Raw genomic sequence first — 56421 nt, 5'->3', positions numbered from 1 at the left:
TGCGCGGTGCTCGTCGGGAGCGGTGAGCACGAAGTCGAGCGCGTCGACGATCGACGGCGATTCATCGGGAGCGATCGAGCCGCGGATGCCCTGCCTGACCTCGTCGGCGAGCCGGCGGGTCGCGAGGTCGCGCTCGGCGAGCCAGCGAGCGAGCCCGCCCAGCGCCGCGAGATCGGCGGGACCGATGCTCCATCGGGCGCCGCCGAGGAGCCGGAGCAGTTCGGAGCCCGCGGTCGGGTCGTGCACCACGCGGAGGGCGCAGACGAGATCGGCGATGACCGGCTGGTCGAGCAGCCCGGCCACGCCGAGCACGTGCACCGGGATGCCGCGTTCGCGCAGTGCGGCTGCGAACAGGTCGACGTGGGCGAACGTGCGGCACAGCAGTGCGCCGGTCGGCCCGCCGGGCCGCATCCTGTCGGCGAACCACCCCGCCACCGCGGTCGCCTCGTCGTCGATCGTCTCGTGCCAGTGCACGTCGAGTCGACCCGGCCCCGCGAAGGGCGACGGACGCAGCGGGGCCTTCGGGATCCCGGCGTCGAGTGGGGCGATCAGGGTGTTGGCGGCGTCGAGCACCACGACGGGATTGCGCCAGCTCGTCGACAGGTCGTACGCCACCGCGGACGAGCCGGGTGCGAAGTCGGCCGAGAATCGTGCCAGGTTCGCGGCGCTCGCGCCGCGCCACCCGTAGATGGACTGATCGGGATCACCGACGGCCATGACGGGATGCCCGGCGAAGAGGGCAGCCAGCAGCCGGGTCTGCACGACGCTCGTGTCCTGGTACTCGTCGAGCAGCACCGTCGCGAACCGCTCGCGGTGCTCGTCGAGGACCTCGGGATGCGCCGTGCAGATCTGCAGCGCGAGCGCGACCTGGTCGGAGAACTCGACGAGCCCGCGCTGCTGCTTCGCGGCGGCGTACGCATCCGCGAGGTCGAGCAGCGGCGGAAGGGCGTCGACGATGCCGAGCGCCGACACGAAGCTGTCGAACGGCGTGCGCTTGCGGGGCGCCTCGATCGGCAGGTCGGCCATCGCGAGGAACTGCCGGGCGAACGCGCGCACGTCGCGGCTGTCGGTCACGTTCTCGGCCAGCGCGCGACTGAGGCCGAGCACCGCGCCGGTGACCCGATCGAGCGAGGCGTCGAGTTCGACGAGCCGCTCGTCGGCGGAGGCCGCGACGATGCTGCGCGCGAGCTGCCAGGCTGCCGCCTCGCCGAGGATCGCGGCGTCGGGCTCGCGTCCGATCCGGAGCGCGTGCTCGCGATAGATCGCGCCGGCGAAGGCGTTGTACGTCGAGACGGTCGCCGACTCCAGCGGATCGAGCACCACTTCGGCGACGCCTTCGGCGACCAGCTGCCCGACGCGCTCGCGGACGCGCTCGGCGAGCTCGCCGGCCGCCTTGCGGGTGAACGTGAGGCCGAGCACCTCGGGAACGTCGACGTACCCGTTGGCGAGCAGCCACACCACGCGGTTGGCCATCGTCTCGGTCTTGCCGCTGCCGGCACCCGCGACGACCAGGCTCTGCCCGCCCGGGTCGGCCTCGATGACCGCGCGCTGCTCGGGCGTGGGCGCGTGCAGCCCGAGCCGGTGCGCGATCTCGTCGGCGCCGATGCGGACGGCGGCGAGCGCGCGAGTGCTCACGGTCATGCCGACACCGCCGGCACGAGATGCACGCGGTAGGCCCAGTCCCCGAATCGCGAGCCGTGAGGCAGCTCGACCGGAGCATCGAACGTCGCCGCCGCCATGGTGCGGCCGACCCGCTCGAGGCGCTCGCGGAAGAGCTCATCGGCCTCGTCGTCGAACGGCTGCTGGGCGCGCTCGGTGTAGAGGCGACCGCCGACGGGCCGGGCGACGTAGACGAGCTTCGCGCCACCGAGCCGGCCCGCGTTGGGGAGTTCGCCGGCCCGCGCCGCGAGTTGATAGGCCGCGAGCTGGGGGTGCGAGGCGGTCTGCGCCGCGGTCGGCGGCGTGCGGCCGGTCTTGAGGTCGACGATGACGGTCGTGCCGTCGGGCGACGCCTCGACGCGGTCGATGGTCCCCGTGATCCGCGTGCGGCCGCTCACGAGCGTGAACCGGCCCTCGGCGCCGAGCACGACCACGCGGTCGTCGGCGGCGTTGCGCAGGTAGTCGGCCGCCCCCTCGGTCATCCGGCGCGCCCCGCGTCGCTCGCGCTCGGCGACCCATCCGGCCTCGAAACGCAGGTCGCGCCAGCGACGCTCGACCGAGGCCCAGAGCGTCTCGACGTCGAACTCGCCGTCGCTCGCAGCCGCCTCCTCGACGACGGCGTGCACGATGGTGCCGATCGACGCCGCAAGACCCGACGGCGGCTGCGCGACGTGATCGACGAACCATCCGAGCGGCGATTCCTCGACCCGGTCGATCTGCGACGGCGAGACGGCGACGAGCGCCTCGGGATCGCCCTCGAGGTCGACGAGTGGTGCCGTCGTCGTCGACGCGGCGAGCCCGTACCACTCGTCGGGATGGGCGCCGGCCACGCCGTGCTCGGCGAGCAGGGCGAGGGCGGCCGCGGCTTCGCGGTCGCCGATCGCGGCGTCGCGGCGGAGGGCGCCGACCATGCCGCGCAGGTGGAGCGGTCGGCGCCGCCGCGGCACGGGCCGCGCGGGCGCGAAGCCCATCAGGACCGACGGCTGCTCGTCGTCGGTGGAGGTGCAGGCGAGCACGACCTGCCGACGGGCGCGCGAGACCGCGAGCGCGAAGAGGCGCAGCTCGTCGGCCCGTGTCGACGCCCGAATCGACGACGCGCTCTCGGGCTCGGGCAGCGGTGCGCCGGTGCGGATCGCCGCGACCGCGCGACCGAGGGCGCCCGCGTGCAGGAGCGTGCCGCGCGGGCGGAGGTTGGGCCACACCCCGTCTTGGAGGCCGGCGACGACCACGACGTCGAACTCGCGGCCGATCAGCGCCGGCGGCGTGGCGAGCACGACCACGTCGGCCCCGCGCTCGGGGCGAGGGAATCCTCGGGCAGGGCGTTCTGCCGCATCTCGTCGACGAAGCGGCGCGCCGGCGCATCCGGTTCGCGTTCGACGAAGCGACGCGCGGCGGCGAACAGGGCCACCACCTCGTCGAGCGAGCGGTTGGCCTCATCGGCGAGGACGCCGCTGCCGCCGGCCTGCGCCGCCCACTCGGCCTCGAGCCCGCTGTCGTGCCAGAGCAGCCACAGCAGCTCCTCGACGGTCGCGCCGCGCGAGGCCGCCCGTCGAGCCGCGTCGAGCAGAGCGGCGAGACGGCCCGCACGACGACCGGACGACGAGTCGAGCGTGGCGAACCCGCCGGGGGCGCCGAGCGCGTCGACGAGCAGTTCGTCGGCGGTGCGTGTGCCGCCCGCGGCGAGCTCCTCGTGGCGCAGCCCGAGACGGAGTCGACGCAGGCCCACGCGGTCGAGATGGCCGAGAGGGCCCGTGAGCAGGCCGGTCGCCGATTCGGCGGAGAGCGACTCGATCCCCACGACGTGCGCGGCAGCCTCGAGCAGGGCCGCCGAACCCGGCGCGTCACGCAGCGCCGTGCGCGAGGCGCCGCCCGTGACGGGCACATCAGCCGCGGCGAGCGCTCGTGCGAACGCCGGGATCTCGGCGCCGGACCGCAGCACCACCGCCATCGCGGACCACGGGACGCCGTCGAGGAGGTGCCGCTCGCGCAGGACGGCGGCGACCTGGGCGCCCTCGGCGGCCGCTGACGTGGCGTCGATGCCGATCACGGGCTCGAGCTCGTCGTCGTGCGCCTCGACCGCGACGGTGGCGGCGCGGTGAGCACCGCCGAGCGCCGTGCCCACGTGGGCGACGACCTGCGAGACGAGACGTCGGTGCGCAGCGCGGCCACGGTGGACCACGGGAAGCTCGACACGTCGCACCGGGCCGCCGAGCACCGACTCGAGCGAGCCGAGCAGGTCGGCGCGCCCACCGCGGAAGCCGTTGCTCGCGACATCGGGGTCGCCGAACGCGACCACCTCGACGCCGCGCGCCGCGAAGGCGGCGAGCAGCGACGCGCTCGCCTCGGTCGCCTCCTGGGCGTCGTCGACGACGATGAGGCGCAACCCGGAGAGGGAGCCCAGCGCCGACTCGTCGGCCGGATCGTCGAGGCTGCCCCGCACCACGGCCGCCGCGTATGCGCCGAGCTCGGCGGAGTCGAACTGGGTCGGTCGCAGCTGCTCCTTGACCTCGGCGTACTCGGCGAGGAACCGCGCGGCGGCGATCCACTCGGGCCGGTCGGCGCGGCGACCGGTCGCCGCGAGCTCGTCGGGACCGACGCCCAGTTCGACCGCGCGCATCATCAGCTCGCGCAGCTCGGCGCGGAACCCGCGCAGGGCTCGCACCTCGGCCGAGAGCCCGTCGGGCCAGTCGGGACCGTCGCCGTCGAGCGCCTGCGCATCGAGCAGTTCGCCGATGACCTGGTCGTGCTCGGCGCCGGTGAGCAGCGTGACCGCGCGGCCCGTGCGCGCGCGAACGAGGTCGTAGGCGACCGCGCTCGCGGTGCGCGCGAGTGCGCCGCGGGTCGTGATGCCGAGCCGGACGGCCAGCGCATCGCGAAGGCTCGCGGCCGTGCGCCGCGTGGCCGCGAGCACGAGGACCTCGGACGGGTCGAGACCGCCGGCGACGCGCGCGGCCACGAGCTCGATCGCGAGCCGAGTCTTGCCCGAGCCGGGTGCCCCGAACACCGCCGCGTGCCCGGCGCCCACGAGGTCGAGGACGGGCGGGAGGGGGGATGCCTCGAGCTGCATGCCGCCCACGGTATCCGTGTCCGCCGACAGTGAACGCGACAGGGCCCGACCCGCGCGTGTCGTAGGGTGCTGTCAACGACAGAAAGGCGCACAGTGGACCTTCGCATCGGCATCCAGAACTCCCCCCGCGAGCTCTCGTTCGAGACCTCGCAGACGGCGGCGGAGGTCGAGCAGGCCGTCGCCGCGGCACTTTCGGGCCAGAGCCCGGTGCTGCGACTGTCCGACAGCAAGGGCACGGTCTACGTGGTCCCCGCCGCAGCGCTCGCGTACGTCGAGATCGGCACCGAGGAGGCCCGTCGGATCGGGTTCGTCGGCTGATGGAGCTCCTCTTCGTCACGCTCGGCGGCGCCATCCTCGGGCTGGCCGCCCGCTACGCGCTCCCCCGTCGCCGCACGCACGGCGTCGTGCTCGTGCCCGCCGTCGGCGCGGCTGCGGCCGCGGTCGTGTGGGTCGCCCTGACCTGGCTCGGATTCGCGTGGGACGGCGGATGGATCTGGGTGATCTCCCTCGCGGCCGCCGCCGCCGCATCGGCCGGGACCGCGCTGTTCGTCGGCCCGCGCCGCGAGCGGCAGGACGCCGAGACGTTCGCCCGGCTCTCGAAGTTCGGCTTGGCGCACCGCTGACCCGGCGCGGCGCCACGGCCGGCGCCGCTAGGCGGTGAGCCCGAGCGCGTCCATGCGTCGCGTGTGCGCGGCGATCAACTCGGTGAACACGGGCTCGACGTCGGCGCCGAGCGCTCCGCTCGACTCCGAGGCGCGGAGCGCGGAGTGCGCGATGAGCAGCGTGTCGCCCACGAGGCTCCGGCCCCACAGCGCGAGCCGGTCCGCGAGCGTCGGGTCGGCGGCGATCGCGCGCTGCAGCTCCTGCACGACCACCTCGGCGGCCGCCTGCGGCGCGAGGATGCCGCGCACCCGCGTTCCGAGGTCGGGCGGCAGGCCCTCGGAGAGCCGCGCGAAGTAGTCGTCGAGCATGCCCGAGGTGATGTGGATGCCGAGCAGCAGCTCGGTCCAGTCGGCACCCGACGTCGCGTGCCGGAAGCGGTCGGTCGCGGGCGCGAACGGCGCCATGACCTCGGCCGGCTCGGCCTCGAGTCGCCGCAGCTCGGCGATGAGGTCGTGGTGCTGGCGCAGCGCGACGCCGGCTGCGGCGCTCAGTCCCTCCTTGGACGCGAGGTCGGGCGCGGTCGCGACGGCCTTGGCGAGGCTCTCGAAGAACTCGAGCTGGATGTAGGCCGCCTGGCCGAGGAACGCGACGGGGTCGGGCACGACCTCGGTGAAGTCGATGCGGGTGAGCTCGGTCGGCGCGATGCGGGGGCGCAGCCGCGGCGCCTCGGGCCGCGGCAGGCGCGGCTTCGACCAGTTCACCACGGACCACAGCATAGAGGCCCCGCCGAGACATGGCGCGATCCCCCTTCCGGGGCCTCCCAGCCCGCTCGGATAGGCTGGTGGGGCACGCGGGCGATGGAACCGCGGCCGTGCGCCTGGGATCGGAACAGGGCGCACCTCTCATTCCGCATCACCGACAGGCAGATCACGTGACCACGTTCACCGAACTCGGCATCGCGCCCGACATCGTCGAGGCCCTCGCCGGCAAGGGCATCGTCGATGCCTTCCCCATCCAGGAGCAGACCATCCCGCTGGCCCTCACGGGCCAGGACATCATCGGCCAGGCCAAGACCGGCACGGGCAAGACCTTCGGGTTCGGCCTGCCGCTCATCCAGCGCCTGGGCGACGACCCCGAGCCCGGCGTACAGGCGCTCGTCGTGGTGCCCACGCGCGAGCTGTGCGTGCAGGTCACCGAAGACCTGGAGCTCGCGACATCCAACCGCCCCGCCAAGATCGTGTCGATCTACGGCGGCAAGGCCTACGAGGGCCAGATCGAGCAGCTGAAGGCCGGCGCGCAGATCGTGGTCGGCACGCCCGGCCGCCTCATCGACCTGGCGAACCAGCGCGTGCTGTCGCTCGCGGGCGTGCGCGAGGTCGTGCTCGACGAGGCCGACAAGATGCTCGACCTCGGCTTCCTGCCCGACATCGAGAAGATCTTCTCGAAGATCCCCGCGGTCCGGCACACCATGCTGTTCTCGGCGACCATGCCCGGCCCGATCGTGGCGCTGGCTCGACGCTTCATGTCGAAGCCCATCCACATCCGCGCGACCGACCCAGACGAGGGCCTCACGCAGGCGAACATCAAGCACCTCGTCTACCGCGCCCACTCGCTCGACAAGGACGAGGTGATCTCGCGCATCCTCCAGGCCGAGGGCCGCGGCAAGACCGTCATCTTCACGCGCACCAAGCGCGCGGCCGCGAAGCTCGTCGAGGAGCTCAACGATCGCGGGTTCAACGCCGCCGCCGTGCACGGCGACCTCAACCAGGACCAGCGCGAGCGCGCCATGGCCGCCTTCAAGGCCGGCAAGAAGGACATCCTCATCGCGACGGATGTCGCAGCACGCGGCATCGACGTCGACGACGTCACGCACGTGATCAACCACACGATCCCCGACGACGACAAGGCCTACCTGCACCGCGCCGGCCGCACGGGCCGTGCGGGCAAGACCGGCATCGCCGTGACGTTCGTCGACTGGGACGACCTGCACAAGTGGGCGCTCATCAACCGCGCCCTCGAGTTCGGCCAGCCCGAGCCGACCGAGACCTACTCGTCGAGCCCGCACCTCTACAGCGATCTCGACATCCCCGAGGGCACCAAGGGCCGCCTGAAGCCCGCGGCGAGCGCTCCGCCGACGCGGTCGGCGACGGCGGGTCGTCGCGAGGGCGAAGCAGCGGCCGATGACGCGTCGCGCCCGGCACGGTCGCGTTCGCGTCGTCGCACGCGCGGCGGCCGTTCCGAGGGCGAGGCCGCGGTCGAGGCGTCGGGCGCGACCGAGGGGTCGGCCGCGCCGGCCGAGGCGAAGGAGCCGGGCGCCGGCACGCACGACGGCAAGGGCCGCGAGCACCACGACGGCAACGCCGCACCGCGCCGCCGTCGGCGTCGCCGCGGGGGCCGCTCGGGCGGTGCCGGCAACGCCGCGCCGACCGCGCAGGCCTAGCCGACCCGAACCGCGGTCAGGCCGCCGGCGCGGGCACGATCGGTCGCGCGCCGGTCGCCTCGGCGACGATGCGCGCCACGACGTCGGCGGGCGTGGTGTGCTCGCCGATGCGGTTCGCCTTGCCGAGCCCGTGGTAGTCGCTCGAGCCCGTGACCGCGAGCCCGTACCTCGCCGCGAGCGCGCGCAGGCGGGGCTTCGACGCCTCGGTGTTCTCGGGGTGGTCGACCTCGAGGCCGAAGAGGCCGGCGTCGGCGAAGCGGCGCAGCCGGTCGTCGGTCAGGACGCCCTCGGCTCCGCGCGTGCCGGGGTGCGCCAGCACGGGCACCCCGCCCGCGGCGCGGATGAGCCGGATGCCGGTGAGCGGGTCGGGCGCGTAGTGCGGCTGCGCGTACCCCGAGCGCCAGTGCAGGATGCCGGCGAACGCCTCGGAACGCGTGGCCGCGTGGCCGCGCGCGACGAGGGCGTCGGCGATGTGCGGGCGGCCGATCGTTGCTCCGTCGGTGGTCTGCGCGAGGACGTCGTCCCAGGTGAGGTCGTAGTCGGCCGAGATGCGGCGCACGATCTTCTCCGCGCGCGTCAGGCGCGACTCGCGGATCCGCTCGGTCTCGGCGAGGAGTCCCTCGTCGTCGGGGTCGACGAGGTAGGCGAGCACATGCACGCTCGCGAACTGCACGCGAGTGGAGAGCTCCATCCCCGGGATCAGGACGACTCCGTGGCGATGGGCGGCGGCGGACGCCTCGGCCCACCCTGCCGTCGAGTCGTGGTCGGTGATCGCGAGCCCCTCGAGCCCGGCCCGGACGGCCGCCTCGACCAGCTCGGCCGGAGCGTCCGTGCCGTCGGACACGGTCGAGTGGGCGTGCAGGTCGGCCGCGACGTGGACCGGGGCTTCGACCATCCCCCCATCGTAGGCGCGGGCTCGTCGCGGACTCGCAGCGGACATGCGGCGCACGCGCGGCGGCCGCACGCGCGGTTCCCCTACGCTGGGACGAATGCTCCCCCGCATCCTCGGCTGGGCGATCGTGCTCGGCACCGCCGTCGTCGCGGCCGTGCTGCTGTGGCCGCAGGGCTTCGGCCTGCAGAACCAGTGGATCGCCGCGCACGTGGTCGCGCTGCGCGGCGCAGCGGCCGTCGTGGCGGGCGCCACGGCCGTCGTCTTCGCGCTGCTGGCCCTCGTCGAACCCGCACGTCGGTTCGCGCTCGCGATGACGGCGGTCCTCCTGGCCTTCTCGATCGGCAACGCCGGCATCCTCGCGGTGCGCGGGTTCGGGGGTTCCGGCGACGGGGCGGCGGCCGCGACGGCGGATTCGCTCACGGTGCTCTCGTGGAACACGCTCGGCGAGGTCCCCGACGCCGCGACCATCGCGGGCCTCGCGCTCGACGAGGAGGCCGACGTCATCGTCCTCCCCGAGACGACCGAGCCGCTCGGCGAGGAGATCGCGATCGCGATGCGCGACGGCGGCCGCCCCATGTGGGTGCACACGCAGTTCTTCGACCAGGTCGCCAAGGCGCGTTCGACGACCATCCTGATCTCGCCCGAACTCGGCGACTACCAGGTGGTGAACGAGCCCTGGCCGGGCCCGCCCGAGAACACCAACACGCTGCCGAGCGTCGTGGCCGAGCCGGTGGACGGCGACGGCCCGAGGATCGTCGCGGTCCACGCGGTCGCGCCGATCCGCTGGGAGCTGCGCAACTGGCGCAGCGACCTCGACTGGCTCGCCGAGCAGTGCGCAGGTGAGAACGTCGTCATGGCCGGCGACTTCAATGCCACGCTCGACCACTTCGCCGGACGGGGCGTCGACGGCGGCGACCTGGGGCGGTGCTCGGATGCCGCGGCGCAGGCCCGCTCGGCCGCGGTCGGCACCTGGCCGACCCGCGTGCCGGCGCTGCTGGGCAGCCCCATCGACCACGTGCTCGCGACTCCCGGATGGCGCGTCCAGGCGTTCCGCGTGATCGAGGGCCTCGACGACGCGGGCAGTGACCATCGCCCGATCGTGGCGACGCTCGCACGGGACTGAAGGCGCCGCCCCCGCCATCCGCTCGGTGCGAGAATGGGTCGCATGACCAATTCCGGCGACGCCACCGCGACGGCCCACGAGGCCCGCCCCATCGACGAGACCACCGCCGAGGAGACCGGCCGCAACGCGAACCGCTCCACGACGCCCGCATCCGAGGGCTTCAAGGCGTTCATCTTCGGCGGTTGGGCCGATCGCGACGAGCCGCTCCCCGAGCCGCGCGCGCAGGCGGCGTACGCCGCCGCACGTCGGGCCCGCGTCTCGGCCGAGTTCCCCGGCCAGCGCCTGGTCATCCCCGCCGGCGACATGAAGCAGCGCGCCAACGACACCGACTACCCCTTCCGCGCGCACTCCGCGTTCGCCCACCTCACCGGGTGGGGCTCCGACTCCGAGCCCGGCGCGATCCTCGTCATGGAGCCGACCGGACAGGCGGCGCACGCCGCGACGGTGTACTTCCGCGAGCGCGCCGGTCGCGACTCCGAGGAGTTCTACGCCAACGCCGCGATCGGCGAGTTCTGGATCGGCCCGCGTCCGTCGCTCGCACACGTCGCCGCCGACCTCCAGGTCGAGGCGCGGGGCATCGCCGACTTCGATCGCGTGATCGATGCCGTCGACACCGCCACGCTCGTCCTGCGCGAAGCCGACGTTGCGATCACCGAGCGCGTCGACCACGCGCGCCTGCGCTTCGCGGCCGAGGCCGCGCTCTCGACGAACGCCGCCGACACGCCGTTCAGCCTCGAGGTCAACGCCGAGCACGAACCTGATGCCGACTTCGCCCGCGTGCTCTCCGAGCTGCGCCTCGTGAAGGACGAGTACGAGATCGCCGAGATGCGCGCTGCCGTCGACGCCACCGAGCGCGGTTTCGCCGAGGTGCTCGCCGAGCTGCCCCGCATCACGAGCGAGGTCCGCGGCGAGCGCGTCATCGAGGGCGTGTTCGCCACGCGCGCGCGGCTCGACGGCAACGACGTCGGCTACGCCTCGATCGCGGCGGCGGGCCCGCACGCCACCATCCTGCACTGGACCCGCAACGACGGTCCCGTCGTGCCGGGTGATCTCGTGCTGCTCGACGCCGGCGTCGAGCGCGACAGCTACTACACGGCCGACATCACGCGCACGTTCCCGGTCAACGGCGCGTTCTCGGCCGTGCAGCGCCAGGTCTACGAGGCCGTCCTCGAGGCGGCGGATGCCGCGTTCCGCGTCGCACGCCCGGGAGTCGTCTTCCGCGAGATCCACGCGGCCGCGATGGCGGTCATCGCACGGAAGACCGCCGAGTGGGGCTTCCTCCCCGTCTCGGCCCAGGAGTCGCTGGAGCCCGAGAACCAGTTCCACCGCCGGTACATGGTCCACGGCACGAGCCACCACCTGGGACTCGACGTGCACGACTGCGCGCAGGCGCGACGCTCGATGTACATGGACGGCGTGCTCGAGCCGGGCATGGTCTTCACGATCGAGCCGGGGCTGTACTTCCAGCCCGACGACCTCACGGTGCCCGAGGAGTTCCGGGGCATCGGCGTGCGGATCGAGGACGACATCCTCGTCACGGCCGACGGCGCCGAGAACCTCTCGGCGGGCATCCCGCGCACGGCCGACGAGGTCGAGGCCTGGGTGCGCGGCGCGGCCCGCTGATCATCGCGGCCCGAGCGGGCCGGCGGGTTCAGACCCCGTCGGCCTCGCGGCGCTCGCGTGCGGCGCGGCGCGCGGCATCCTGCGCCTCGCCGTAGGTGAGCGGACGCGCGTCGTCGGCAGGGCGTTGCCCTGGCGCGCCCTCGGCGTCGAGCGGCGGCCGGTTCGAGCCGTCCTCGACCCCGCCGGGCTCGACACGGCCGGGTTCGTCACCGCCCGGCACGCCACGGCCCGGCTCTGCCACGGGCTCGACCGGGGGCGGAGTCACCACTGGGACCGCAGAGGGCGACGGCGGCGCCGCGGCATCCGCGACCCCCAGCACCTGGCGGGCCCTGATCACGTGCGCCGGCTCGGCGATGACGGCGTACCGCGTGGCGAGCACCTGCATGACCGACGTGAAGTCGCGACGTCGGCGATTGATCGAGTACGAGACGACGCTGAAGATCATGCCGAAGCCCGCGCCGATGAGGATCGCGGCGCCGAGGATGCCGAGCGACGTGCCCGACGGCGAGAAGATGAACAGCAGCAGGCCGAGGAACGTGCCGAACCAGGCGCCCGACAAGGCGCCCGCGCCGGCAGCCCGGCCCCAGCTCAGCGTGCCGGTGATGCGCTCGACGCTCGTGAGGTCGTGGCCGACGATCGAGAGCTCCTTGACCGGGAACTCGGCCTTCGCCAGGCGGTCGACCGCGGCCTGGGCCTCCTGGTAGGTCTCGTAGCTCGCGACCGTCTCGCCCTTGGGCAGCGTCGGGAAGGCGCGGCCGATGCGACCGCCGAACGGGCTCTGCGTGCTCACGGGCCCATTCTCCCATGGGCGCCCGTGCCCCGGCCGGGAGCCGAGGCCTCGGGGGTAAGTTGGAGGCGTGAGCGCCACGAGAGTCTTCGTCGCCCGACTCGCCGGGTGCCCCGTCTTCGACCCTGCGGGCGATCGCGTGGGCAAGGTCCGCGACGTCCTCGTGGTGTATCGCAAGTCCGATCCACCGCGCGTCGTGGGACTCATCGTCGAGATCCCCGGGAAGCGCCGCGTCTTCGTCTCCATCGGCCGGGTCACCTCGATCGGCGGCGGCCAGATCATCACGACCGGCCTGATCAACCTGCGCCGGTTCGAGCAGCGCGGCGGCGAGGTGCGCGTGATCGCCGAGATGCTCGGTCGCAAGGTCGCGTTCAACGACGGCTCGGGCACCGCCACCATCGAGGATGTCGCCATCGAGGAGCGCGATCCCGGCGAGTGGGAGGTCGACCAGCTGTTCGTGCGGCGACCCAAGACGAGCGCATCGCCGTTCGCCAAGGGTCCCTCGGCGTACGTGACCTGGCGCGAGGTGCGCGAGACCATCGCGGCCGGCGAGGCGCAGTCGGCCGAGCAGCTCATCGCGACGTACTCCGAGCTCAAGCCCGCCGACCTCGCCAACACGCTGCTCGACCTGACGCCGCAGCGCCGGCAGGAGGTCGCCGAGGAACTGCCCGACGACCGGCTCGCCGACGTGCTCGAGGAGATGCCCGAGTCCGACCAGGTCGAGATCCTGGCGCACCTCGGCGACGACCGCGCGGCCGACGTGCTCGATCACATGCAGCCCGACGACGCGGCCGACCTCATCGCGCAGCTGCCGGAAGACCGTGGCGAGCACCTGCTCGAGCTCATGGAGCCCGAGGAGGCCGAGGACGTGCGCTTCCTGCTCTCGTACGGTCCCGACACCGCGGGCGGGCTCATGACCACCGAGCCGATCATCGTGTCGGCCGATGCCACGGTGGCCGAGGGCCTCGCCCTGATCCGCCGCCACGACCTGCCGCCCGCACTCGGCGCCGCGGTGTGCGTGACCCTGCCGCCGTACGAACCGCCCACCGGGCGCTTCCTCGGCATCGTGCACTTCCAGCGGATGCTGCGCTACCCGCCGCACGAGCGCTTGGGCTCGCTCATCGACCAGGGCCTCGAGCCCGTCAGGGCCGACACGTCGGCCGCCGAGGTGAGCCGTATCCTGGCGAGCTACGACCTCGTGTCGGTGCCCGTCGTCGACGAGAAGCAACGGCTCGTCGGCGTCGTGACGATCGACGACGTCCTCGACTACCTGCTGCCCGATGACTGGCGAAGTCATCCCGACGACGAGTCGGAGGTGACCAGACGCGCGACCGCCCGCGCCCAGCTCGCCACCGGCAGCATCCCGATCGCACCCGGAAGGAGGGCAGGAGATGGCACGCGCTGACGCCGACGACCGTCGGTTCGACACCCCGAAGGGACTGCGGCGATCTCCGTCGCCCCTCCGCCTCTCGGGCGACCGCGACCGGTTCGGCCGGTTCACCGAGTGGGTCGCGCGCGCGATGGGCACCCCTGGCTTCCTGGTCGGGCTCACGGTGTTCGCGCTCGGGTGGATGGCGTGGAACACGTTCGCGCCCGAACCGTGGCGGTTCGACTCCATCGCGATCGGGTTCACCGCGCTGACGCTCGTGCTGTCGCTCCAGGCGTCGTACGCCGCCCCCCTCATCCTGCTCGCGCAGAACCGGCAGGACGACCGCGACCGCGTGCAGATCGAGCAGGACCGCCAGCGGGCCGAGCGCAACCTCGCCGACACCGAGTACCTCGCGCGCGAGGTCGTCGCCCTTCGGCTCGCGGTGCGCGACCTCGCGTCGAAGGAGTTCATCCGCCAGGAGCTCCGCCAGGTGCTCGACGAGCTCGACCGGCGCGACGAGGAGGAGTCGACGCATGCCGCGTCCTGATGAGGCCGAGGTCGAGCAGGCCGTCCGCGCGGCGCTCGCTGGCGTCATCGACCCCGAGATCCGAAGGCCGATCACCGAGCTCGACATGGTCGAGCGCGTCGTCGCCACCGCGACCGGAGTCGACGTCGGCATCCGCCTCACGATCGTCGGGTGTCCGGCCTCCGATCGCATCGAACGGGATGTGCGCGCCGCTGCCGAGGGGGTCGTCGGACCGGGCAATGCCGCCGTCGAGCTCGGCGTCATGACGCCCGAGCAGCGCGCCGCGTTGACCGAGCGACTCCGCGGCGGCCGCGCCGCGCGTGGCAACCCCTTCGGCCCCGGCACGCTCACGCGCGTGATCGCGGTGACGAGCGGCAAGGGCGGCGTGGGCAAGTCCACGCTCACGGCGAACCTCGCGGTCGCGCTCGCGGCCCGTGGGCTCTCGGTCGGCCTCGTCGACGCCGACGTGCACGGCTTCTCCATCCCCGGCCTGCTCGGCCTCGTCGACGAGCACGGAACCGCGGCGCGCCCGACACGCGTCGACGACATGATCCTGCCCCCCGTCGCGCACGGGGTGAAGGTGATCTCGATCGGCATGTTCGTCGAGCCGACGGAACCGGGCGGCCGGGGCTCCTCGGTCGCCGTGGCCTGGCGCGGTCCGATGCTGCATCGCACGCTCCAGCAGTTCCTCACCGACGTCTGGTTCGGAGACCTCGACGTCCTGCTCGTCGACCTCCCGCCGGGCACCGGCGACGTGGCGATCTCGCTGGGGCAATTGCTGCCCAACGCCGAGGTCGTCGTCGTCACGACGCCGCAGCCCGCGGCCGCCGACGTCGCCGAGCGTTCGGGTCTCGTCGCCCGGCAGACCGGCCAGCGCGTGGTCGGCGTGATCGAGAACATGGCCGGACTCGCGCAACCCGACGGGTCGCTGCTCGACCTGTTCGGCTCCGGCGGCGGCGCCGAGGTCGCGCGTCGGCTCTCCGAGGGCGTCGACGAGGTCGTGCCGCTGCTCGCCAGCGTGCCGCTCAGCGTCGCCCTGCGGCGCGGCGGCGACGAGGGGGTTCCGGTGGTCCTCGCCGAGCCCGACGATCCGGCCGCGCGCGCGATCGAGCAGGCCGCCGCCGCCCTCGCGACCCGCCCGCGCTCGCTCTCGGGCCGTCGTCTCGACGTCTCGGTGCGGTGAGTCGGATGCCGCGCGCCATCCGGTCACGCACACGGCTCGCGGCTGCTCTCGCCACCCTCGCGATCGCCGCCGGTACCGCGCTCGCCGCATGCGCGCCGGTCGACGCCGGCGCGGACGCCGGCGACTCGGCGCTGCCCGAAGGACTGGCCGTGTCCGTCCAGCAGGGTCGGCTCGACGTGCCCAAGGGGCGCCTCGTCGTGCACTTCGAGAACTCGGGCGATCCGATCACCGTCACCGCGCTCGAGGTCCGATCCCCCGCACTCGAGCCCGGCATGGACCGCGACGAGCCGTTCGAGCTCAGCGCCGACGACGCGATCGACATCCGGCTCGACCTCACGCCGACCGTGTGCGACGGCGATCCGACCGCGGTGGAGATCGCCCTCGACGTGCGGACGGCCGACGGAGTGACGCACTCCGGCGTCCTGGTGCCCGACGACCCGTTCGGCACCATGACGCGTATCGCCGACGCCGCCTGCCTCGCGGAATCGGTGGCCGCGGTCGCCAAGATCACCATGCCCGAGCGGCTGCGCAGCGAGGGGACGGGTGCGGACCGGCGCGCCTGGATCGACGTGCGCATCGACCCCGCCGCGGAAGGCGACGGCACGCTGAGCCTGGAAGGCGTCTCCTCCACGACACTGCTCGGCAACGAGGCCGGCCAGGACTGGCCGCTCGGCTTCGACGTCGCCCCCGGCGACGCGCCGTTCACGATCGAGCTGGCCGCGCGACCGGCCCGCTGCGATGCCCACGCGCTCGCCGACGACAAGCGCGGCACCATCCTGCCGTTCACCGTCTCGACCGGCGACGGCCGCGAGGGCCGGTTCGACGTGCCCTCGGGCGACGCGCTCAAGGCCGACCTCTACGCCTACATCGCCGAGCGCTGCGGCCTGCAGGCGCCCGGCTCGTAGTCGCGATGTGACGGCCGATCAGCTGGTCAGCCGCGACTGCGCCAGCCGGCGTTCGACAGCCGGAGCACGGCAGACGCGACCAGGACGAGACCCGCGACCTCGAGTGCTCCGCCTGCGACAGCGAACCACTCGCCGCCGCCGACGATGTTGACGACGTGGCCGAAGGTCCAGCCGATGACGAGAAGACCCGCCCACCACGGCACGCCGACCCGGCGCCCGCCGAGGATGATCGCAAGACCGAGCAGCAGGGTGCCGGCGAGGTTGCCGACCGCGAACAGCAGGTAGAACGGTGCACTCCACGCCTGAGCAGGTGATGCGGCCAACGCGGCCGCGGCATCGACCTGTGAGGTCGCCAGCGCGACGATGTCGTAGTTCGTGAACAGGATGCCGAAATAGCAGACGTACGCGAGCAACGTGAGCGAGACCGCCCAGAGCGCGAGGCGCGGCTTCGCCGGTCGCAGCACGCGCAGCGCAGCGGGCAGTCCCAGGATCGCCAGGAGGCATCCGATCTGTGCGAGCAGGGTGCCGACGAGGGTCTGCGTCGGGAACAGCGCGAACATCTTCAGCATCTCGGCGGTGCTCGCGCTGTCGCTCAACCCGCTCGAAGTCGAGATCCACGCGTACATGCTGTTGGTCGCGAGATGGACCGCGAATGCCGTCGGCAGCGCGATCGCGGCGACGCGGCGACGGAACCCGATGGTCGGATCCGCGGGGATGGTCGCGTCGGTCTGCGTCGGTTCGAGTACCCGGGTCATCATGGCTCCTCGGTCGATGGATGTCTCATTCCCGACGATGCCCCCATGGGGCGCTCACTGATCGGAGCCGGCACCCGAATCCCGCCCGTGCTGACACGGATGCCGCGCTCGCACCTGCAGCCGTAAGCTGTGGTCATGGGCCCATCGCGTGGGATCCAGACGGCACGCGTGCGCATCCCGTGGACGACCGTTGCGGTCGCCCTCATCGGTGCGGCGACGATCGCCTGCTCGGTGCTCCTCCTGGCCTTCGCCCGCCCGATGCTCACCGAGCCCTGGCATGTCGCCGCCGCGGTCGCGATCGGAGGCGCAGACATCGTGCTGGGCGCGATCGTCGCACGTGCGGTGCCAGGAGATGTGACCGCACCGCTTCTGGCCGCCCTCGGCCTCGTCGTGGTCCTGTCGAACAGCGTCGACGAGGACCTGCACGGCGCGTGGATCGGTGGGTGGATGCTGTTGTACCTGCCGCTCGCCCTCGTGCTCGTCGTCGTGCCGACCGGCCGTCCCGCATCACGGCGCTCGGGTGCGATCGCGCTGGCGCTGTGCGCCGTCGTCGCGTCGTTCATGATCGCGGGGGCGGTGGAGTGGTTGTGGCCCGCGACATCCGGCTTCATACTTCCCTTCGCCTACGTGCTTCTCGCCGCCTTCTTCGCACTCCTCTTCGCGTCCGCAGCCGCACCGTTCGCCCGCTACCGGCACGCGCAGGAAGCGGAACGGGTGCAGCTGCGGTGGGTGCTCCTGGCCGGCCTGTCGCTCCCACTCACGCTCCTGCTCAACTGGATGAGCTTCCTCGGCCTCGGCCCGGACCTGGCCGGCCTCGGACTCGTGGTGATGCTGCTCGCAATCCCCGCGGGAGTTACGATCGCGTTGAGCCGACCCGAACTCTTCGATGTCGACCGCGCAGTGGCTGCAGCCGTCGCGGCGTTGACCCTCCTGGGCGGCGGGTTGGCCGTCCTCTCCATCGCAAGCGCTGTCGCTGGGGCTCCCCTCGCAAACTGGCCGCCGTTGTCGGCCGCCGTCACGACCGCCATGGTCACGCTCATCGCGGCCGCGGCCTTCCCGATCGTCCATCGCGGGTTCGATCGCATCTTCTCCCCCGAACGCGCACGAGCAGTGTCGGCACTACGCCGGCTCTCCGCTCGGGTCGACTCGGGCGCCGAACCGCCCGAGGACGTCCAGGCGATCCTGCGCGGCGCCCTGAATGATCCCGGGCTCGTGGTGGGATACCGGCGCCCAGGCGAGGGTGACCTCGTCGGGCTCGACGGCGGCGCCGTCGCCACCGGTGCGACCGCCGCCCCGATCCGCGTGCGCGGCGAGGAGATCGGCGCCATCGTGCCCTCGGCCTCGCGCACCAGGCGTCCGAGGCCGGCGATCGCACGGGCGGCGGCTCCACTCGTGGACGCGGTGCGCGTGCGATCCGAGTTGGCACACGCGGCGGCCGAGGTCGAGGCGTCGCGAGGGCGCCTGCTGCGAGCCGGGTACGAAGAGCGGCGGCGTCTCGAGCGCGACCTCCACGACGGTGCCCAGCAGCGGCTCATCGCCCTCGGGATGCAGCTGCGGCTGCTGCAGCGCACCTCTGCACTCGACGCCGACGCCGACGCCGCCATCGATGCGGCAGTGACCCAGCTCGGCACCGCGGTCGCGGAGCTGCGCCAACTCGCACACGGGGTGCGTCCGAGCGCTCTCGACGACGGCCTCGGTCCGGCGCTCACGGCGCTCGCGCAGGTGGCACCGGATTCGATCGAGCTCGACGTCCGCGTGGGGGATCTCCCCGATCCCGTGGCGACGACCGCGTACTTCGTGGTGAGCGAAGCCGTGGCGAACTCGTTGCGCCACGCCGAGGCATCCTGGATCCGCGTCGTCGCGCGCGAGCGCGATGATGTGCTGGTGGTCCGCGTGTCGGATGACGGGCGCGGTGGCGCCGCACCGCGCGCGACGGGAGGCCTCACGGGCCTGTCGGATCGAGTCGCGGCCCTCGGCGGTCGTGTATGCATCTCGTCGCCCGCCGGCGGCGGCACGACCGTGGAAGCGAACCTGCCGTGCGGATCGTGATCGGCGAGGATTCCGCGCTGTTCCGGGAAGGGCTGTCAGCCCTCCTCGAGTCCGCGGGTCACGAGATCGTCGGGCGCGCCGCGACGGGTCCGGTCGCCGTGGCGCAGACGCGGGCGCACCGACCCGACGTGGTCGTCCTCGACATCCGGATGCCCTCCGATGCCGAGGGCATCGATGCGGCGCTCGAGATTCGGGCGGATGCGCCGCGGACACCCGTGATGTTGCTGTCGCAGCACATCGAGACACGACGGACGCTCGAACTCGTCACCGCAGGCGGCATCGGCTATCTCCTGAAGGACCGCGTGCTCGACGTCGACGAGTTCCTCACCGCGCTGGATCGCGTGGCCTGCGGCGGCACGTCGCTCGATCCCGACGTCGTCACGCGGCTCCTGGGTGCCGCGCGCGCGACGAACGTGCTCGACACCCTCACCGAGCGCGAGATCGAGGTGCTCGCTCTCATGGCCGAGGGCTGGTCGAACGCGGCGGTCGGCCAGCATCTCTTCCTCTCCGAGCGCACGATCGAGACCCACATCAGCAACATCTTCGCGAAGCTCGGACTCGGCGAGTCCCGGGATGAGAATCGCCGGGTGCGCGCGATCCTCGCCTACCTGGACGGCCGGGAGGCCTGAGAGCCCCCGGGTTCGACCACGCGCGCGAGCAACTCGACGAGCAGGCGCTCGGTGAGCGGCGCGGGCAGGGTCTCCACGAGCGCGAGCACGGGGGCGAGCCGCGCGGGCAGCGCCACGGTGCCGGCGTGACCGCCGAGCAGGCCGAACGCGGCGAGCAGGTCGGCCGCGGCGTCCGAGTCGAGGTCGGCGGACGCCGCGGCGAGCGCCGCGGGCCCCCCGGGCAGTCCCGCCGCGAGCTCGGCGACGAGCACCGCGCCATCCACCGGCGGAACCCCGCGCACGGCATCCGCGGCGGCGACGAGCGCGCCCGACAGTTCGCCGGCGACCGACTCCGTGACCGGTGTCACGGTCAGATGTGTCGTGGGCGGCAGAGTCGTGCCGTCCGCCTGCACCATTCCGGGCTGAAGTTGCAGCTGCCAACCGGCGGTCCGGAGCGCATCGGCCCAGTGGTGCGGATCGACACGGAGCTCCTGCGCGACGCCCTCGTCGGCGGCGACCGCGAGGAGTGGCCCGACCGGTTCGCCCACGATCCGAAGGCCGTCGATACCGTCGATCGCCCGTCGAAGGACCGACGTCGCGCGGGCCGATCGCCCGGTGAGCTCGGTGAAGCCGGAGTCGCCGAGCGCGTGGATGATGGCCCAGGCCGCGGCGAGCGGCCCCGCGGGCTTGGACCCCGCCATCGTCGGGTTCACGACCGGGTAGCCGGGCCACCCCGTGGTCGCGAAGTACTGGTGTCGCTGCCGGTCGCGCCCACGGGTGAGCAGCACCGACACGCCCTTCGGCGCGTATCCGTACTTGTGCAGGTCGGCCGAGAGGCTCGTGACGCCGGGCAGGCGGAGATCCCACGTGCGGAGCCGCTGGGGCCAGAAGGGCAGTGCGAAGCCGCCGATGCAGGCGTCGACGTGCAGTGCGATGCCTCGCTCGGCGCAGTTCGCGGCGATCTCCTCGATCGGATCGAGTGCGGCGAAGGGGTAGGACGGCGCGCTGAGCACCACGAGGGCCACGTCGTCGTCGAGGCGGTCGACGACCGCGGCCGCCTCGGGTGCGCCGCCGGCCGGGTCGACCGGGACGAGGTCGAGTCGCAGTCCGAAGTACTCGGCCGCCTTGTGGAACGCGGCGTGCGCCGTGGTCGGGGCGACGAGGCGTGGCGCGCGCGTGTCGCCGGCTCCGCCCGCGCGGTTCGCCGCGCGCCAGACGTCGCGCGCCGCCTTGACCGCCAGCATGCAGCTCTCGGTGCCACCGGACGTCACCGAGCCGACGACGACCTCGGCGCCGTCCGAGCCGTCGGACTCGCCGTGGAGGATGCGGCGTGCGAACCCGACCACGCCGGCCTCCATCGCCGCGACGGATGTGAATGTCGTCGGGTCGAGCCCGTTGACCGGCTGCATGAGCCGGGCCGCCCCGGCGGCGAGCTCGTCGAGCTCGGCGACGCCGGAGTCGTACACGTACGAGAGCACGCGTCCACCGTGCGTGGGGGCATCGGCGGCCCGCAGTGCCGCGATCTCGGCGAGGATGTCGGCAGCCTCACGCCGCAGCAGGTTCATCGCGGCACCGCCACCGCGGCATCCGCATCGATGTCGCCTCGTCGCAGCGGATAGCGCGCGAGCGGCACCAGGCTGAGCAGCACGAGGCCGGCGGGCAGCAGGCTGAACGCCACGACGATGCCGGCGACGGCCGCGGGCGGCTGGTCGACGACCGTCGAGCCGACCGACTCGACGTAGCCCGTCACCGCGAGCACCACCGTGAGGAGCGTGGCGCCGAGCGCCATCCCTGCGGTCTCCCCTGCGGTCCACACGCCGCCGAAGCTTCCAGCCCGCCCATCGCCGTTGCGGCGGGCATCGTGCGTGATCACGTCGGGCAGCATCGCCATGGGCAGCGACTGCATGCCGGCGTACGCGGCGCCGGCGAGCGCGACGGGCGCGTAGACCCAAGGCCCGGGCGCCCACAGCATTCCGACGAGGGCGGCCGCGGCCACGGCGAAGAGCAGGCTCGCGAGTGCGAAGCCGCGCTCCTTGCCGACCCGACGCGCGAGCCGCCCCCACAACGGCGCGCAGACGACGGCCGGCGCGATGAGCGCGACGAACAGGAACGTCAGGGCATCCTCCGACTCGAGCACGCGCGCGGCGACGTAGTTCGCGGCGGCGAGCATGAGGCCCGTCGCGAGCCCCTGCAGGACGAAGGCCGTGAGCAGGTCGCGGAACGGCCGGCTGCGCCGCAGCGCCGCCAGCCCCTCCGCATACCCGTCGCGCAGCCGGCGCGGCGGCGGAACGGCCGAGGGCGCCCCGCGTGGGGCCGTGGTGGTCGCGATGAGCATGCCGGCGCCGACGAGCACGCCGGCCACGACCGCCATCACGAGGTAGCCGAGCGCCTCGTCGCTTCCGCCGGCACGTCGCAGCAGCGGCCCGCCCGCACCGAAGAGCAGGATCGCCACGCTCAGCACCACCACGCGCCACGTGAGCAGTCGGGTCCGGCCGTCGTAGTCGTCGGTGAGCTCGGCAGGCAGCGCGATGTAGGGCACCTGGAACAGGCTGAACGCGGTGGCCGCGGCGAGGAACGCGATGAAGACCCAGGTGCCGGATGCCACGGGCGGCAGCCCGAGCGGGACGGCGAAGGTCGCCGCGAACGCGAACGGCAGGGCGATCGCGCCGACCCGCATCCAGGTGCGCCGCGTGCCGCTGGACGCGAGCGCGCGGTCGCTCCGTTCGCCGATCCACGGATCCACCACGACGTCCCACACCTTGGCGGCGGTCACGACGAGGCCTGCGGCGAGGGCGGTCACTCCGAGCGTGTCGGTGAGGTAGAAGACGAGCACGAGTCCGGGCAGCGTCGCGAAGCCGCCGGTGCCGACCGAGCCGATCGCATACCGGGTCACGACGCCGCGGGCGAGACGTCGCTCCGGTGCGGTCATGCGGGAAGCATAGCCGGACCGGCGAGGCCGCCCGCTCGCGCGCCCGCGCCCGCGCCTAGACTGACGACGTGCTGAACGCCCCCGCCCGAACGCCCGTCCCCTCCACGTACGACGCGCTGCTCGACGACCTCGTGGCGTCCACGGGTCGCACGGTGCCGGTGCCCACGCCCTCCACCGGCGAGACCCTCGTCGAACTGCCCCGCTCCAGCGCCGACGACGTGCGCGGCGCGGTGTCGCGCGCGCGACTCGCGCAGCTGGCCTGGGCCCGGGCCGGATTCGCGCGGCGCCGTGACGTGCTGCTCCGAGCGCACGACCTCCTGCTGGAACGGCGCGAGCAGCTGCTCGACCTCGCCCAGCTCGAGAGCGGCAAGACCCGCGGCCAGGCCTTCGAGGAGGTGTTCGCCGCGCTCAGCGTGACGCGCTGGAACGCCCTCAAGGCCCGGAGCGTGCTCGGAGGCGGACGTCGGCGCGGCGTCGTCCCGGTCGCCGTCTCGACCCGGGTCCGCTACCGCCCCAAGGGCGTGGTCGGCGTCATCACGCCCTGGAACTACGCGGTGGCACTCGCCGCGATGGACGTGGTGCCCGCCCTCGCGGCAGGGTGCGCGGTCGTGCAGAAGGCCGACGACCAGGGTGCGCTCTCGATCCTGGCGCTGCGTCGGGCGTACATCGACGCGGGCGTGCCCGAGGCCCTGTGGGCCGTGGTGGCCGGCGAACCCGGCGAGGTCGGCGAGGCGGTCACCGACGAGGTCGACTACATCTGCTTCACGGGGTCGACCGCGACCGGCCGCCGGATCGCCGAGAAGGCCGCCCGGCGCCTCGTCGGCGCGTCGCTCGAGCTCGGCGGCAAGAACGCGCTCCTCGTGCTCGACGACGTCGACGCCGAGCAGGCGGCGGCGGATGCCGCGTACGCGTGCTTCTCGTCGATGGGCCAGCTGTGCGTCTCGGCCGAGCGCATCTACGTCGACCGCCGCGTCGCCGAACCGTTCACGCAGGCACTGGTCGCGCGCCTGAGCGACCCTCGGATCGGGTCCGGGTTCGACCACGACGCCGACTACGGCAGCCTCGCGACCGCATCGCAGCTCGAGCGCGTCCGCGCGCACCTCGACGACGCCCTCGCCAAGGGCGCACGCGTCCTGGTCGGCGGGCGGCACCGCCCCGACCTCGGACCGTGGGCGTTCGAGCCCACGGTGCTCACCGACGTCACACCAGACATGCGCGTGAGCACCGAGGAGACCTTCGGCGCCGTGGTGAGCCTCTCGGTGGTCGACGGCGAGACCGAGGCCGTCCTCGTCGCGAACGAATCCGAGTACGGCCTGAACGCGACCGTGCTCTCGGGCTCGACGCGCCGAGGGTCGCGCCTCGCGACGCAGATCGACGCGGGCAGCGTGAACGTCAACGAGGGGTACCGCGGGTCGTTCGGCTCGGTCGATGCACCGATGGGAGGCCTCAAGCAGTCAGGCATCGGACGGCGGAACGGCCGCGAGGGGCTCCTGCGGTTCGTCGATCCGGTGACCATGTCGGTCAACCGCCGGATCGTCGGACTCCCCCACTCCGGGCGCGACTTCGCCCGGATGATCCCGCTCTTCATCCTGCTCGCGCGCGTGCTCCGGGGCATCCGGCGCGCCTGAGCGGCGCGGCCGACGAAGGCCGGGACGGCGCCGCCTAGGTCGCCTCGGAGTCGAACGGCGCACCCTCGCCCGCTGCGAGCGCTTCGCGCTTGCGCTTGCGCTGCAGGTACGCGGAGTTCTCGTTCACGCCGGCGCGCGCGACGACGGGTCGAGCGGGCTCGGCGAACGGGTCGACCTCGGTCAGCGCCTCGCGGATGATGCGGCGCGGGTCGTACTGGCGCGGGTCGAGCTTGCGCCAGTCGACCTCGTCGAAGTCGGGCCCCATCTCGTCGCGCACGCGCGACTTCGCGCCGTTGGCCATGTCGCGCATCGAGCGCACGAACTTGCCCAGCTGCGCCGCGTAGTGCGGGAGTCGCTCGGGTCCGAGGAGGAACACGGCGATCACCCCGACGATGAGGAGTTTGTCGAAGGTGAGGCCGCCCATGCGACAAGGATAGCGGCGGCGAGGCGTGCCGAGTGCCGCGAGCCGGACCCCTAGGCTTGGGGGTCGGAAGACCCCGGGAGCCGCCACGTGTCCGAACACGACCTGAACTGGAAGTACGTCGACGAGAGCGTCGTGGAATCCGAGTCGATCGCGAAGGCCCGCCAGCAGTCCCTCGAGCTCGGCGTCGAGCCGGTGTCGCCCGCGGTCGGCGCACAGCTCGCGGTGATCGCGGCGGCCTGCGACGCGCGCGCGATCATCGAGGTCGGAACCGGCGTCGGCGTGTCGGGGCTGTGGATGCTGCAGGCCGCGCGCGGCGCGCACCTGACCTCGATCGACACCGAGACCGAATATCAGCAGCACGCGCGCGAGCACTTCGCCGATGCCGGGATCGCACCGGCTCGCGTGCGCCTGATCGCGGGCCGCGCGAGCGAGGTGCTGCCGCGCATGAACGAGCGGTCGTACGACGTCGTCTTCGTCGACGCCGACGCGCCGTCGGTCATCGAGTACGTCGAGCACGGGCTGCGACTCGCCAAGCCGGGCGGCAGCGTGCTCGTGGCGCGCGCCCTGTGGAAGGGGCGCGTGGCCGACCCGGCGCGGCGGGATGACGCGGCGACGGCGTTCCGCGAGCTCATCTCGGAACTCGCGGCATCCTCCGCCGTGGTGACCGCCATCTCGCCGGCCGGGGACGGCCTGCTCCAGATCGTGAAGCTGGGCGCCTGAAGGTCGCGCGGCGCGCGACCCCCGGCTCAGGCCGCGTTCACGACGCCGCCGAGGACGTCGTAGAGCTCCTTGGCCTCAGCGTCGTTCACCGAGACGACGAGGCGGCCGCCGCCCTCGAGGGGCACGCGCACGATGATGAGCCGACCCTCCTTCACAGCCTCCATCGGTCCGTCTCCAGTGCGTGGCTTCATGGCCGCCATTGAGCTACCCCTTTCGTGGCTGAATCTCCATTATCCCGTATCCGGCCGACACCCCGGTGCGACGCGGCCGCCCTTGTGGATGGCGCGGGGACGCGTTCACCGCCGCGCTGCCGTGCGTTCGCGCGTCACGGCGGCGTCCAGTCGTAGCCGTCGATCCGCCAGGCGATGACGAGCCACCCGAACTGCAACGCGAGCGAGACGGCGACGAGTCCGCCCCGCCACCACGGCGAGCGCGGCACCGCCAGCGCTCCCGCGAGCGGGAACATGGGCGCGAGGATCCGGAACGTGCTCGACTGCGGGAAGAACACCGCGAAGAGGTACAGCGCGTAGCTGGCGAGCCAGAGCCTGAGGTCGATGCCGAGCCGTCGCACCCACGGCGACACGAGCACGAGCCCGAACGCGACGACCAGCGCGATGGGCGCGATCGTGCCCATGGGCTGGCCGAGCCACCAGTCCCCGCCCTGGAACCACGGCGTGAGCGGCACGAGCTCGACGTAGCCGATGTACGAGGATCGCCACGCGAGCTCGGTCTCGGTGTAGGCGCCCATCTCGCCCGTGACCGCCCAGGCGATCGCCGGCCATGCGAGTCCGGCGACGCCCGCCACGACGGCGACGGATGCCGCGGCGACGCGCTCGCGAACCGGGAACGGCTCCCGCTCCCGCGAGACCCAACGCACGATCCAGTGCAGCCCGAGCGTGAGCGCGAATGCGAGCGCGCCCGGACGCGTGAACGCCCAGATCACGACGACCGGCACGAGCCATCCGTACCGCCGGTCGACGAGGAGGAGCAGCGCGACCGCGAGCCACAGGAATCCGAGCGACTCGGCGTAGCCGAACTGCATGATGGGCGCGACCGGCGCGACGCAGAACAGCACGACGGCGAACATCGCCTGGTCGGGGTCGAGGAACCTCGACATGAGTCGATGGAACACGAGCGCCGCGCCGAGGCCCGCGATCAGCGCGATGAGGACCGATGCGACATCCCACGGCACGCCGACCGCCGTGAGCACGCGCACGACTCCGGGGTAGACCGGCAGGAACGCCCACTGGTTCTCGGCGACGTGGCCGTCATCGGTGCGCGGCAGCTCGTCGGGGTACCCGGATGACGCGATGAACGCGTACCAGCGGGCGTCCCAGAGGTTCGCGAATTCGAAGTAGCCGGGATACGCGCCGGTCCAGGCGTTCGGCCCCTGCCGGCCCGCGAGCTCCAGCACGAACGCCGTCGTCACCGCTCGCGCCGCGAGGTAGACGAGCACGACCCGCGCCCACCACGGCAGGAGCCGCCAGCGCACGCGCGGAGACCACCGGGTGCGGCGGAACGGGTCGGGCTCCCGGACGGCCGCCGTCTCGTCGACGCTCACCCGGCGCGCCTCAGCTCGTCGCGCTCGTGAGCCAGCTCCGCAGCGCGCGCTCGCACGCGACGATCTCGTCGCAGTCGACGCGTTCGTCGTCGGCGTGGGCCAGGAGCGGGTCTCCCGGACCGAAGTTCACGGCGGGCACGCCGAGCGCACTGAAGCGCGCGACATCCGTCCACCCGTACTTGGGCTTGGCCTCGGCGCCGACCGCTTTCACGAACTGCTGCGCGAGCGGATCGTCGAGGCCCGGACGCGCACCGTCGGACGCGTCGGTGACCACGAGCTCGTATTCCGGGAAGAGCGCGCGCACCTTCGAGACCGCCTCGTCGATCGTGCGACTCGGCGCGAACCGGTAGTTCAGCGTGAGCACGGCCTCGTCGGGGATCACGTTGCCGGCGACCCCGCCCTGCACGAGCACGGCACTCAGGCCCTCGCGGTAGTCGAGCCCGTCGACCGTCACCGTCTCGGCCTCGTACGCCGCGAGTCGCTCGAGCGCGGGGGCGAGCTTGTGGATCGCGTTCTCGCCGACCCAACTGCGCGCCGAGTGGGCACGACGCCCGCGGGTCCGCAGTTCGACGCGCAGCGTGCCGTTGCAGCCGCCCTCGACCTCGGCCCGGGTCGGCTCGCCCAGGATCGCGAAGTCGGCCTCGAAGAGCTCGGGCCGCACCTTCAGCAGGCGGCCCAGGCCGTTGAAGTCGGCGGCGACCTCCTCGTGGTCGTACCACATCCAGGTCACGTCGACGGATGGGTCGCTGAGCTCGTGCGCGAGCTTGAGCTGCACCGCGACGCCGGCCTTCATGTCGACGGTCCCGCGACCCCACAGGGTGCGCCGACCGTCCACCTGCTCGAAGCGGGTCGGCACGTTGCCGTTGATCGGCACCGTGTCGAGATGACCCGCAATTACTACGCGACGCTCGCGGTCGAGGTTCGTGCGCGCGACGACCGTGTCGCCCTCGCGGATCACCTCGAGGTGCGCGGCGCCCGACAGCGCGTCCACGATGAGGTCGGCGAGCGGTCCCTCGTCTCCCGAGACGGTCGGGATGTCGCAGATCGCCTGCGTGATGGCGACGACGTCGGCGGACAGGTCGAGCGCGGCCGCGGGCCGGACGGGATCAGCCATCCTGCAAGTCTACGGGCGGGCGGATGTCGCCACCGGGCGTCGCCCGCGTCACGCGCCGACCCCGCGCCATCCGGCCTCGGTACCCTTGAGGCATGCCCGCAGACTCGCCGAACCCGACCGCGCCCACCGCCGCCTGGGGCGACGGACTCGCCACGATCTCCGCCGACGGCACGGTGCTCGACACGTGGTACCCCGCACCGCAGCTCGGCGAGCTCCCCGAACCAGCGCCGGCCGCGTGGGAGCCGCCGGCCGGCACGGTGGGACGCGACGAGCGGCGCGGCGTCACGGTCGAGGCGGTGCGCGTCGCCATCCGGCTCGACGAGCCGCCGACGGGCACGAGCGACGCCTACCTGCGACTCCACCTGCTCTCGCACCTGCTGGCACGGCCGAACTCGCTGAACCTCGACGGCATCTTCGGCCACCTGCCCAACGTCGCGTGGACCAACGCCGGCCCGGTGCACCCCGACGACCTCGACCGGCTCCGGCCGGTGCTCCAGCGCGCGGGCATCCACGTCATCGGTCTCGACAAGTTCCCGCGGCTGCTCGACTACGTGATCCCCGAGCGCGTGCGCGTGGCGGACGCCTCGCGCGTGCGCCTCGGCGCCCATCTCGCACCGGGCACCACGGTGATGCACGAGGGCTTCGTGAACTTCAACGCCGGCACGCTCGGCTCGTCGATGGTCGAGGGGCGCATCTCGCAGGGCGTCGTCGTCGGCGACGGCAGCGACATCGGCGGCGGCGCCTCGATCATGGGCACGCTCTCCGGCGGTGGCACGCAGCGCGTGGCGATCGGCGAGCGCGCGCTGCTCGGCGCGAACTCGGGCATCGGCATCTCGATCGGCGACGACTCGGTGGTCGAGGCGGGTCTCTACGTGACCGCCGGCACCAAGGTCGCCGTCCTCGGCGTCGGGGGCCAGCCCGACCGCGTCGTCAAGGCGGTCGAGCTCTCCGGGCAGCCCAACCTGCTGTTCCGCCGCAACTCGCTCGACGGTCGGGTCGAGGTGCTCTCGCGGTCGGGCGAGGGCGTCGTGCTGAACACCGCGCTGCACGCCTGAGTCGACCCGGCCGCGGCATCCGTCGTCGCCCCTCGGGGGAGGTACAGTGATCTGCACCCGGGGCGCCCGACGGCGGACGCCCGGCCGCGATGACACGAGGGAGTGACGTGGGAACGGACGCGCCGAGGACCCGACGCCATCGCCTGGGCCAGTTCCTCGTCGGCCTGCTGGTCACCGTCCTCGTCCTCGGCGTCGCCGCGGTCGGCGCCGGCTGGTGGACGGTCCACCGCTCCTTCCCGACGACCACCGGACGGATCGAAGTGCCCGGCCTGTCCGGCGCGGTGACGGTGTACCGCGACGACGCCGGGATCCCTCAGCTCGTCGCCGAGACCGACCACGACCTGTTCTTCGCGCAGGGCTACGTGCATGCCCAGGACCGCTTCTGGGAGATGGACTTCCGGCGGCACGTGACCGCCGGACGGCTCGCCGAGCTGTTCGGCGCGTCGCAGGTCGCGACCGACACGTTCGTCCGCACGCTCGACTGGCGCGGCGTCGCCGAGGCCGAATGGGAACTGCTCGACCAGCCGACGCGCGCGTTCTACGAGGCGTACGCCGCCGGCGTCAACGCGTACCTCGCCGAGCGCAGCGGCGCCGAGCTGTCGCTCGAGTACGCGGTGCTCGCCCTGCAGAACCCCGGCTACGTGCCCGAGCCGTGGACGCCGGTCGACTCGATCGCGTGGCTGAAGGCGATGGCGTGGGACCTCCGCTCGAACCTCGGCGACGAGATCGACCGCGCCCTGCTGAGCGCCGAGCTGCCGCCGGACGAGGTCGCGCAGCTGCATCCCGACTTCCCGTTCTCGGCGATGCCGACCATCGTCGACGGGCTCGCCGCCGGCGCGGCGCCGGCATCGAGCGAGGTGACGCCGCTGGCCGCCCAGGCGTCGCCGATCGAGCCCGGCCACCTCGACGCCATCGCCGCGCTCGCCGACCGCGTCGACGCCCTCCCCGAGCTGCTCGGGCCCGAGGGCGGTGACCTCGGCTCCAACTCGTGGGTGATCTCGGGCGCGCTCACCGAATCCGGCAAGCCGCTGCTCGCCAACGACCCCCACCTGGGCCCGGCGATGCCCTCCATCTGGGTGCAGATGGGCCTGCACTGCGCGGAGCCCACGCCGGAATGCACGTACGACGTGGCGGGCTACGGCTTCTCGGGGCTCCCCGGCATCGTCATCGGGCACAATGCCGACATCGCGTGGGGCTTCACGAACCTGGGGCCGGATGTCGCGGACCTCTACCTCGAGCGCATCGTGGACGACTCGTACGAGCTCGACGGCACGCTCCGACCGCTCACCGTCCGCGAGGAGGTGATCGACGTGGCCGGCGGCGATCCCGTGACCGTGCAGGTGCGCTCCACGGATCGCGGCCCGATCGTGAGCCTCGATCCCGAGTCCGACTTCGGCCGCATCGCGCAGGGCTACGATCCCGACCCTGCGGCGGAAGGCGCCGACATCACCGCGGCCGGCGACACCGCGCCCGATGGCGCGCAACTCGAGGTCTCGCTGCAGTGGACGGCGCTGACCCCGGGCACCACGCCGAGCGCGATCTTCGCGATGAACCGCGCCACGGACTGGGCGTCGTTCCAGCGGGCGGCCGACCTCTTCGACGTGCCCGCGCAGAACCTCGTGTACGCCGACGTCGCCGGCAACATCGGCTACCAGGCGCCGGGCGCGATCCCGATCCGCAAGGCCGGCGACGGCACGCTGCCGATGCCCGGCTGGACGAGCGAGACCGGATGGAGCGGCATGGTGCCCTTCGAGGAGCTTCCGTCCGTCCTCAACCCCGCTCGCGGGTACATCGTGACTGCCAACAACGCCGTCGACGACACCGGGCCCACACTCACGCGCGACTGGGACCTCGGGTTCCGCGCGAACACCCTCGAACGCGGGATCCTCGAGCTCACCGCCGACGGCGGCACCCTCACGGCCGACGACATGACCGACCTCCAGCTCGACACGCACGATGCGAACGCGCAGGCCTTCCTGCCGGTCATCGCGAGCCTCGAGCTCGACGGCGACGCGAAGCGCGGCGCCGAGCTGCTCGACGGCTGGGATGCCGAGACCGGACCCGACAGCGCCGAGGCGGCCTACTTCGCCGTGTTCTGGCGCACGCTCCTCGACCGCATGTTCGGCGGACTGCCCGAGTCGACCCGGCCCGAGGGCGGCGACCGCTGGTTCGCGGTGGTCGGCTCCCTGCTCGACGAGCCCGACGACGAGTGGTGGTCCGACGACGAGGCCGGCGTGACCGGACGCGACGCGGTGATCGCCGCCTCGCTCGAGGCCGCGTGGGGCGAGGCATCCGATCGTCTCGGCGGCGACCCCGCCGACTGGCGCTGGGGCCTGCTGCACACCCTCACGCTCGAGAACGCGAGCTTCGGCCGCTCGGGCATCGGCCCGATCGAATGGCTGTTCAACCGCGGACCGTACGAGACCGGCGGCGGGTCGGCGATCGTCAATGCGATCGGCTGGGATGCGCGGGTCGGGTACGAGGCCGACTGGGTGCCGTCGATGCGCATGGTCGTCGACCTCGACGACCTCGACGCGTCCACGTGGGTGAACCTCACGGGCGCGTCCGGGCATGCGTTCCATCCGAACTACGCCGACCAGACGCCGCTATGGCAGCGGGGCGAGAGCCGCCCGTGGCCGTTCACGACCGAGGCCGTGCGCGACGCCGCCGAGGACGCGCTCGTGCTGCGTCCGGCGGGCGGGTGAGCGGGCTCACCTCAGCACCGAGCTGAGCAGCAGGCTGGTCTCGCTGTTCACGACGCCGTCGATCGAGCGGATGCGGCCGAGCACGCGGTCGAACTCGCCGAGCGTCTCGGTGCGCAGCTCGGCGACCAGGTCCCATCCGCCGTTCGTGGTGTGCAGCGCGATGATCTCGGGGAAGCCGCGGAGCCGCCGGATCACGTGGTCGGTGCTGCGCCCTTCGACCTCGATGAAGGAGATCGCGTGGATCGCGAGCGGATCGAGCTCGTCGCGCACGCGCACCGAGAACCCGACGATGGTGCCGGATGCCACGAGCCGATCGATGCGGCCCGTGACGGTCGCGCGCGCGACCCCGAGCCGTCGCGCGAGCTCGGCCACGGGAGCCCGGCCGTCCTCCCGGAGCAGGGCGAGCAGGCGGCGGTCGAGGTCGTCGAGCTGGTCCATGCGCAGAGTGTATCCCGGTGCTTGACAGAGTGCGCATCCCGCGCTCGTTCCGAGGGCAGAGCGGTCGTTGCCGTTGCATATCGACCAGTCCTAGGCTCGTTCGAGGGGGACGATTCGGAAAGGGAACGGAATGACGAGCTTCGTCGACGTCCGCAACATGGTCCGCTGGGTCGCCAGCACCGGGCCTGAGCGCATCATCGCCGGCATCCTCGAGTACCTCGAGCAGGACTTCGCACGCTGGGAGGCGTTCGACAAGACTCCTCGCGTGGCGAGCCACACGCCGTTCGGCGTCATCGAGCTCATGCCGACGAGCGATCACGAGTCCTACGCGTTCAAGTACGTCAACGGGCACCCGTCCAACCCCGCCCGCGGGTACCAGACCGTCACCGCGTTCGGCGTGCTCGCCGACGTGCACAACGGCTACCCCACGTTCCTCGCCGAGATGACCGTGCTCACCGCCCTGCGCACGGCCGCGACCAGCGCCTTCGCGGCCAAGCTGCTTGCCCGGCCCGACTCCGAGGTCATGGCCATGATCGGTACCGGCAGCCAGGCCGAGTTCCAGGCGCTCGCCTTCCGCCACGCGCTCGGCATCACCCGACTGCGGGTCTTCGACGTCGACCCCGACGCGATCGCGAAGTTCGTCCGCAACATGCTGCCCCTCGGGTTCGAGATCGAGGTCGCCGGCAGCGCCGCCGAGGCGCTCGACGGCGCCGACGTCGTGACGACCTGCACGGCCGACAAGGCGCGCAACACCGTCGTCGCCGACGAATGGGTCCGGCCGGGCATGCACCTCAACGCGATCGGCGGCGACTGCCCCGGCAAGACCGAGCTCGACCCCGCGATCCTCGACCGCGCGGACGTGTTCGTCGAGTACACGCCGCAGACCCGCATCGAGGGCGAGATCCAGGCCAAGGCCGCCGACTTCCCGGTGACCGAGCTCTGGGAGGTGGTCGGCGGCCGCGCCGCCGGCCGCTCGAGCGCCGAGCAGATCACGCTGTTCGACTCGGTCGGGTTCGCGATCGAGGACTTCTCCGCGCTCCGCTACGTGCGCGACCAGGTGGCCGGCACGCACTTCGAGCAGCGCATCGACCTCGTGGCCGATCCCGACGACCCGAAGGACCTCTTCGGGCTCGTCGGCGCGTTCTCCCCGGTCGGCTGAGCATGTCCGTGCAGTCCCCGTCCGCGGTCGTCATGGTCCGGCCGCACCGCTTCGCACCGAACCCGCAGACGCTCGCCGACAACGGCTTCCAGCCGAACGCCGACGGCCACGATCCCGAGCGGCTCGCCGCGGCCGCGTACGACGAGGTGACCCGGGCGGGCGCCGCGCTCGAGGCGGCCGGCGTGACCGTGCACCTCTTCGAGGACGAGACGGAGCACCGGCCCGACAGCGTGTTCCCGAACAACTGGATCTCGACCCACTCGGGCGGGCACATCGCGCTCTTCCCGATGTACACGCCGAATCGGCGCACGGAACGCCGCAGCGACATCGTCGAGCTGCTGAAGACCACGTATCGGGTCCAGGACGTGATCGACTACTCGGGCCTCGAGTACGACGAGGTGTTCCTCGAGGGCACCGGCGCGATGGTGCTCGACCACGAGCTGCGCATCGCCTACGCGGCGCGCTCGAACCGCGCCGACCCGATCGCGCTCGAGCGCTTCTGCACCAACTTCGGCTACGAGCCCATGGTCTTCGATGCCGTCGACGGTCGCGGGATCGCGGTGTACCACACGAACGTGATCCTCAGCATCGCGACCGAGTTCGCCCTCGTCGCGGCCGACATGCTCGTCTCCCCCGCCCGGCGGCAGGAGGTCCTCGACCGGCTCTCGGCGCGCGGACGGCGCGACGTCATCGCGCTCTCGAACGCGCAGATCGACGAGTTCGCGGGCAATGCGCTCGAGCTGTGGGGATCGCAGGGACGCGTACTCGCGCTGTCGCGACGCGCCTTCGACGCGCTCACGACCGAGCAACGCGACCGGATCGAGCGCAGCGCGCGGCTGCTGCCGCTCGACGTCCCGACGATCGAGCTGGCGGGTGGATCCGTGCGGTGCATGCTCGCCGGCGTCCACCTCGATCCTCGCCCCGGTCTCGTCGAACCGCGCGCCGCGCTCGTCGACGACGCCGCGGTCGTCTCGGTCGTCGAGTAGCCGGGCGCCGGGCGCCGCGAGTCAGCGGTTCGTCGGGTACCGGCGCTCGATCGACCCGGTGTAGAGCTGCTGCGGTCGGCCGATCTTCGTCTGCGGGTCGAGGTTCATCTCACGCCAGTGCGCGATCCAGCCGGGCAGGCGGCCGATCGCGAAGAGCACCGTGAACATGCGAGTGGGGAAGCCCATCGCCTTGTAGATGACACCGGTGTAGAAGTCGACGTTCGGGTACAGCCGGCGCTGGCGGAAGTAGTCGTCCTCGAGGGCGAACTGCTCGAGTTCCTTGGCGATGTCGAGCAGCGGGTCGTCGACGCCGAGGCTCTCGAGCACGGCGTCGGCGCTCTCCTTGACGATCTTCGCGCGCGGGTCGTAGTTCTTGTAGACCCGGTGGCCGAAGCCCATGAGCTTGACGCCGTCCTCCTTGCGCTTGACGCGCTCGACGAACTTCGCGACGCCCTCGCCCGAGTCGCGGATGCGCCCGAGCATCTGCAGCACGGCCTCGTTGGCTCCGCCGTGCAGCGGACCCGAGAGCGCCTGGATGCCGGCGGAGATCGACGCGTAGAGGTTCGCCCCGGTCGATCCCACGAGGCGCACGGTCGACGTCGACGCGTTCTGCTCGTGGTCCTCGTGCAGGATGAGCAACCGGTCGAGCGCCTGCGCGAGCGTCGGGTCGATCGAATACCGCTCGGCCATGTTGCCGAAGTTGAGCCGCAGGAAGTTCTCGACGAAGTTCAGCGAGTTGTCGGGGTACAGGAACGCCTGGCCGATGCTCTTCTTGTGCGCGTACGCCGCGATGACCGGCAGCTTCGCCAGCAGGCGGATGGTCGTGAGCTCGACGTGGTCGAGATCGTGCGGGTCGGACGAGTCCTCGTAGTAGGTCGAGAGCGCGGCGACGGCACTCGAGAGGACGGCCATCGGGTGCGCCGTGTGCGGCAGGGCCGAGAAGAAGCGCTTGAGGTCTTCGTGGAGCAGCGTGTGGCGGCGGATCTTCTCGTCGAACTCGCCGAGCTGGTCGGGTGTCGGCAACTCGCCGTACATGAGCAGCCAGGCCACCTCGAGGTAGGTCGAGTGCTCGGCGAGCTGCTCGATCGGATACCCGCGGTAGCGCAGGATGCCCTGCTCGCCGTCGATGTAGGTGATCGCGGAGCGCGTGGACGCGGTGTTGACGAAGCCGTAGTCGAGTGCCGTGAGGCCGGTCTGGCGGGTCAGCGTGGAGAGGTCGATGCTGCCGTTGCCCTGCGATGCCGCATGGATCGGGAACTCGGCCGAGCCGCCCGGGAAGGCCAGCGTCGCGGTGTCGGGGCGGTCGGCCCCGGCCGCTTCGTTCACGACGTTGCTCACGGCGTCTCCTGTGATCGTCACTTGGTCCCCTGCTCTCCGGCCGGGCGTCGGTCGGCGCGCGCGGCCCGAATACAGCCTAGACGTGCCGACGGCACACTGTCGCATCCGCCAACAGATGGCGGAAGCGATTGGCGGATGTCACAGCACGGCGGTGGCGCGGAGGCGCGCGGCGGCTGAGGCGATGCGTTCGTCGGGTGCCGTGAGCGAGAGACGGATGTGCTGCGGGAAGTGGGTCCCGTAGAAATGACCGGGTCCGCCCAGGATCCCGAGGTCGGCCAGGCGGCCGATCGACTCCCACGCGTCGCGCCCCTCGGTGGCCCAGAGGTAGAGTCCGGCGTCGCTGTGATCGATGCGGAATCCGGCGTCCTCGAGGGCGGGCTTGAGGAGCGCACGCCGCGCGCGGTACCGCTCCTTCTGCTCGGCCACATGCGCTTCGTCGCCGAGGGCGACGGTCATCGCGGACTGCAGCGGTGCGGGGACCATCAGACCGGCATGCTTGCGCGCCGTCGTCAGTCGCGCGATCGAGTCGCGGCATCCGGCCACGAAGGCCGCGCGGTACCCGGCCATGTTGGACTGCTTCGAGAGCGAGTAGATCGCCAGCACATGCGTGGTGTCGCCGTCGGTCACCCTCGGGTCGAGGATGCTCGGCACGGGTGTGGCATCCCACGGTGTCTCCCAGCCGAGCTCGGCATAGCACTCGTCGCCGACGATCACGGCGCCGAGCTCGCGCGCCCGGGCGACCGCGCGGCGCAGTTCCTCGACGCCGAGCACGCGGCCGTCGGGGTTGCCGGGCGAGTTCACCCAGACGAGGCGGGTGTGCTCGGGCCATTCGTCGGGGTCGTCGGATGCCACGGCCGTCGCGCCCGCGAACACCGCGCCCATCTCGTAGGTCGGGTAGGCCGCCCGCGGGTGCACGACGCGGTCTCCGGCCCCGACGCCGAGGAAGAACGGCAGCAGTGCGACGAGTTCCTTTGATCCGATCGTCGGCAGCACCGCGTCGAGATCGAGGCCGACGACCCCGCGCCGGCGCGCGAACCAGTCGAGGATCGCGCGTCGCAGCGCGGTCGTCCCGATCGTCGCCGGATAGGAATGCGCGTCGGTCGCCGCCGCGAGCGCCTCGCGCACGACCTCGGGCGTCGGGTCGATCGGCGAGCCGATCGAGAGGTCGACGATGCCGTCGCGATGCGAGATGGCGCGATCGCGATACGGGACCATGAGATCCCACGGGTACTCGGGCAGCGCTCCGAGCGCCATGCTCAGTGGCCCTGGGGCGGCAGGGCGGCGACGAGCGGGTGGTCCTTCGGGATCACGCCGACCTTCGCGGCGCCGCCCGGCGAGCCGATGTCGTCGAAGAACTCGACGTTCGCCTTGTAGTAGTCGGCCCACTCGTCGGGCAGGTCGTCTTCGTAGTAGATGGCCTCGACGGGGCACACCGGCTCGCAGGCACCGCAGTCGACGCATTCGTCAGGGTGGATGTAGAGCGAGCGTTCACCCTCGTAGATGCAGTCGACGGGACACTCGTCGATGCAGGCACGGTCTTTCACATCGACGCACGGCAGGGCGATGACGTAGGTCACGGTGGGTCGCGGTCCCTTCGAAGAGGCTGGAGTGCCAGTCTACGCGCGACGGGTGTCGCGTGACGGCAGCGAGGGCCAGGCCACGACGAGCACCGCGATGAGCGCAGGCCCGACGGCCCACACGGTGCCCGCGACACCGCTGGGCATGAGGACGGAACCGCCGGGTCCGGGCAGGGACAGCAGCGCGACGGCGCCCACGACGCCGACTGCGGCGGCGATCGCCGCGGCTCGACCCCCGGCGACCAGGCGGATCCCGACGAGCAGCGCCGCCACGCCGATCAGCCCGAGGACGAGCCCCCACGGGATCGTGACCTCGCCCAGCTGCCAGGCGTGCCGATGGCCGACCGTCGTGATCGTGCCGTAGACCAGCCCGACGAGGAACGCGACCGCCAGCGTGCCGAGCCGGGAGGCGAGGGAACGACCGGGCTCATCGTCCCGTACGCGGGGCGCGGGGGTCACGGCGCTCATCACGGCGCAGGGAAGACCGTGTACGTCACGGTGGTCGCGTCGCCGGCGAGCACGACGACGTACTGCCCATCGGTGTAGACGGAGCCACCGGCGGCATCGCCAGAGAGCGACGCATCCTCGGTGAAGCCCGACGCGGTCAGCGCCGAGGTCGCATCGGCGACCGGATCGGCGCCCTCGGGCGTGAGCACGACCATCCAGCCGTCGCCGTTCCCGCCCGCGCCGCCGGCGACCTCGATCGTGCCGTCGATCACGGGGACGGAGGCCGGGAAGTCGGCGGGGAGGTCGCCGCCGAGTTCGACGTCGCCGCCCGTCGCGCCCTCGACCGTGTCTTCCACGGTGCGGTCGACGAGGTCCTGCACCGGGTTGCCGACGCAACCGGTGAGCACGAGCGTCGCCAGGGCGACGGCGGACAGCGCGGCGAGGCGGCCGCGAAGGCGGGGGGCAGGCATGACCGCGAGTCTACCGGCGGCTCCGGTGACGGGCATGGCGTAGCGTGGTCGCGAGCGCGGCGCCGCGCCGCGGGAAGGACGAGCCAGATGACCGAGCAGCCCGTGACCGCCCCCGCCGCGCCCCCCGTGCGCATCGAACGCGACGGCGTCGTGGCGACGGTGGTCATCGATCGGCCGAAGGCGCTCAACGCGCTCTCCCCCGAGGTGCTGCGCGCACTGGCCGACGCGTTCGACCGGCTCGCATCCGAGGGCGACGCCGTCCGGGGCGTCCTCGTGGTCGGCGAGGGGGGCCGCGCGTTCGTCGCGGGAGCCGACATCCGCTCGCTCGCGGAGCTCACGCCCGAGGAGGGTGCCGAGGCCGCGCGACTCGGCCACCGCGTCGCCGCGGCGATCGAGGCGTTCCCCGCCCCGGTGATCGCGTGCGTCGACGGATTCGCGCTCGGCGGCGGCCTCGAACTCGCGCTCGCGTGCGACCTCATCTACGCGACGGATGCGTCGGGGTTCGGCCAGCCCGAGGTGCGGCTGGGGCTCATCCCCGGCTTCGGCGGAACGGTGCGGCTCCCGCGTGCGGTCGGACTCCCGCTCGCCAAGGAGCTCATCTTCACCGGCCGACGGATCGACGCCGAGACCGCCGAACGGGCGGGCCTCGTGGCACGACGCTTCACCGACCGCGAGGCGCTCCTCGAGGGCGCGCGCGCGACCATCGCCGAGGTCGCCGAGAACGCGTGGACCGCGGTCGCGCTGGCGAAGCGCGTGCTGGTCGAGGCGGCGGGCACGCCGACCGAGCGCGCGAGCGAGCTCGAGGTCGCCGGCTTCGAGGACGCGTTCCGGACCACCGACATGCGCGAGGGCGTCGCCGCGTTCCTCGAGAAGCGCGAACCTCGCTTCAGCGGCCGCTGACGTCGCCCGCCGCGCCCGGCTCAGCCGGTGACGTGCGACTGGAGCCAGGCGAGCCCGTCGAAGCGGACGCCGTCGGCGCCGTACATCTCGAGGTGGAGGTGCGGCCCGGTGGACTGCCCGGTCGTGCCGACCGCGCCGATGACCTGGCCGGCCGTGACCCGCTGGCCCACCGACACCTGGAGCGAACCGTACTGCTGGTGCGCGTAGAGGGAGGTGATGAGCTGGCCGCCGATGTTGTGCTGGACCTCGACGTAGACACCGAGGCCACCGCCCGACTCGGTCGCCGTGATCACGACGCCGTCGGCGAGGGAGACGATCGGCGAGCCGACGCCCGGGGTGAAGTCGATGCCGTCGTGGAACGTCGAGCAGCCTGCGCAGGGCGCGTCACGGCCGCCGAAGCCACCGCTGATGCGGGACGGGTCGACCGGCCACACGACGCGCGGCGTCTCGATGAGCGACACCGAGCCCACGCCGGCCACGCTCGACTCGATGGGCGGCGGTGCCGCCTCGACCTCCCACGCCTCGGTGTCGATGGGGGCGAGGGCGACCTCGGAGCCGACGTCCAGCGACTGCGGCCGCACCGAGAGCGTGTCCTCGGCGGGCGCGTAGACGGATGCGCGGACCTCGGTGTCCGTCGCCGTGACGGCGAGGGCGGGGACGCTCGTCGCGAGGAGCAGTCCGCCGACGACCGACATCGCGCCGATCGACATCGCGGAGCGGCTGGGAAGGGCCGAGCGGGTTCGACGCTGGGGAGCCGGATCAGCGGCTCGGGCCGCGCGACGCGCGGAATCGATCGGGGTCGAGCCGGTCGGGCTCGAGCGCCGCGTGCGGGGACCGGCGGAGCGCAGGGAGGTACGTGCGGCCGCGCGGCGGCCGTGCTGGGGGAAGGTCATAAAGGGGGCGTTTCCGGGGGTAACGGTTTCGTAACAACTGAATACGTTTCGAACGAACCCGAACACCCTACGACGCGTAGTCTGGGAACTTCATCCATTCGCATGCGGCGGACCCTCGACGCCGCCGCGGCGAGGGCGGCGCCATCCGCCCCCGCCGAATCGCGCTACGCCTGCTTCTTCAGGCGCGACGCCGCGCGCGCCCGCTCGGTCTGGTCGAGGATCACCTTGCGGATCCGGACCTTCTCGGGAGTCACCTCGACGCACTCGTCCTCGCGGGCGAATTCGAGGCACTCCTCGAGCGTCAGCTGCCGGGACGGCGTCATCGACTCGAACGTGTCGGCGGTCGAGGACCGCATGTTCGTGAGCTTCTTCTCCTTGGTGATGTTCACGTCCATGTCGTCGGTGCGCGAGTTCTCGCCGATGACCATGCCCTCGTACACCTCCTCGGTCGGGTTCACGAAGAAGGTCATGCGCTCCTGGAGCGCGATGATCGCGAAGGGAGTGACGACCCCGGCGCGGTCGGCGACGATCGAGCCGTTGTTCCGGGTCGTGATGGCGCCGGCCCACTCGTCGTAGCCGTGGGAGATCGCGTTCGCGATGCCGGTGCCGCGCGTGATCGTCAGGAACTCGGTGCGGAAGCCGATGAGGCCGCGGCTCGGGACGATGAACTCCATGCGGACCCAGCCCGTGCCGTGGTTCGCCATGTTGTCCATCCGGCCCTTGCGCGCCGCGAGGAGCTGCGTGATCGCGCCGAGGTACTCCTCGGGCGCATCGATCGTGAGGTGCTCGTACGGCTCGTGCACCTTGCCGTCGACGGTCTTCGTGACCACCTGCGGCTTGCCGACCGTGAGCTCGAAGCCCTCACGTCGCATCTGCTCGACGAGGATCGCGAGCGCGAGCTCGCCACGGCCCTGCACCTCCCACGCGTCGGGTCGCCCGATCTCGAGCACCTTGAGCGAGACGTTGCCCACGAGTTCGCGGTCGAGGCGGTCCTTGACCATCCGCGCCGTGAGCTTGTGCCCCTTGACCTTGCCGACGATGGGCGACGTGTTGGTGCCGATCGTCATCGAGATCGCCGGGTCGTCGACGTGGATCGCGGGAAGCGGCTGCACGTCGTCGGGGTCGGCGAGCGTCTCGCCGATCGTGATGTCCTCGATGCCGGCGACCGCGATGATGTCGCCGGGGCCGGCCTCCTCGGCCGGGAAGCGCTCGAGCGCCTTGGTCTTGAGCAGCTCGGTGATGCGGACGTTCGAGTGCGAGCCGTCGTGACGCACCCACGCGACCGTCTGCCCCTTGCGGATGCGGCCGTTGAAGACGCGGAGCAGGGCGAGGCGACCGAGGAACGGCGACGCGTCGAGGTTGGTGACCCACGCCTGCAGCGGAGCCTCGTCGTCGTACGTCGGCGCCGGGACGTGCTGGAGGATCGCCTCGAAGAGCGGCTCGAGGTCGTCGGAGTCGGGCAGGCTCCCGTTCGCGGGCTTCTGGTGCGAGGCCCGGCCGGCCTTGCCCGACGCGTACACCACCGGGACATCGAGGATCGCGTCGAGGTCGAGGTCGGGCACGTCGTCGGCGAGGTCGGACGCGAGTCCGAGGAGCAGGTCCTGGCTCTCGGCGACGACCTCGTCGATGCGCGCGTCGGGCCGGTCCGTCTTGTTCACGAGCAGGATGACCGGCAGGCGCGCCTCGAGCGCCTTTCGGAGGACGAATCGGGTCTGCGGCAGCGGCCCCTCGGAGGCATCGACCAGCAGCACGACACCGTCGACCATCGACAGGCCTCGCTCGACCTCGCCGCCGAAGTCGGCGTGCCCGGGGGTGTCGATCACGTTGATCGTCACCGGGCCGTCGGTCGCGTGGCGACCGTCGTATTCGACCGCGGTGTTCTTCGCGAGGATCGTGATGCCCTTCTCGCGCTCGAGCTCGTTCGAGTCCATCGCGCGCTCGTCGACGTGGGCGTGGTCGGCGAACGAATGGGTCTGCTTGAGCATCGCGTCGACGAGCGTCGTCTTGCCGTGGTCGACGTGGGCGACGATCGCGACGTTGCGCAGGTCGTGACGGGTGGCCTTGGCCATGATGGGTCCTCGCGTGGGCTCCGGTGGCCGTACGGGCACCGGGGCGCGGATCGGGCAGCGCGGGAGGCGCTGGGAAGGAGTCGGTGGGAGCGCGACGGGCCGTGACGACGGTTCGCGCCCGACCAGCCTACCTTCTCGTGCCGAGACGCCGGACGCCCGGCATCCGAAGCGGATGCCGGGCGTCCGGTCGCAGGACCGCAGGGCGCGTTACGCGCCGAGCTTGAGGTTCGCGCCCGGGATGGCCGCGAGCAGGTCCTTGGTGTACTGCTGCGTGGGGGTGTCGAAGACCTCGTCGGTCGCCGCGGCCTCGACGATGCGCCCCTTCTGCATCACGCTGACGTGGTCGGCGATGACGCGCACGACGGCGAGGTCGTGCGTGATGAAGAGGTACGTGAGGTTGAGCTCGGCCTGCAGGTCGGCGAGCAGGCGCAGGATCTGCGCCTGCACGAGCACGTCGAGCGCCGACACGGCCTCGTCGAGCACCACGATCTCGGGCTTGAGCGCGAGCGCCCGCGCGATCGCGATGCGCTGGCGCTGGCCGCCCGAGAGCTCGTTGGGGTAGCGGCCGACGAGGGTGCGCGGCAGCGACACCTGGTCGAGCAGTTCGTACACGCGCTCGCGGCGCGACGCGCGGTCGCCCACCCTGTGCGTGAACAGCGGCTCGGCGATCGTGTTGCCGATGTTGCGGAGCGGGTTCAGCGAGCCGTACGGGTCCTGGAACACCGGCTGCATCCGGCTGCGGAGGTCGAAGAGCTCCTTGCCGGTGAGCTTGGCCAGGTCCTTGCCGCCGACCATGATCTTGCCGCTCGTCGCATCCTCGAGCTTGAGGAGCATCTTCGCCACGGTGGACTTGCCCGATCCCGACTCGCCCACGAGCGCCATCGTGGTGCCCTTGGGGATCTGGAACGAGACCTGGTCGACCGCGGTGAAGTCGCCCGAACCCCGGATCTTGAACACCTTGGTCAGGTCCTCGACGACGATGGCCGGAGGCAGCGCGGCGGCCGCCTCGACCACCTCCTGCCGGGCTTCGGCCGTCGCGATGAGGTCGATGGTGTCGCCCGCGACGTGGCCGGCATCCTCGGAGATCGAGGCCTCGGCCGCCGCGACGCTGCCGGAGGCCTGGATGCGGCGCGAGGCGAGGCTCGGCGCCGCGGCGACCAGCCGCTGCGTGTACGGGTGCTGCGGGTTCTGCAGGATCTCGAGCGACGGGCCCGACTCCACGATCTTGCCCTTGTACATGACCACGAGCTGCTCGGCCCGCTCGGCCGCCAGGCCGAGGTCGTGCGTGATGAAGAGCAGCGTGGTGCCGAGCTCGCGCGTGAGCGACTCGAGGTGGTCGAGGATGACCCGCTGCACCGTCACGTCGAGCGCCGAGGTGGGCTCGTCGGCGATGAGCAGCTGCGGGTCGGCCGCGAGGCCCATGCCGATCAGCACGCGCTGACGCATGCCGCCCGAGAACTGGTGCGGGAACTGCTTGAGTCGACGGTCGGCATCCTTCAGGCCGGCCTGCTTCAGCACCTCGATCGCGCGCGCACGGACCTCCTTGCGCCCGCTGGCGATGCCGTTGGCCCGGATGCCCTCCTCGACCTGGAAGCCGATCGACCAGACCGGGTTGAGGTTCGACATCGGATCCTGCGGCACGAAGCCGATCTTGCGCCCGCGGATCGCCTCCATGTCCTTCTTCGATGCCTTGGAGATGTCCTGGCCGTCGAGGAGGATCTGGCCGCCGGCGATGTGCCCGGTGCCCGGAAGGAGGTTGATGATCGCGTGCGCGGTGGTGGACTTGCCCGAGCCGGACTCGCCCACGATGGCCAGGCTCTGGCCGCGGTAGAGGGTGATGTTCACGCCGTCGACGGCGGTGACCTTGCCATCCTGGGTGTTGAAGGCGACCTTGAGGTCCTTGATCTCGAGGAGCGGTCGCTCCCCGGTGCCGGTAGTGGACTGCTGTACGTCGGTTCCGTTCACTGCGGTGGTCATCGCTGCGCCCTCGCCTTCGGGTCGAGCGCGTCGCGGATGACCTCGCCGAGCATGATGAAGCTCAGCACGGTGATCGAGAGCGCGATGGAGGGGATGATCAGCGTGTGCGGAGCCGTCCGGAGGTCGGTCTGCGCCTGGCTGATGTCATTGCCCCAGGACATCGTCGACGACGGCAGGCCGACGCCGAGGAACGACAGCGTCGCCTCGGCGACGATGGCCGACGCGAGCGAGATCGTCGTGATGACGATGACGGGCGCGATCGAGTTCGGCAGGACGTGACGGAGGAGGATCTTGAACGGCGAGACGCCGAGCGCGGTGGCCGCCATCACGAAGTCGGCGTTCTTCACTCTCAGGATCTCGGCTCTCAGCACACGTGCGGTCGCCGGCCACGCGAATATGCCGATCGCGAGGGAGATCACCCAGACGTTCGCATACTGCGAGAGCACCGACATGATGACCACGGCCGCGAGGATGTAGGGGATCGAGAAGAAGATGTCGCCCAGGCGCGAGAGCACCGAGTCGATCCATCCGCCGTAGAAGCCCGCGAGACCGCCGAAGACCAGGCCGAGGAACGCGACGAGGACGGTCACGATGATGCCGACCGAGAGCGAGGTCGACGTGCCGTGGATGACGCGCGAGTAGACGTCGCAGCCCTGGCGGGTGAAGCCGAACGGGTGCCCGGGCTGCGGGCCGCCGTTGCTGTTGGCGAGCTGGCAGTCGTTGTTCGGCGGGACCTGGGTGAACCAGCCCGGGAACAGGGCGACGATCACGACGAACACGATGAGCGCCGCCGAGATCCAGAACATCGGACGCTTCCGGACGTCGAGCCAGGCGTCGCGCCAGAGGTTCGACGGCTTGCCCTCGGTCTTGACCGAATCGATCGCGACGAGCGGCGTCTCTTCGATGGGAGCGACGAAGTGCTGCTGATCTGGTCGAGTGGTGTTACTTGGCATAGCGGATCCTCGGGTCGAGCACGGCGTAGAGCAGATCCACCAGCAGGTTGATGACCAGGTAGATCAGCACCATGACGGTCACGAACGAGACGACGGTCGGTCCCTCGCCTCGGATGATCGCCTGGTACAGGGTGCGGCCGACTCCGGGCACGTTGAAGATGCCCTCGGTGACCGTCGCGCCGACCATGAGCACGCCGAAGTCCACGGCGAGGTAGGTGACGACGGGGATGAGCGAGTTGCGCAGGATGTGCACCGGGACGATGCGGCGGCGCGACAGGCCCTTGCTCGCGGCGGTGCGAACGAAGTCCTGGGTGTCCGTCTCGATGACCGACGCCCTCGTCAGTCGGGTGATCTGCGCGAAGCTGATGGTCGCCAGCACGATCGCTGGAAGTATCAGGTCCTGCATCGGGGCGCCGGTGCCCACGGTCGTCCGGAACCAGCCGAGCTGGATGCCGAAGATGAACTGCGCGACGAACGCCACGACGAAGACGGGCAGCGAGATCAGGATGAGGCTGACCACGAGCGCCGATGCGTCGAAGATGCCGCCCTTTCGCAGGCCCGAGATGAGGCCGATCGTGATGCCCGCGACCATCTCGATGAAGATCGCCAACAGCGCCAGCCGCAACGTCACGGGGAACGTCGCCGCGAGGATGTTCGAGACCGGCTGCCCCGAGAACGAGATGCCGAAGTCGCCGCGGAAGATGCCGCCGAGGAAGAGCAGGTACTGCACGATGAACGGCTGGTCCAGGTTGTACCGTTCGCGCACCTGCTCGAGGACCTGGGGCGGGGGGGTCTTCTCGCCGAAGAGCGCGACGATCGGGTCGCCGGGCATGGCGAAGACCATGAAGTAGATCAGGAAGGTGGTGCCGAGCAGCACAGGGATCGCCTGGAGCAGTCGGCGCACGATGTAGCCGGCCATGAGATCAGGCCTCGCTTGTCGTGGTCGTTGACATGTTGAAGAAACCTCACCGTTTGCGAGTTCGTCCACACGATGCTACGCCGATCGGCCGCGCACCGCGTGGTTACGTGGGAGTGGGGCGGCGGTCGATCCGACCGCCGCCCCACGGGCGCCTCAGAGTCTAACCCCGAGTCGCCTTGGAACGAGAATTACTCGCTCTTGGTGATCTGGTGGAGGATCGGCCAGCTGTCCCAGCCGAATTCCACGTTGTCGACCTGCTCGCCCCAGGCACCCGTGGCGTTCGTGTACCAGAGCGGGATCGAGGGGAGGTCCTCGAAGAGGATCTCCTGGGCCTGCTGGAACTTCTCGATGCCCTCCTCGACATCGGAAGCGCTGGCGCCCTCGTCGAGCAGCTTGTCGAACTCGGGGTTCGAGTAGTCGCCGTCGTTCGAGCCGGCGCCCGTGCCGTAGATCGGGCCCAGGCCGTTGAACATCGACGGGTAGTCGAACTGCCAGCCGTTGCGGAAGGCGGTGTCGGCCTGACGCTCGGTGATGAGCGTGCGGTGCTCGGCGAAGGTCGGGATCGGCTTGCCGGCCGCCTCGATGCCGAGGTTGTTCTTCAGCTGGTTGGCGACCGCGTCGACCCAGCCCTGGTTGGGGCCGTCGGCGTTGTACTGGATCTCGAACGAACCGCTCCACGGAGCGATCGCGTCGGCCTGCGCCCACAGGTCGGCGGCCAGCTCGGCGTCGAAGTCGAGCACGTCAGCGCCCTCGAGCTCGTCGGAGTAGCCGTCGATGACCGGCGAGGTGAAGTCGGTCGCCGGGGTGCGGGTGCCGTTGAAGATCACGTCGGTGATCTCCTCGCGGTTGATCGCGTGCGAGATGGCCTGACGACGCAGGTGGCCCTCTTCGCCCGAGAAGTGCGCGAGGCGGTCGGGGATGGTGAGCGTCGCGTTCGCGGCGGCCGGCTGGTTGACCGAACGGCCCTCGAACTCGGTCTCGAAGGTCTGGATCGCGCTGTCGGGGATCTCCTGGATGACGTCGAGGTTGCCGCCCTGCAGGTCGGCGTACGCAGCGTCGGTGGTCGCGTACAGGATCATGTCGATCCCGCCGTTCGCCGCGGCGCGCGGGCCGTCGTAGTCCTCGTTCTTGACGAGGTCGATGCGCTCGTTGTGAGCCCACGCACCCTCGCCGTCGAGCATGTACGGGCCGTTGCCGATCGGGTTCTCGCCGAAGGCCTCGATGTCCTCCCACGCCGACTCGGGCACCGGGAAGTACGCGGTGTAGCCGAGGCGCAGCGGGAAGTCGGACTCGGGCTGCTTGAGCTTGACCGTGAAGGTCAGGTCGTCCACGACCTCGAGACCCGGCAGCTCCGCGACGTTCTCGTCGTAGCTGAAGCCCTCGATCGACTCGAAGAAGTAGCTCGAGAGCTGCGCGTTGTCGAGCGCGGCGCCGTAGTTCCACGCCTTGACGAACGACTCGGCGTTGACCGGGTCGCCGTTCGTGAAGGTCAGGCCGTCGCGGATCTTGATGGTCCAGGTCTGCGCGTCGTCGGACTCGATCGACTCGGCGACGTCGTTCTCGACGGAACCGTCGGCCTTGTAGTACACCAGGCCCGCGAAGATGTTCTGCAGGACCAGACCGCCGCCGACCTCGTTGGTGTTGGTCGGGATGAGCGGGTTCTGGGGCTCGGTGTTGTTGACCGTGATGATCGCGGTCGAGTCACCCTCGGGTGCCGCGGGCTCGTTGCTGGTCGAGCATCCGGCCAGCGTCAGGACGCCGGCCGCCGCAAGAGCCACGGCGGCAACGCCGAATCTCTTGATCTTCAATGTTCCTCCTGTGAGATGAGCGCACGCTCGCGCAAGTTCGTGATCGAGCGAGGGGGCGCTTGTAGGTGAATCGAGACTATAAGCGGGTTCGAGCCGGTCAAACCCGATCCCGGAACCGTTACCGAGGCGCAACCTACGACAGGGATCCTGCTCAGATGAGCAGGCGGTGACGCACGAATCTTGCGTCGGCGCGCCCCGTGCGAGGATTGCCGCATGGCCTCGGCGAGACGTCTGCGCATCGAGGTCGCGATCGTGCTCGCCCTCTCACTCGGCGCGTCGGCGGTCTATTCGATCGTGTCGATCATCGCCCGCGTCACCGACGAGCGCCCGCTCGGGCAGCAGAGCGCCGCGCTGAACCAGTCGCGCTCCGCGCGCGAGTGGCTGGACTTCACGTACCAGTTCCTCGACGTGGTGTTCGGCCTCGCGGTGGTCGCGCTCGTCCTCTACCTGCTCTGGCAGCCCGGCCGCAGTCCCTTCCGCAGGATCGGCCTGGACTTCACGCGCCCCGGGCGCGACGCGGCATCCGGCGTGCTTCTGGCCGCGGTGATCGGGGTGCCCGGCCTCGCGCTCTACGCGGCCGGACGCGCGCTCGGCTTCACGGTCGCCGTCGTGCCGCAGCCGCTGGACGCGCACTGGTGGACGGTGCCGATCCTGGTCCTCGCCGCGCTCAAGGCCGCGCTGACCGAGGAGGTCATCGCGGTGGGCTACCTGTTCACGCGCCTGCGCGAGCTCGGCGTGGGCCCGTGGGCGACGATCCTGTCGAGCGCGCTGCTCCGCGGCACCTATCACCTGTACCAGGGCTTCGGCGCCTTCGTGGGCAACGCCGTGATGGGCGTCGTGTTCGGATGGGCCTACACGCGATGGGGTCGCACGATGCCGCTCGTCATCGCGCACTGGCTCCTCGACATCGTGTCGTTCGTCGGCTATCCGCTCGCGGTCGGGCTCTGGCCCGGGCTGTTCGCGCCGCCCGAGAGCTGAGGCGCGGCGGGCTCGACCGGCCGGGTCGACGGATGCCGCGGGCGCGGCGACTCGACGACGTGCCGGCCCCGTGCGAGCGCGACGACGGTGGCCGGCATCGGCGGCAGCGCCTCCTCGGGCGGCTCGACCCGGAGGTCGGAATCCGCCGCCCGGACGCGTGCGCCGTCGATCCAGCTCCGTCGGCTGGGCGTGCAGACGGTCGACATCGACTCCATCCCGATGAAGCCGCCGCCGCGGGCCATGTCGCTCAGCGCATCGGCGCGGCGCAGTGCCTCGGCGAGGCCGGGATTGCGGCGTTCGACCAGCCCGGCCCGCTGCTGCAGTCCGTGCGAGGCCGATCCGGCGAGCGTACAGCCCACCATCACGCCGACGAAGGCGACCGTCGCGATGGCCGCGACGAGGTCCATCGGGATCATGCGCGCACCCCCTAGTGCGAGAGAACCTCAGTGTACTCCCGGGCGGGCACATGGGGACGGCCCGGATCCCGTCCGAGGTCGTGTCCACGAGCATGGTCCCGGCCGTGGCGAACCACGGTCCACGACGCCGCACGCAGGGAGACGGGACGACCATGCACCTCGCACACGCCATCGCGGCAGGCGGACTCGCCGCGCGCGCCACGACCCGCCGCACCCGGCCCGACGAATCCGAGATCGCCGACGCTCGCGACCGGGCGATCGCCCGCCGGGCTGCCGCCATCGACACGACACCGCGCGTCGTCTACGCGGAACGAGGTCGGCACGCCGCGCCCGTCCCGGTGCGGCCGCGGCCGGCCGGCGCCTGAGCTTCAGCACCGAACCCCCGCGGGCTCGGCGAGCGGCTCAGCCGACGTCCGCCCGGAGCAGGACGTCGCCGCTTCCGACCGCACGGATCTCGAGCGACACGATCTCATCGACCGCAAGAGCCGTACCCGCCTCGAGTCGCGCCGTCGCACCCGGCGACGCCCGCCAGCTCGACACCTCGCTGCGCTCGCCGTCCTTGCCGACCACGACGAGGGAGTACGGCCAGCCGGCCCCGTCACCCTCGTCGCCGGGCTCGGCGTCGTACGTGCAGTCCAGCTCGATCCTGGTGCCCCAGTCGACCGGGCTCAGGACGGCCGAGGCCGACACCGGTCGGTCGGAGAGCGATCGGAACGCGACCGTCTCCCCCGCAGCCGCGGGTCGCATGAGCGCGAGCGGGATGGCCACCGCCGCGATCACGACGACCGCCGCCGCAGCCGCCAGCGCGAACCGCACGCGCGTCCTGCGGCGGCGCCGCCCTCCCTCCCGTCGGACGGCGTCGAGCAGCTCGGGCCTGGGCGCGGGGGCGCCCACGGCGGTCTCATCGAGCAGCGCTTCGGCGCGGTCCGCCGCGAGCCGGGCCAGCAGCCCGGGCATCGGCGCGAGCTCGCCCACCGAGCGGCGGCACGCCTCGCACGTCTCGAGGTGCGCCTCGTAGTCGCGACGCTCCCCGGGAGCGAGCGCGCCGAGCACGTAGGCCGAGTCCCAGTCGGCGTAGCGCGAGTGATCCGGTTTCATCGCGTCACCCCCTTCTCCTGGAGCGCCAGCCGCAGGGCTCGCAGGCCGTAGTGCAGGCGCGACTTGACCGTGCCCTCGGGGATGCCGACCCGGCGGGCGACCTCGGCGACGCTGCATCCGCCGTAGTATGCATGGACGATCACGGCACGGTGCTCCATGTCGAGGCCCGCGAGCGCCTCCTCGATGAGCAGGCCCTCGAACAGCGCGTCGGTGCCGTCGCTGCGCCCCGGGTCGGGCAGCTCGGCCATGCCGATCTCATGCCGACGACGCGCACTGCGCGCTTCGTCGATGACCAGGTTCCTCGCGACCGTGAACATCCACGACCGCGTCGACTCGGGCGCCTGCTCGAGGATGCGCGGGCTCCGCCACGCCCTGAGCAGGGTCTCCTGCACGATGTCGTCCGCCCCGGACGGGTCGCCCGTCAGGTGGACGACGTAGCGCCACAGGGACGGCGCGTGCGCGTCGTACAGCGCGACGAGCCGGCGATCGTCCTCGGGCGGCATCCGTCACCTCCTGCATTCACAAACGATGCCGGGCCCGCCGGGGTTCATCGCCCCGCTACGCGAACGCCTCGATCGGCGGGCAGGCGCACACGAGGTTGCGGTCACCGTAGGCCTGGTCGATGCGACGCACGGGCGCCCAGTACTTGGTGCGCACGAGCGCATGCACCGGATAGACCGCCTGCTCGCGCGTGTACGGATGCGTCCACTCCCCCGCGATCACCGACTCGGCGGTGTGCGGTGCATTGCGCAGCGGGTTGTCGTCGACCGGCCACTCGCCGCGGCCGACCGCGTCGGCCTCGGCCTTGATCGCGATCATCGCCTCGATGAAGCGGTCGAGCTCGGCGAGGTCCTCGGACTCGGTCGGCTCGACCATGAGCGTGCCCGCGACGGGGAACGACATGGTGGGTGCGTGGAAGCCGTAGTCGATGAGTCGCTTGGCGACGTCGTCGACCGTGACGCCGGTCTCGGCCGTGAGCGGGCGCAGGTCGAGGATGCACTCGTGCGCGACGAGGTGGTTCTCGCCCGTGTAGAGCACCGGGAAGTGGTCGCGCAGGCGCGCGGCGACGTAGTTGGCCGCGAGCACCGCGGTCGCGGTCGCCTGCTTGAGGCCCTCGGCGCCCATCATGCGCACGTACGCCCACGAGATCGGCAGGATCGACGGGCTGCCGTAGGGCGCGGCCGACACCGGGCCGCCGTCGTGCGTGACGCCGCCGGCGTGGTCGGCGCGCTGCGCCATCGGGTGGCCGGGCAGGTGCGGCGCGAGGTGCGCCTTCGCGGCGACCGGGCCGACACCGGGGCCGCCGCCACCGTGCGGGATGCAGAACGTCTTGTGCAGGTTGAGGTGCGAGACGTCGCCGCCGACGTCGCCGAACCGGGCGAAGCCGAGCAGCGCGTTGAGGTTCGCGCCGTCGATGTACACCTGCCCGCCGGCGTCGTGCACGGCCTGGGTGATCGACTTGACCTCGTGCTCGTACACGCCGTGCGTGGAGGGATAGGTGATCATGAGCGCCGCGATGCGCTCGGCGTGGTCGGCGATCTTCGCGCGGAGGTCGTCGAGGTCGACGTTGCCGAGGTCGTCGGTCGCGACGACCACGACCTTCATGCCGGCGAGCACCGCCGAGGCGGCGTTCGTGCCGTGCGCGCTCGACGGGATGAGGCAGACGTCGCGCTCGGCGTCGCCGTTCGCGAGGTGGTAGCCGCGGATCGCCAGCAGGCCCGCGAGCTCGCCCTGGCTGCCCGCGTTCGGCTGCAGCGACACCGTGTCGTAACCGGTGACCTCGGCGAGCCAGCTCTCGAGCTGCTCGATGAGGCCGAGCGTGCCCACCACGTCGGCCTCGGGCGCGAACGGGTGCAGGTTGGCGAACTCGGGCCACGTGACCGCCTGCATCTCGGTCGCCGCGTTGAGCTTCATGGTGCACGAGCCCAGGGGGATCATGCCCCGGTCGAGCGCGTAGTCGCGATCGGCCAGCGACTTGAGGTAGCGCATCATCTGCGTCTCGGACTGGTGCGTGTTGAACACCGGGTGCTCGAGGTACGACGACGTGCGGCGCAGCGACTCGGGCAGGCTCGCCGGCAGCTCGCGGAGCGAGACCGGCACCTCGACGCGCGGGTCGAACCCGAACGCCTCGACGACGCGCGAGAGCTCGTCGGCCGTGGTGGTCTCGTCGACGGCGATGTGCACGGTCGCCTCGTCGGCCTCCCAGAGGTTGAGGCCGAGCTCGCGGGCCCGCTCCACGGTGTTCTTCGCGAGGCCGGGCACGTGCACGCGCAGCGTGTCGAAGTACGCCTCGTGCGCGAGGGTCAGGCCGTAGCCCGCGAGCACGTCGGCGAGCGCCTTGGCCTTCGCGGCGGTCGTCACCGCGATGTGCCGGATGCCGCGCGGCCCGTGGTAGACCGCGTACATCGACGCCATGACGGCGAGCAGCACCTGAGCGGTGCAGATGTTCGACGTCGCCTTCTCGCGACGGATGTGCTGCTCGCGCGCCTGGAGGCTCAGCCGGTAGGCGGGGTGGCCCGCAGCATCCTGCGACACGCCCACGAGGCGGCCCGGGAGCTGCCGCTCGAGGCCCTTGCGCACCGCCATGTACCCGGCGTGGGGACCGCCGAAGCCCATTGGCACGCCGAAGCGCTGCGACGTGCCGACCGCGACGTCGGCGCCGAGCCCGCCGGGGCTCGTGAGCAGCGACATCGCGAGCAGGTCGGCCGCGACGACGGCGAGCGCGCCCTGCTCCTTGGACGCGGCGATGACGGATGACGGGTTCCACACCCGGCCCGAGGCGCCCGGGTACTGCACGAAGAGGCCGAAGTGCTCGCCGAGCGCCGCGACATCCGTCGTCTCGTCGAGGTCGGCCACGACGAGCTCGATGCCGACCGCCTCGGCGCGCGAGCGCAGGAGCGCGAGCGTCTGCGGCAGCGCGTCGGCGTCGACCACGAACCGGTCCGAGCGGTTCTTCGATCCGCGGCGGGCGAGCAGCATGCCCTCGACGACCGCGGTGCCCTCGTCGAGCATCGACGCGTTGGCGGTGTCGAGCCCGGTGAGGTCGGACACCATCGTCTGGAAGTTGATGAGCGCCTCGAGGCGGCCCTGCGAGATCTCGGGCTGGTAGGGCGTGTACGCCGTGTACCAGCTCGGGTTCTCGAGCACGTTCCGCTGGATCACCGCGGGGGTGATCGTTCCCGAGTAGCCCAGCCCGATCATCGACGTGCGCACCGCGTTGCGGTCGGCGAGCTCGCGAAGCTCGGCGATCGCCTCGCGCTCCGTCGCGGCGGGCGGGATCACCGAGTCGACGACCTCGTGCATGCGGATCGCGGTCGGGACTGCGGCGCCCATGAGGGCGTCGAGCGAGTCGTAGCCGAGCGCGGCGAGCATCCACTCGTGGTCGCGCGGGGTCGTGCCGATGTGACGGCGCCCGAAGGCGTCGATGTCGAAGGCCGTGGAGGTGCTGGTCGTCATCGTCTTCCTGGTTCGTTCGCTGGTCGAAGGGCGGGCGGGCCCGCCGCTCGAGGCCTACTCGCCCGTGAGGGCGCGGTACTCGTCGTGGCTGAGGAGCGTCGGGAGGGACGCGGCGGACACCTTGAGGAGCCATCCGTCGCCGAAGGGGTCGCTGTTGACCAGCTCGGGCGAATCGACGACGGCCTGGTTCGACTCGACGACCTCGCCGTCGACCGGGGCGAACAGCTCGCCGACCGACTTCGTCGACTCGATCTCGCCGACGACCGTGCCGGCGGTGATCGCCGTGCCCGCGGACGGCAGGTCGACGTACACGACGTCGCCGAGCTTCTCGGCGGCGTAGTCGGTGATGCCGATGGTGACGGTCTCGCCGTCGACCTTCACCCACTCGTGCTCGGCGGTGTACTTCAGTTCGCTCTGGTCGGTCATCGGGTGCTCCTCGGTGTCGTGGTGGTTGGCCGGGTCGTCGGCCGGTCGCGGGCGGGCGGGCGGGCGGGGCTCGCGTCGGCGCTCAGGCGCCGCGCTTGTAGAACGGCAGGGCGGCGACGGATGCCGGGACGCGCGAGCCGCGGACGTCGACGTACAGCTTCGAGCCCGGCTCCGAGACATCCGGCGACACGAACGCCATCGCGACCGGGTGGCCGAGCGTGGGCGAGAGCGCGCCGGAGGTGATCTCGCCGACCTCGCGGGCGTCGTCGCCCTCGCCGTCGAACACGGCGTAGCCGGCGCGCGGCGCGCGACGCCCCTCTGCGGTCAGGCCGACGAGCACGCGGGCGCCGTCGGCGGGACCCTCCTCGACCGCGGAACGGCCGACGAAGTCGCCGTCCTTGGTCAGCGCGACGACGCGGCCCAGGCCGGCCTGCACCGGCAGGATGTCGCGGCTCAACTCGTGCCCGTAGAGCGGCATGCCCGCCTCGAGGCGCAGCGTGTCGCGGCTCGCGAGCCCGCACGGCACGACGCGCGGGCCGCCCGTCTCGCGCAGGGCGTCCCAGAGTTGCTTCGCGCGGTCGGGCGCGACGTAGAGCTCGAAGCCGTCCTCACCCGTGTATCCGGTGCGCGCGATCAGCACGGGGGTGCCCTCGAACTCGGCGGCGATCGCGCGGTAGTACTTGAGGGCGGCGACCGCGGCGACGAAGTCCTCGCCGTCGTTGCCCGGGCCCTGGATGCCGAAGCCCTCGGTCTGCTGCAGCACCTCGAGCGCGTCGGGCCCCTGCAGCGCGATGAGCGCCACGTCGTCGGACTCGTCGAAGACGTCGGCCTCGAACGGCGCGGTGCGGTTGCGGAGCTCCTCGGCGACGACCTCGCGGTTCGCGGCGTTCGCCACGACCATGTAGCGGTCCTCGCCGGTGCGGTACACGACGAGGTCGTCGATCACACCGCCGTCGCGGGCGAGCAGCAGCGAGTACTTCGCCTGCCCCTCGACGATGGCCGAGAGCTTGCCCGCGAGCGCGTAGTCGAGGGCATCGGATGCCTCGGGGCCGACGACCACGATCTCGCCCATGTGCGACAGGTCGAACAGGCCGGCGTGCTGGCGCACCGCGTGGTGCTCGGCGAGGTCGCTGGAGTAGCGGACCGGCATCTGCCAGCCGGCGAAGTCGGTGAAGGACGCGCCCTCGGCGCGGTGCACCTCGTCGAGGGGGCTGCGTCGTTCGGTGGTGCCGGGGTCGGTGGTGGTGCCTGCGTCGGTCACGAGTTCTCCAGGATCGCGCGGATCGCGCGGCGGACGCCGCTCGAGAACTCCCCCTCTGTCATGGGCCTGAGAGCTTCGCGCCGCGCCCTAGGGGAGCTGTGCTTTCACCTTCGGCGGGATGTCGCGAGCCCGCGACATCCGCTTTTCAGAGTCGGCCTCGTCATCGCGGTGATGCGACCTGAGAGATTGGCGGGGAGGCTTGCTCCTTCGGTGCCGGCCTGCTCCGTCGGACGGAACGGTCGGCTCTCCCGCGATGCGTCGATGGCCCGGTATGCGGTTGTGTGGGCAGTCTACAGGCCCGCGCGCCCCTCGACCCGCCCGTCGCCCCCTCTCCCTCTTCCCCCTCCTCACCCTCCCGTCCCGTCCCCTCCGGAATACTCCGCCGTCCACCACGCCCGAGTGCGCCCTGGCGTGGTGGACTGCGGAGTGCTCACCGTCGCACGCCGCATGTGGAGAGATTCCGCGGTCGAACCGCGCGTGCGGGCACGCTGGGCTCATGCCGAGCCCCGCACCATTGCCTGCCCAGGTCGCGCGCAGGGGAGCGTTCTCAGTCCGCCAGGCCATCGAGCTCGGCGCCACGCGCCGTCGGCTCGAGGCGTCCGACCTGACGATTCCCTTCCGCGGATCGCGCCTCCGGGCCGACGATCCCGGCGGTGCACTTGCACTGGCGGCGGCCTACGCCGCCCGGATGCCGCCGACCCAGTTCTTCAGCCACACGACCGCCGCGCTGATCAACGGCATACCGCTGCCGACCGCCGTCGAGGCCGACCGGAGGCTCCATGTCTCCGTGCTGGCCGGCGACGCGCAGCCCCGGGTCCGCGGCGTAATCGGCCACCAGGTCGAACGAACCAGGACCTGCGTCGCGTCGTCGGGAGGCGTGCGCATGACGGATGCCGCCACGACCTGGTGCCAGCTCGCCCGATACCTCGGGATCGAGGACCTCGTCGCCGCCGGCGACCACCTGCTGACCGTTCGCGATCTCGGGGCTCGGCGCGGGGCGTACGCGAACGTGCCCGCCCTGACCCGCGCTGCGGACGCACACCGCGGTTCCACCGGCGCGGCACTGCTGCGCGTGGCGCTGCCGTTGCTGCGACCGGGGCCGCTCTCGCGACGCGAGTCGATGCTGC

52 protein-coding genes and 2 riboswitches (2 of these 54 running past the window's edge) are annotated in these 56421 nt (G+C 71.9%); of the genes, 21 read left to right on the top strand and 31 right to left on the bottom strand.

Annotated elements, in window-relative coordinates; genetic code table 11:
- The 3 genes in view from BLT99_RS03060 to BLT99_RS03050 are tightly spaced (each overlapping or abutting the next) and all read right to left on the bottom strand, a layout consistent with a single transcriptional unit that may run on beyond the window.
- Nucleotides 1–1641: the start of an ATP-dependent DNA helicase gene (locus BLT99_RS03060; protein ID WP_092669198.1), read on the bottom strand. The gene continues 1719 nt to the left of window position 1, outside the view; the window shows 1641 of its 3360 coding nt (coding positions 1–1641); it begins with the start codon at nt 1639–1641; its stop codon lies beyond the left edge, outside the window.
- Nucleotides 1638–2939, bottom strand: coding sequence for a RecB family exonuclease (locus BLT99_RS03055; RefSeq protein ID WP_092669197.1), 1302 nt, complete (start codon nt 2937–2939; stop codon nt 1638–1640). Before BLT99_RS03055 ends, BLT99_RS03060 begins: the two co-directional genes overlap by 4 nt.
- A complete protein-coding gene (locus BLT99_RS03050) occupies nt 2909–4726 on the bottom strand; it encodes a UvrD-helicase domain-containing protein (RefSeq protein WP_092669196.1) in 1818 nt (605 codons plus the stop codon). Before BLT99_RS03050 ends, BLT99_RS03055 begins: the two co-directional genes overlap by 31 nt.
- 93 nt (nt 4727–4819) lie before the next feature.
- Here BLT99_RS03050 and BLT99_RS03045 point away from each other — a divergent pair, with 93 nt between their 5' ends.
- Nucleotides 4820–5044: a DUF3107 domain-containing protein gene (locus BLT99_RS03045; RefSeq protein ID WP_092669195.1), complete on the top strand. Its 225-nt coding sequence runs from the start codon at nt 4820–4822 to the stop codon at nt 5042–5044.
- Nucleotides 5044–5349, top strand: coding sequence for a hypothetical protein (locus BLT99_RS17925; protein WP_229724850.1), 306 nt, complete (start codon nt 5044–5046; stop codon nt 5347–5349). The genes BLT99_RS03045 and BLT99_RS17925 overlap by 1 nt, the downstream gene beginning before the upstream one ends.
- 27 nt (nt 5350–5376) lie before the next feature.
- Here the strand turns inward: BLT99_RS17925 and BLT99_RS03035 are convergent, their stop codons facing one another.
- Nucleotides 5377–6093 (bottom strand): ferritin-like fold-containing protein, encoded by a 717-nt coding sequence (locus tag BLT99_RS03035; RefSeq protein ID WP_229724851.1) that lies wholly within the window; start codon nt 6091–6093, stop codon nt 5377–5379.
- 167 nt (nt 6094–6260) lie between these two features.
- Between BLT99_RS03035 and BLT99_RS03030 the strand changes: the two genes are divergently transcribed.
- Nucleotides 6261–7769, top strand: a complete 1509-nt coding sequence (locus BLT99_RS03030) for a DEAD/DEAH box helicase (protein ID WP_172802954.1) — start codon at nt 6261–6263, stop codon at nt 7767–7769.
- Nucleotides 7770–7785: 16 nt separating this feature from the next.
- Here the strand turns inward: BLT99_RS03030 and BLT99_RS03025 are convergent, their stop codons facing one another.
- Nucleotides 7786–8664 (bottom strand): PHP domain-containing protein, encoded by an 879-nt coding sequence (locus BLT99_RS03025; RefSeq protein ID WP_092669190.1) that lies wholly within the window; start codon nt 8662–8664, stop codon nt 7786–7788.
- 94 nt (nt 8665–8758) lie between these two features.
- Between BLT99_RS03025 and BLT99_RS03020 the strand changes: the two genes are divergently transcribed.
- Nucleotides 8759–9784, top strand: a complete 1026-nt coding sequence (locus tag BLT99_RS03020; protein ID WP_092669189.1) for an endonuclease/exonuclease/phosphatase family protein — start codon at nt 8759–8761, stop codon at nt 9782–9784.
- Between the two features lie 42 nt (nt 9785–9826).
- A complete protein-coding gene (locus tag BLT99_RS03015; protein WP_229724852.1) occupies nt 9827–11407 on the top strand; it encodes an aminopeptidase P family protein in 1581 nt (526 codons plus the stop codon).
- A gap of 28 nt (nt 11408–11435) precedes the next feature.
- Here the strand turns inward: BLT99_RS03015 and BLT99_RS17820 are convergent, their stop codons facing one another.
- Complete coding sequence (locus BLT99_RS17820; protein ID WP_188434449.1) at nt 11436–12197, bottom strand: general stress protein; 762 nt, start codon at nt 12195–12197, stop codon at nt 11436–11438.
- 67 nt (nt 12198–12264) lie between these two features.
- Here BLT99_RS17820 and BLT99_RS03005 point away from each other — a divergent pair, with 67 nt between their 5' ends.
- Genes BLT99_RS03005 through BLT99_RS02990 form a run of 4 tightly spaced genes read left to right on the top strand, consistent with a single transcriptional unit; the run spans nt 12265 to nt 16177 of the window.
- Nucleotides 12265–13599, top strand: coding sequence for a magnesium transporter MgtE N-terminal domain-containing protein (locus tag BLT99_RS03005; protein ID WP_092669187.1), 1335 nt, complete (start codon nt 12265–12267; stop codon nt 13597–13599).
- The gene (locus tag BLT99_RS03000; RefSeq protein WP_092669186.1) at nt 13586–14110 is read left to right on the top strand and encodes a DUF1003 domain-containing protein; all 525 of its coding nucleotides are present in this window, start codon (nt 13586–13588) and stop codon (nt 14108–14110) included. Before BLT99_RS03005 ends, BLT99_RS03000 begins: the two co-directional genes overlap by 14 nt.
- Nucleotides 14097–15272 carry an Mrp/NBP35 family ATP-binding protein gene (locus BLT99_RS02995; RefSeq protein ID WP_092669185.1) on the top strand — a complete coding sequence of 392 codons (1176 nt, stop codon included), beginning with the start codon at nt 14097–14099 and terminating at the stop codon, nt 15270–15272. The genes BLT99_RS03000 and BLT99_RS02995 overlap by 14 nt, the downstream gene beginning before the upstream one ends.
- A gap of 5 nt (nt 15273–15277) precedes the next feature.
- The gene (locus BLT99_RS02990) at nt 15278–16177 is read left to right on the top strand and encodes a hypothetical protein (RefSeq protein WP_092669184.1); all 900 of its coding nucleotides are present in this window, start codon (nt 15278–15280) and stop codon (nt 16175–16177) included.
- Between the two features lie 26 nt (nt 16178–16203).
- Here the strand turns inward: BLT99_RS02990 and BLT99_RS02985 are convergent, their stop codons facing one another.
- On the bottom strand, nt 16204–16932 hold the full coding sequence (locus BLT99_RS02985; RefSeq protein WP_157674920.1) for a hypothetical protein: 729 nt from the start codon (nt 16930–16932) through the stop codon (nt 16204–16206).
- A 135-nt stretch (nt 16933–17067) separates the two neighbouring features.
- On the opposite strand from BLT99_RS02985, the gene BLT99_RS02980 reads away from it, so the two are divergent.
- A complete protein-coding gene (locus BLT99_RS02980) occupies nt 17068–18981 on the top strand; it encodes a sensor histidine kinase (protein ID WP_092669182.1) in 1914 nt (637 codons plus the stop codon).
- Nucleotides 18969–19610 carry a response regulator transcription factor gene (locus tag BLT99_RS02975; RefSeq protein WP_092675516.1) on the top strand — a complete coding sequence of 214 codons (642 nt, stop codon included), beginning with the start codon at nt 18969–18971 and terminating at the stop codon, nt 19608–19610. The genes BLT99_RS02980 and BLT99_RS02975 overlap by 13 nt, the downstream gene beginning before the upstream one ends.
- On the opposite strand, the gene BLT99_RS02970 is transcribed toward BLT99_RS02975, so the two are convergent.
- Together BLT99_RS02970 and BLT99_RS02965 are read right to left on the bottom strand one after the other, a co-directional pair.
- Complete coding sequence (locus tag BLT99_RS02970; protein WP_092669181.1) at nt 19586–21154, bottom strand: pyridoxal phosphate-dependent decarboxylase family protein; 1569 nt, start codon at nt 21152–21154, stop codon at nt 19586–19588. The genes BLT99_RS02975 and BLT99_RS02970 overlap by 25 nt on opposite strands.
- Nucleotides 21151–22518 carry an MFS transporter gene (locus BLT99_RS02965; protein WP_092669180.1) on the bottom strand — a complete coding sequence of 456 codons (1368 nt, stop codon included), beginning with the start codon at nt 22516–22518 and terminating at the stop codon, nt 21151–21153. Before BLT99_RS02965 ends, BLT99_RS02970 begins: the two co-directional genes overlap by 4 nt.
- Nucleotides 22519–22586: 68 nt before the next feature.
- Between BLT99_RS02965 and BLT99_RS02960 the strand changes: the two genes are divergently transcribed.
- Complete coding sequence (locus tag BLT99_RS02960) at nt 22587–24146, top strand: succinic semialdehyde dehydrogenase (protein WP_092669179.1); 1560 nt, start codon at nt 22587–22589, stop codon at nt 24144–24146.
- A 34-nt stretch (nt 24147–24180) separates the two neighbouring features.
- Here BLT99_RS02960 and BLT99_RS02955 read toward each other — a convergent pair whose 3' ends face one another.
- Nucleotides 24181–24570, bottom strand: coding sequence for a twin-arginine translocase TatA/TatE family subunit (locus tag BLT99_RS02955; protein ID WP_092669178.1), 390 nt, complete (start codon nt 24568–24570; stop codon nt 24181–24183).
- Nucleotides 24571–24657: 87 nt separating this feature from the next.
- Here BLT99_RS02955 and BLT99_RS02950 point away from each other — a divergent pair, with 87 nt between their 5' ends.
- On the top strand, nt 24658–25290 hold the full coding sequence (locus tag BLT99_RS02950) for an O-methyltransferase (RefSeq protein WP_092669177.1): 633 nt from the start codon (nt 24658–24660) through the stop codon (nt 25288–25290).
- Nucleotides 25291–25316: 26 nt separating this feature from the next.
- Here the strand turns inward: BLT99_RS02950 and BLT99_RS02945 are convergent, their stop codons facing one another.
- The 3 genes from BLT99_RS02945 to dapE all read right to left on the bottom strand — a co-directional run bounded on the left by BLT99_RS02945 (nt 25317) and on the right by dapE (nt 27965).
- Nucleotides 25317–25490: a DUF3117 domain-containing protein gene (locus BLT99_RS02945; protein ID WP_019179788.1), complete on the bottom strand. Its 174-nt coding sequence runs from the start codon at nt 25488–25490 to the stop codon at nt 25317–25319.
- Nucleotides 25491–25615: 125 nt separating this feature from the next.
- Entirely contained in the window at nt 25616–26851 is a 1236-nt protein-coding gene (locus BLT99_RS02940; RefSeq protein WP_229724853.1) for a glycosyltransferase family protein, read from the bottom strand.
- Between the two features lie 10 nt (nt 26852–26861).
- Nucleotides 26862–27965 (bottom strand): succinyl-diaminopimelate desuccinylase, encoded by a 1104-nt coding sequence (gene dapE / locus BLT99_RS02935; protein ID WP_092669176.1) that lies wholly within the window; start codon nt 27963–27965, stop codon nt 26862–26864.
- Between the two features lie 92 nt (nt 27966–28057).
- On the opposite strand from dapE, the gene dapD reads away from it, so the two are divergent.
- Nucleotides 28058–29020, top strand: coding sequence for a 2,3,4,5-tetrahydropyridine-2,6-dicarboxylate N-succinyltransferase (dapD, locus tag BLT99_RS02930; protein WP_092669169.1), 963 nt, complete (start codon nt 28058–28060; stop codon nt 29018–29020).
- Nucleotides 29021–29127: 107 nt separating this feature from the next.
- Nucleotides 29128–31725, top strand: a complete 2598-nt coding sequence (locus BLT99_RS02925; protein ID WP_229724854.1) for a penicillin acylase family protein — start codon at nt 29128–29130, stop codon at nt 31723–31725.
- A 6-nt stretch (nt 31726–31731) separates the two neighbouring features.
- On the opposite strand, the gene BLT99_RS02920 is transcribed toward BLT99_RS02925, so the two are convergent.
- The gene (locus BLT99_RS02920; RefSeq protein ID WP_092669167.1) at nt 31732–32163 is read right to left on the bottom strand and encodes an Lrp/AsnC family transcriptional regulator; all 432 of its coding nucleotides are present in this window, start codon (nt 32161–32163) and stop codon (nt 31732–31734) included.
- Nucleotides 32164–32293: 130 nt separating this feature from the next.
- Here BLT99_RS02920 and BLT99_RS02915 point away from each other — a divergent pair, with 130 nt between their 5' ends.
- Both BLT99_RS02915 and ctlX read left to right on the top strand, forming a co-directional pair.
- Entirely contained in the window at nt 32294–33322 is a 1029-nt protein-coding gene (locus tag BLT99_RS02915) for an ornithine cyclodeaminase (RefSeq protein WP_092669166.1), read from the top strand.
- Between the two features lie 2 nt (nt 33323–33324).
- A complete protein-coding gene (ctlX, locus tag BLT99_RS02910) occupies nt 33325–34308 on the top strand; it encodes a citrulline utilization hydrolase CtlX (RefSeq protein WP_092669165.1) in 984 nt (327 codons plus the stop codon).
- 21 nt (nt 34309–34329) lie between these two features.
- On the opposite strand, the gene BLT99_RS02905 is transcribed toward ctlX, so the two are convergent.
- The 5 genes from BLT99_RS02905 to BLT99_RS17535 all read right to left on the bottom strand — a co-directional run bounded on the left by BLT99_RS02905 (nt 34330) and on the right by BLT99_RS17535 (nt 38140).
- Nucleotides 34330–35646: a citrate synthase gene (locus BLT99_RS02905; RefSeq protein ID WP_371874275.1), complete on the bottom strand. Its 1317-nt coding sequence runs from the start codon at nt 35644–35646 to the stop codon at nt 34330–34332.
- Between the two features lie 138 nt (nt 35647–35784).
- Complete coding sequence (gene dapC, locus BLT99_RS02900) at nt 35785–36900, bottom strand: succinyldiaminopimelate transaminase (protein WP_092669162.1); 1116 nt, start codon at nt 36898–36900, stop codon at nt 35785–35787.
- Nucleotides 36901–36902: 2 nt separating this feature from the next.
- Entirely contained in the window at nt 36903–37223 is a 321-nt protein-coding gene (gene fdxA, locus BLT99_RS02895) for a ferredoxin (RefSeq protein ID WP_092669160.1), read from the bottom strand.
- Nucleotides 37224–37262: 39 nt separating this feature from the next.
- Nucleotides 37263–37691 (bottom strand): hypothetical protein, encoded by a 429-nt coding sequence (locus BLT99_RS17540; protein WP_157674919.1) that lies wholly within the window; start codon nt 37689–37691, stop codon nt 37263–37265.
- The gene (locus BLT99_RS17535) at nt 37691–38140 is read right to left on the bottom strand and encodes a hypothetical protein (RefSeq protein WP_157674918.1); all 450 of its coding nucleotides are present in this window, start codon (nt 38138–38140) and stop codon (nt 37691–37693) included. Before BLT99_RS17535 ends, BLT99_RS17540 begins: the two co-directional genes overlap by 1 nt.
- Before the next feature lie 87 nt (nt 38141–38227).
- On the opposite strand from BLT99_RS17535, the gene BLT99_RS02885 reads away from it, so the two are divergent.
- On the top strand, nt 38228–39040 hold the full coding sequence (locus BLT99_RS02885) for an enoyl-CoA hydratase/isomerase family protein (protein ID WP_092669156.1): 813 nt from the start codon (nt 38228–38230) through the stop codon (nt 39038–39040).
- 20 nt (nt 39041–39060) lie between these two features.
- Here BLT99_RS02885 and BLT99_RS02880 read toward each other — a convergent pair whose 3' ends face one another.
- The 6 genes from BLT99_RS02880 to BLT99_RS02855 form a co-directional block, all read right to left on the bottom strand.
- Nucleotides 39061–39750, bottom strand: a complete 690-nt coding sequence (locus BLT99_RS02880; protein ID WP_157674917.1) for a M23 family metallopeptidase — start codon at nt 39748–39750, stop codon at nt 39061–39063.
- A gap of 347 nt (nt 39751–40097) precedes the next feature.
- Complete coding sequence (typA, locus tag BLT99_RS02875) at nt 40098–42002, bottom strand: translational GTPase TypA (protein ID WP_092669152.1); 1905 nt, start codon at nt 42000–42002, stop codon at nt 40098–40100.
- Between the two features lie 207 nt (nt 42003–42209).
- Complete coding sequence (locus BLT99_RS02870; RefSeq protein ID WP_092669150.1) at nt 42210–43979, bottom strand: dipeptide ABC transporter ATP-binding protein; 1770 nt, start codon at nt 43977–43979, stop codon at nt 42210–42212.
- A complete protein-coding gene (locus BLT99_RS02865; protein ID WP_092669148.1) occupies nt 43976–44932 on the bottom strand; it encodes an ABC transporter permease in 957 nt (318 codons plus the stop codon). The genes BLT99_RS02870 and BLT99_RS02865 overlap by 4 nt, the downstream gene beginning before the upstream one ends.
- Nucleotides 44922–45851: an ABC transporter permease gene (locus BLT99_RS02860; RefSeq protein WP_092669146.1), complete on the bottom strand. Its 930-nt coding sequence runs from the start codon at nt 45849–45851 to the stop codon at nt 44922–44924. Before BLT99_RS02860 ends, BLT99_RS02865 begins: the two co-directional genes overlap by 11 nt.
- Before the next feature lie 188 nt (nt 45852–46039).
- A complete protein-coding gene (locus BLT99_RS02855) occupies nt 46040–47659 on the bottom strand; it encodes a peptide ABC transporter substrate-binding protein (RefSeq protein ID WP_092669141.1) in 1620 nt (539 codons plus the stop codon).
- Between the two features lie 213 nt (nt 47660–47872).
- Between BLT99_RS02855 and BLT99_RS02850 the strand changes: the two genes are divergently transcribed.
- Complete coding sequence (locus tag BLT99_RS02850; protein ID WP_092669140.1) at nt 47873–48637, top strand: CPBP family intramembrane glutamic endopeptidase; 765 nt, start codon at nt 47873–47875, stop codon at nt 48635–48637.
- On the opposite strand, the gene BLT99_RS02845 is transcribed toward BLT99_RS02850, so the two are convergent.
- Entirely contained in the window at nt 48583–49053 is a 471-nt protein-coding gene (locus tag BLT99_RS02845; protein WP_092669139.1) for a hypothetical protein, read from the bottom strand. The two genes, BLT99_RS02850 and BLT99_RS02845, sit on opposite strands and share 55 nt — an antisense overlap.
- A gap of 152 nt (nt 49054–49205) precedes the next feature.
- On the opposite strand from BLT99_RS02845, the gene BLT99_RS02840 reads away from it, so the two are divergent.
- Nucleotides 49206–49418 (top strand): hypothetical protein, encoded by a 213-nt coding sequence (locus BLT99_RS02840; RefSeq protein WP_157674916.1) that lies wholly within the window; start codon nt 49206–49208, stop codon nt 49416–49418.
- A 37-nt stretch (nt 49419–49455) separates the two neighbouring features.
- Here the strand turns inward: BLT99_RS02840 and BLT99_RS02835 are convergent, their stop codons facing one another.
- The 5 genes from BLT99_RS02835 to gcvT form a co-directional block, all read right to left on the bottom strand.
- A complete protein-coding gene (locus BLT99_RS02835) occupies nt 49456–50151 on the bottom strand; it encodes an anti-sigma factor family protein (protein WP_092669137.1) in 696 nt (231 codons plus the stop codon).
- Nucleotides 50148–50654, bottom strand: coding sequence for a sigma-70 family RNA polymerase sigma factor (locus BLT99_RS02830; protein WP_092669136.1), 507 nt, complete (start codon nt 50652–50654; stop codon nt 50148–50150). The genes BLT99_RS02835 and BLT99_RS02830 overlap by 4 nt, the downstream gene beginning before the upstream one ends.
- Before the next feature lie 55 nt (nt 50655–50709).
- A complete protein-coding gene (gene gcvP, locus BLT99_RS02825; RefSeq protein WP_092669131.1) occupies nt 50710–53607 on the bottom strand; it encodes an aminomethyl-transferring glycine dehydrogenase in 2898 nt (965 codons plus the stop codon).
- Nucleotides 53608–53661: 54 nt separating this feature from the next.
- The gene (gcvH, locus tag BLT99_RS02820; protein WP_092669111.1) at nt 53662–54033 is read right to left on the bottom strand and encodes a glycine cleavage system protein GcvH; all 372 of its coding nucleotides are present in this window, start codon (nt 54031–54033) and stop codon (nt 53662–53664) included.
- 82 nt (nt 54034–54115) lie between these two features.
- On the bottom strand, nt 54116–55294 hold the full coding sequence (gcvT, locus tag BLT99_RS02815) for a glycine cleavage system aminomethyltransferase GcvT (RefSeq protein ID WP_092669109.1): 1179 nt from the start codon (nt 55292–55294) through the stop codon (nt 54116–54118).
- Nucleotides 55295–55339: 45 nt separating this feature from the next.
- Nucleotides 55340–55449, bottom strand: a riboswitch (glycine riboswitch).
- 1 nt (nt 55450) lies between these two features.
- Nucleotides 55451–55555: riboswitch (glycine riboswitch) on the bottom strand.
- A 235-nt stretch (nt 55556–55790) separates the two neighbouring features.
- Here gcvT and BLT99_RS02810 point away from each other — a divergent pair.
- A protein-coding gene (locus tag BLT99_RS02810; protein WP_092669107.1) for an endonuclease domain-containing protein crosses the window boundary here: on the top strand, nt 55791–56421 show its 5' portion. 317 nt of this gene lie beyond the right edge of the window; the window shows 631 of its 948 coding nt (coding positions 1–631); its start codon is at nt 55791–55793; its stop codon lies beyond the right edge, outside the window.

It is taken from the genome of Agromyces flavus (genome assembly GCF_900104685.1).
Taxonomy (GTDB): Bacteria; Actinomycetota; Actinomycetes; order Actinomycetales; family Microbacteriaceae; genus Agromyces; species Agromyces flavus.
Note: the sequence above shows the minus strand (reverse complement) of the source record. Positions and strands in the feature narration are given on the sequence as shown.

What these genes read in the sequence shown, in the direction of transcription:
- BLT99_RS03050 (WP_092669196.1), bottom strand. Translation starts at nt 4,726, where the DNA reads ATGCAGCTCGAGGCATCCCCCCTCCCGCCCGTCCTCGACCTCGTGGGC.
- BLT99_RS17925 (WP_229724850.1), top strand. Translation starts at nt 5,044, where the DNA reads ATGGAGCTCCTCTTCGTCACGCTCGGCGGCGCCATCCTCGGGCTGGCC.
- BLT99_RS03025 (WP_092669190.1), bottom strand. Translation starts at nt 8,664, where the DNA reads ATGGTCGAAGCCCCGGTCCACGTCGCGGCCGACCTGCACGCCCACTCG.
- BLT99_RS03020 (WP_092669189.1), top strand. Translation starts at nt 8,759, where the DNA reads ATGCTCCCCCGCATCCTCGGCTGGGCGATCGTGCTCGGCACCGCCGTC.
- BLT99_RS03015 (WP_229724852.1), top strand. Translation starts at nt 9,827, where the DNA reads ATGACCAATTCCGGCGACGCCACCGCGACGGCCCACGAGGCCCGCCCC.
- BLT99_RS03000 (WP_092669186.1), top strand. Translation starts at nt 13,586, where the DNA reads ATGGCACGCGCTGACGCCGACGACCGTCGGTTCGACACCCCGAAGGGA.
- BLT99_RS02995 (WP_092669185.1), top strand. Translation starts at nt 14,097, where the DNA reads ATGCCGCGTCCTGATGAGGCCGAGGTCGAGCAGGCCGTCCGCGCGGCG.
- BLT99_RS02990 (WP_092669184.1), top strand. Translation starts at nt 15,278, where the DNA reads ATGCCGCGCGCCATCCGGTCACGCACACGGCTCGCGGCTGCTCTCGCC.
- BLT99_RS02985 (WP_157674920.1), bottom strand. Translation starts at nt 16,932, where the DNA reads ATGACCCGGGTACTCGAACCGACGCAGACCGACGCGACCATCCCCGCG.
- BLT99_RS02980 (WP_092669182.1), top strand. Translation starts at nt 17,068, where the DNA reads ATGGGCCCATCGCGTGGGATCCAGACGGCACGCGTGCGCATCCCGTGG.
- BLT99_RS02970 (WP_092669181.1), bottom strand. Translation starts at nt 21,154, where the DNA reads ATGAACCTGCTGCGGCGTGAGGCTGCCGACATCCTCGCCGAGATCGCG.
- BLT99_RS02965 (WP_092669180.1), bottom strand. Translation starts at nt 22,518, where the DNA reads ATGACCGCACCGGAGCGACGTCTCGCCCGCGGCGTCGTGACCCGGTAT.
- BLT99_RS02955 (WP_092669178.1), bottom strand. Translation starts at nt 24,570, where the DNA reads ATGGGCGGCCTCACCTTCGACAAACTCCTCATCGTCGGGGTGATCGCC.
- BLT99_RS02945 (WP_019179788.1), bottom strand. Translation starts at nt 25,490, where the DNA reads ATGGCGGCCATGAAGCCACGCACTGGAGACGGACCGATGGAGGCTGTG.
- dapE (WP_092669176.1), bottom strand. Translation starts at nt 27,965, where the DNA reads ATGGCTGATCCCGTCCGGCCCGCGGCCGCGCTCGACCTGTCCGCCGAC.
- dapD (WP_092669169.1), top strand. Translation starts at nt 28,058, where the DNA reads ATGCCCGCAGACTCGCCGAACCCGACCGCGCCCACCGCCGCCTGGGGC.
- BLT99_RS02920 (WP_092669167.1), bottom strand. Translation starts at nt 32,163, where the DNA reads ATGGACCAGCTCGACGACCTCGACCGCCGCCTGCTCGCCCTGCTCCGG.
- BLT99_RS02915 (WP_092669166.1), top strand. Translation starts at nt 32,294, where the DNA reads ATGACGAGCTTCGTCGACGTCCGCAACATGGTCCGCTGGGTCGCCAGC.
- ctlX (WP_092669165.1), top strand. Translation starts at nt 33,325, where the DNA reads ATGTCCGTGCAGTCCCCGTCCGCGGTCGTCATGGTCCGGCCGCACCGC.
- dapC (WP_092669162.1), bottom strand. Translation starts at nt 36,900, where the DNA reads ATGGCGCTCGGAGCGCTGCCCGAGTACCCGTGGGATCTCATGGTCCCG.
- BLT99_RS17540 (WP_157674919.1), bottom strand. Translation starts at nt 37,691, where the DNA reads ATGAGCGCCGTGACCCCCGCGCCCCGCGTACGGGACGATGAGCCCGGT.
- BLT99_RS17535 (WP_157674918.1), bottom strand. Translation starts at nt 38,140, where the DNA reads ATGCCTGCCCCCCGCCTTCGCGGCCGCCTCGCCGCGCTGTCCGCCGTC.
- BLT99_RS02885 (WP_092669156.1), top strand. Translation starts at nt 38,228, where the DNA reads ATGACCGAGCAGCCCGTGACCGCCCCCGCCGCGCCCCCCGTGCGCATC.
- BLT99_RS02880 (WP_157674917.1), bottom strand. Translation starts at nt 39,750, where the DNA reads ATGTCGATCGGCGCGATGTCGGTCGTCGGCGGACTGCTCCTCGCGACG.
- typA (WP_092669152.1), bottom strand. Translation starts at nt 42,002, where the DNA reads ATGGCCAAGGCCACCCGTCACGACCTGCGCAACGTCGCGATCGTCGCC.
- BLT99_RS02870 (WP_092669150.1), bottom strand. Translation starts at nt 43,979, where the DNA reads ATGACCACCGCAGTGAACGGAACCGACGTACAGCAGTCCACTACCGGC.
- BLT99_RS02865 (WP_092669148.1), bottom strand. Translation starts at nt 44,932, where the DNA reads ATGCCAAGTAACACCACTCGACCAGATCAGCAGCACTTCGTCGCTCCC.
- BLT99_RS02860 (WP_092669146.1), bottom strand. Translation starts at nt 45,851, where the DNA reads ATGGCCGGCTACATCGTGCGCCGACTGCTCCAGGCGATCCCTGTGCTG.
- BLT99_RS02850 (WP_092669140.1), top strand. Translation starts at nt 47,873, where the DNA reads ATGGCCTCGGCGAGACGTCTGCGCATCGAGGTCGCGATCGTGCTCGCC.
- BLT99_RS02845 (WP_092669139.1), bottom strand. Translation starts at nt 49,053, where the DNA reads ATGATCCCGATGGACCTCGTCGCGGCCATCGCGACGGTCGCCTTCGTC.
- BLT99_RS02840 (WP_157674916.1), top strand. Translation starts at nt 49,206, where the DNA reads ATGCACCTCGCACACGCCATCGCGGCAGGCGGACTCGCCGCGCGCGCC.
- BLT99_RS02835 (WP_092669137.1), bottom strand. Translation starts at nt 50,151, where the DNA reads ATGAAACCGGATCACTCGCGCTACGCCGACTGGGACTCGGCCTACGTG.
- BLT99_RS02830 (WP_092669136.1), bottom strand. Translation starts at nt 50,654, where the DNA reads ATGCCGCCCGAGGACGATCGCCGGCTCGTCGCGCTGTACGACGCGCAC.
- gcvP (WP_092669131.1), bottom strand. Translation starts at nt 53,607, where the DNA reads ATGACGACCAGCACCTCCACGGCCTTCGACATCGACGCCTTCGGGCGC.
- gcvH (WP_092669111.1), bottom strand. Translation starts at nt 54,033, where the DNA reads ATGACCGACCAGAGCGAACTGAAGTACACCGCCGAGCACGAGTGGGTG.